General features: G+C 61.1%; 51 protein-coding genes and 1 rRNA gene (1 of these 52 only partly in view). 20 read left to right on the top strand and 32 right to left on the bottom strand.

The genetic code is table 11. The features are described 5' to 3' along the window. Positions 1–1,214 (bottom strand): 16S ribosomal RNA (locus tag ADN01_RS03070); it reaches 286 nt to the left of the window's first position. 709 nt (positions 1,215–1,923) lie between these two features. On the opposite strand from ADN01_RS03070, the gene ADN01_RS03075 reads away from it, so the two are divergent. The 3 genes from ADN01_RS03075 (at position 1,924) to ADN01_RS03085 (ending at position 5,682) form a co-directional block, all read left to right on the top strand. Continuing rightward, positions 1,924–3,813 (top strand): VanW family protein, encoded by a 1,890-nt coding sequence (locus ADN01_RS03075; protein ID WP_062416968.1) that lies wholly within the window; start codon positions 1,924–1,926, stop codon positions 3,811–3,813. Between the two features lie 71 nt (positions 3,814–3,884). After that, positions 3,885–4,106, top strand: coding sequence for a Trm112 family protein (locus ADN01_RS03080; protein ID WP_062416967.1), 222 nt, complete (start codon positions 3,885–3,887; stop codon positions 4,104–4,106). A gap of 103 nt (positions 4,107–4,209) precedes the next feature. Continuing rightward, positions 4,210–5,682 (top strand): LCP family protein, encoded by a 1,473-nt coding sequence (locus ADN01_RS03085; protein ID WP_160318369.1) that lies wholly within the window; start codon positions 4,210–4,212, stop codon positions 5,680–5,682. Positions 5,683–6,435: 753 nt separating this feature from the next. Here ADN01_RS03085 and ADN01_RS03090 read toward each other — a convergent pair. Genes ADN01_RS03090 through hutU form a run of 3 tightly spaced genes read right to left on the bottom strand, consistent with a single transcriptional unit; the run spans position 6,436 to position 9,309 of the window. Further along, complete coding sequence (locus ADN01_RS03090; RefSeq protein ID WP_062416965.1) at positions 6,436–7,290, bottom strand: superantigen-like protein SSL4; 855 nt, start codon at positions 7,288–7,290, stop codon at positions 6,436–6,438. Continuing rightward, the gene (locus ADN01_RS03095) at positions 7,290–7,655 is read right to left on the bottom strand and encodes an Asp23/Gls24 family envelope stress response protein (RefSeq protein WP_147238960.1); all 366 of its coding nucleotides are present in this window, start codon (positions 7,653–7,655) and stop codon (positions 7,290–7,292) included. Before ADN01_RS03095 ends, ADN01_RS03090 begins: the two co-directional genes overlap by 1 nt. Then, the gene (gene hutU / locus ADN01_RS03100) at positions 7,645–9,309 is read right to left on the bottom strand and encodes a urocanate hydratase (protein WP_062416963.1); all 1,665 of its coding nucleotides are present in this window, start codon (positions 9,307–9,309) and stop codon (positions 7,645–7,647) included. The genes ADN01_RS03095 and hutU overlap by 11 nt, the downstream gene beginning before the upstream one ends. Before the next feature lie 195 nt (positions 9,310–9,504). On the opposite strand from hutU, the gene ADN01_RS03105 reads away from it, so the two are divergent. Both ADN01_RS03105 and ADN01_RS03110 read left to right on the top strand, forming a co-directional pair. Further along, positions 9,505–10,008, top strand: a complete 504-nt coding sequence (locus tag ADN01_RS03105; RefSeq protein WP_062416962.1) for a GNAT family N-acetyltransferase — start codon at positions 9,505–9,507, stop codon at positions 10,006–10,008. A 30-nt stretch (positions 10,009–10,038) separates the two neighbouring features. Further along, on the top strand, positions 10,039–10,614 hold the full coding sequence (locus tag ADN01_RS03110) for a nitroreductase family protein (RefSeq protein WP_062416961.1): 576 nt from the start codon (positions 10,039–10,041) through the stop codon (positions 10,612–10,614). A gap of 68 nt (positions 10,615–10,682) precedes the next feature. Here the strand turns inward: ADN01_RS03110 and ADN01_RS03115 are convergent, their stop codons facing one another. From ADN01_RS03115 to hrcA, 9 genes are all read right to left on the bottom strand, one after another. Then, positions 10,683–11,618, bottom strand: coding sequence for a sensor domain-containing diguanylate cyclase (locus ADN01_RS03115; RefSeq protein ID WP_062416960.1), 936 nt, complete (start codon positions 11,616–11,618; stop codon positions 10,683–10,685). Positions 11,619–11,741: 123 nt separating this feature from the next. Then, entirely contained in the window at positions 11,742–12,473 is a 732-nt protein-coding gene (locus tag ADN01_RS03120; protein WP_062416959.1) for a phosphatase PAP2 family protein, read from the bottom strand. Further along, positions 12,466–13,632, bottom strand: coding sequence for a YgeY family selenium metabolism-linked hydrolase (locus tag ADN01_RS03125; RefSeq protein ID WP_062416958.1), 1,167 nt, complete (start codon positions 13,630–13,632; stop codon positions 12,466–12,468). The genes ADN01_RS03120 and ADN01_RS03125 overlap by 8 nt, the downstream gene beginning before the upstream one ends. A 138-nt stretch (positions 13,633–13,770) precedes the next feature. Continuing rightward, positions 13,771–14,112, bottom strand: a complete 342-nt coding sequence (locus tag ADN01_RS03130; protein WP_062416957.1) for a PAS domain-containing protein — start codon at positions 14,110–14,112, stop codon at positions 13,771–13,773. A gap of 192 nt (positions 14,113–14,304) precedes the next feature. After that, positions 14,305–15,219 carry a 50S ribosomal protein L11 methyltransferase gene (prmA, locus tag ADN01_RS03135; protein ID WP_062416956.1) on the bottom strand — a complete coding sequence of 305 codons (915 nt, stop codon included), beginning with the start codon at positions 15,217–15,219 and terminating at the stop codon, positions 14,305–14,307. Continuing rightward, complete coding sequence (gene dnaJ / locus ADN01_RS03140) at positions 15,212–16,336, bottom strand: molecular chaperone DnaJ (protein WP_062416955.1); 1,125 nt, start codon at positions 16,334–16,336, stop codon at positions 15,212–15,214. The genes prmA and dnaJ overlap by 8 nt, the downstream gene beginning before the upstream one ends. A gap of 168 nt (positions 16,337–16,504) precedes the next feature. Beyond that, positions 16,505–18,421 (bottom strand): molecular chaperone DnaK, encoded by a 1,917-nt coding sequence (gene dnaK / locus ADN01_RS03145; RefSeq protein WP_062416954.1) that lies wholly within the window; start codon positions 18,419–18,421, stop codon positions 16,505–16,507. 9 nt (positions 18,422–18,430) lie between these two features. Then, entirely contained in the window at positions 18,431–18,988 is a 558-nt protein-coding gene (gene grpE / locus ADN01_RS03150) for a nucleotide exchange factor GrpE (RefSeq protein ID WP_062416953.1), read from the bottom strand. Between the two features lie 28 nt (positions 18,989–19,016). Further along, positions 19,017–20,057, bottom strand: a complete 1,041-nt coding sequence (gene hrcA, locus ADN01_RS03155; protein WP_062416952.1) for a heat-inducible transcriptional repressor HrcA — start codon at positions 20,055–20,057, stop codon at positions 19,017–19,019. Positions 20,058–20,309: 252 nt separating this feature from the next. On the opposite strand from hrcA, the gene ADN01_RS03160 reads away from it, so the two are divergent. From ADN01_RS03160 to ADN01_RS03190, 7 genes are all read left to right on the top strand, one after another. Continuing rightward, positions 20,310–21,728 carry an MFS transporter gene (locus tag ADN01_RS03160; protein WP_062416951.1) on the top strand — a complete coding sequence of 473 codons (1,419 nt, stop codon included), beginning with the start codon at positions 20,310–20,312 and terminating at the stop codon, positions 21,726–21,728. Positions 21,729–21,732: 4 nt separating this feature from the next. Next, positions 21,733–22,638, top strand: coding sequence for an alpha/beta hydrolase (locus ADN01_RS03165; protein WP_062416950.1), 906 nt, complete (start codon positions 21,733–21,735; stop codon positions 22,636–22,638). Positions 22,639–22,659: 21 nt separating this feature from the next. Continuing rightward, complete coding sequence (locus tag ADN01_RS03170; RefSeq protein WP_062416949.1) at positions 22,660–24,069, top strand: MFS transporter; 1,410 nt, start codon at positions 22,660–22,662, stop codon at positions 24,067–24,069. Between the two features lie 291 nt (positions 24,070–24,360). Beyond that, positions 24,361–25,704, top strand: a complete 1,344-nt coding sequence (gene kamA, locus ADN01_RS03175; protein WP_062416948.1) for a lysine 2,3-aminomutase — start codon at positions 24,361–24,363, stop codon at positions 25,702–25,704. A 4-nt stretch (positions 25,705–25,708) separates the two neighbouring features. Next, positions 25,709–26,572 carry an FkbM family methyltransferase gene (locus tag ADN01_RS03180; protein WP_062416947.1) on the top strand — a complete coding sequence of 288 codons (864 nt, stop codon included), beginning with the start codon at positions 25,709–25,711 and terminating at the stop codon, positions 26,570–26,572. Positions 26,573–26,597: 25 nt separating this feature from the next. Then, positions 26,598–27,557: an aldo/keto reductase gene (locus ADN01_RS03185; RefSeq protein ID WP_062416946.1), complete on the top strand. Its 960-nt coding sequence runs from the start codon at positions 26,598–26,600 to the stop codon at positions 27,555–27,557. A 2-nt stretch (positions 27,558–27,559) separates the two neighbouring features. Further along, complete coding sequence (locus ADN01_RS03190; protein WP_062416945.1) at positions 27,560–29,167, top strand: glycosyltransferase family protein; 1,608 nt, start codon at positions 27,560–27,562, stop codon at positions 29,165–29,167. 62 nt (positions 29,168–29,229) lie between these two features. Here ADN01_RS03190 and ADN01_RS03195 read toward each other — a convergent pair whose 3' ends face one another. From ADN01_RS03195 to ADN01_RS03210, 4 genes are read right to left on the bottom strand one after another with little or no spacing between them, the layout of a single operon-like run. After that, positions 29,230–31,110 (bottom strand): glycoside hydrolase family 5 protein, encoded by a 1,881-nt coding sequence (locus ADN01_RS03195; protein WP_062416944.1) that lies wholly within the window; start codon positions 31,108–31,110, stop codon positions 29,230–29,232. Positions 31,111–31,116: 6 nt separating this feature from the next. Then, entirely contained in the window at positions 31,117–32,451 is a 1,335-nt protein-coding gene (locus tag ADN01_RS03200) for a dihydrolipoamide acetyltransferase family protein (protein WP_062416943.1), read from the bottom strand. A 27-nt stretch (positions 32,452–32,478) separates the two neighbouring features. After that, complete coding sequence (locus tag ADN01_RS03205; protein ID WP_082142590.1) at positions 32,479–33,462, bottom strand: alpha-ketoacid dehydrogenase subunit beta; 984 nt, start codon at positions 33,460–33,462, stop codon at positions 32,479–32,481. Next, entirely contained in the window at positions 33,455–34,438 is a 984-nt protein-coding gene (locus tag ADN01_RS03210; protein ID WP_113918817.1) for a thiamine pyrophosphate-dependent dehydrogenase E1 component subunit alpha, read from the bottom strand. Before ADN01_RS03210 ends, ADN01_RS03205 begins: the two co-directional genes overlap by 8 nt. A 140-nt stretch (positions 34,439–34,578) precedes the next feature. Between ADN01_RS03210 and ADN01_RS03215 the strand changes: the two genes are divergently transcribed. The 4 genes from ADN01_RS03215 (at position 34,579) to ADN01_RS03230 (ending at position 38,708) form a co-directional block, all read left to right on the top strand. Then, entirely contained in the window at positions 34,579–35,415 is an 837-nt protein-coding gene (locus ADN01_RS03215) for a carbon-nitrogen hydrolase family protein (protein WP_062416940.1), read from the top strand. Between the two features lie 155 nt (positions 35,416–35,570). Further along, a complete protein-coding gene (locus tag ADN01_RS03220; protein ID WP_075070916.1) occupies positions 35,571–37,055 on the top strand; it encodes an NAD(P)/FAD-dependent oxidoreductase in 1,485 nt (494 codons plus the stop codon). A 1-nt stretch (position 37,056) separates the two neighbouring features. Next, the gene (locus ADN01_RS03225) at positions 37,057–38,334 is read left to right on the top strand and encodes an NAD(P)/FAD-dependent oxidoreductase (protein WP_062416938.1); all 1,278 of its coding nucleotides are present in this window, start codon (positions 37,057–37,059) and stop codon (positions 38,332–38,334) included. Positions 38,335–38,342: 8 nt separating this feature from the next. After that, positions 38,343–38,708: a DUF1667 domain-containing protein gene (locus ADN01_RS03230; protein WP_062416937.1), complete on the top strand. Its 366-nt coding sequence runs from the start codon at positions 38,343–38,345 to the stop codon at positions 38,706–38,708. A 37-nt stretch (positions 38,709–38,745) separates the two neighbouring features. On the opposite strand, the gene ada is transcribed toward ADN01_RS03230, so the two are convergent. From ada to ADN01_RS03260, 6 genes are all read right to left on the bottom strand, one after another. Then, the gene (ada, locus tag ADN01_RS03235; protein WP_062416936.1) at positions 38,746–39,828 is read right to left on the bottom strand and encodes a bifunctional DNA-binding transcriptional regulator/O6-methylguanine-DNA methyltransferase Ada; all 1,083 of its coding nucleotides are present in this window, start codon (positions 39,826–39,828) and stop codon (positions 38,746–38,748) included. Between the two features lie 157 nt (positions 39,829–39,985). Continuing rightward, positions 39,986–40,486 (bottom strand): DsrE/DsrF/DrsH-like family protein, encoded by a 501-nt coding sequence (locus ADN01_RS03240; protein WP_062416935.1) that lies wholly within the window; start codon positions 40,484–40,486, stop codon positions 39,986–39,988. A 37-nt stretch (positions 40,487–40,523) separates the two neighbouring features. Further along, positions 40,524–40,841 carry a TusE/DsrC/DsvC family sulfur relay protein gene (locus ADN01_RS03245; RefSeq protein WP_062416934.1) on the bottom strand — a complete coding sequence of 106 codons (318 nt, stop codon included), beginning with the start codon at positions 40,839–40,841 and terminating at the stop codon, positions 40,524–40,526. Between the two features lie 48 nt (positions 40,842–40,889). Further along, a complete protein-coding gene (locus ADN01_RS03250) occupies positions 40,890–41,528 on the bottom strand; it encodes a DUF1641 domain-containing protein (protein WP_082142589.1) in 639 nt (212 codons plus the stop codon). After that, positions 41,516–42,748 (bottom strand): type III sulfide quinone reductase, selenoprotein subtype, encoded by a 1,233-nt coding sequence (gene sqr / locus ADN01_RS03255; RefSeq protein ID WP_062416932.1) that lies wholly within the window; start codon positions 42,746–42,748, stop codon positions 41,516–41,518. The genes ADN01_RS03250 and sqr overlap by 13 nt, the downstream gene beginning before the upstream one ends. A gap of 3 nt (positions 42,749–42,751) precedes the next feature. After that, the gene (locus ADN01_RS03260) at positions 42,752–43,504 is read right to left on the bottom strand and encodes a PocR ligand-binding domain-containing protein (RefSeq protein ID WP_062416931.1); all 753 of its coding nucleotides are present in this window, start codon (positions 43,502–43,504) and stop codon (positions 42,752–42,754) included. A gap of 426 nt (positions 43,505–43,930) precedes the next feature. On the opposite strand from ADN01_RS03260, the gene ADN01_RS03265 reads away from it, so the two are divergent. After that, positions 43,931–44,347, top strand: coding sequence for an META domain-containing protein (locus tag ADN01_RS03265; protein ID WP_062416930.1), 417 nt, complete (start codon positions 43,931–43,933; stop codon positions 44,345–44,347). 37 nt (positions 44,348–44,384) lie between these two features. Here the strand turns inward: ADN01_RS03265 and ADN01_RS20185 are convergent, their stop codons facing one another. The 6 genes from ADN01_RS20185 to ADN01_RS03295 form a co-directional block, all read right to left on the bottom strand. Beyond that, positions 44,385–44,798: a hypothetical protein gene (locus ADN01_RS20185; protein WP_147238959.1), complete on the bottom strand. Its 414-nt coding sequence runs from the start codon at positions 44,796–44,798 to the stop codon at positions 44,385–44,387. A gap of 9 nt (positions 44,799–44,807) precedes the next feature. Continuing rightward, positions 44,808–45,335, bottom strand: a complete 528-nt coding sequence (locus tag ADN01_RS03275; protein ID WP_062416928.1) for a DUF4405 domain-containing protein — start codon at positions 45,333–45,335, stop codon at positions 44,808–44,810. Positions 45,336–45,556: 221 nt separating this feature from the next. Then, positions 45,557–47,038, bottom strand: a complete 1,482-nt coding sequence (gene gatA / locus ADN01_RS03280) for an Asp-tRNA(Asn)/Glu-tRNA(Gln) amidotransferase subunit GatA (protein ID WP_062416927.1) — start codon at positions 47,036–47,038, stop codon at positions 45,557–45,559. Between the two features lie 7 nt (positions 47,039–47,045). Then, positions 47,046–47,333, bottom strand: a complete 288-nt coding sequence (gatC, locus tag ADN01_RS03285) for an Asp-tRNA(Asn)/Glu-tRNA(Gln) amidotransferase subunit GatC (RefSeq protein ID WP_062416926.1) — start codon at positions 47,331–47,333, stop codon at positions 47,046–47,048. Positions 47,334–47,408: 75 nt separating this feature from the next. Continuing rightward, the gene (locus tag ADN01_RS03290) at positions 47,409–47,834 is read right to left on the bottom strand and encodes an acyl-CoA thioesterase (RefSeq protein WP_062416925.1); all 426 of its coding nucleotides are present in this window, start codon (positions 47,832–47,834) and stop codon (positions 47,409–47,411) included. Positions 47,835–47,990: 156 nt separating this feature from the next. Continuing rightward, on the bottom strand, positions 47,991–49,181 hold the full coding sequence (locus tag ADN01_RS03295; RefSeq protein WP_062416924.1) for an HlyD family secretion protein: 1,191 nt from the start codon (positions 49,179–49,181) through the stop codon (positions 47,991–47,993). A 251-nt stretch (positions 49,182–49,432) separates the two neighbouring features. On the opposite strand from ADN01_RS03295, the gene ADN01_RS03300 reads away from it, so the two are divergent. Then, positions 49,433–49,942, top strand: a complete 510-nt coding sequence (locus tag ADN01_RS03300; RefSeq protein ID WP_062416923.1) for a nitroreductase family protein — start codon at positions 49,433–49,435, stop codon at positions 49,940–49,942. 83 nt (positions 49,943–50,025) lie between these two features. Here the strand turns inward: ADN01_RS03300 and ADN01_RS03305 are convergent, their stop codons facing one another. From ADN01_RS03305 to ADN01_RS03315, 3 genes are read right to left on the bottom strand one after another with little or no spacing between them, the layout of a single operon-like run. Further along, the gene (locus ADN01_RS03305; RefSeq protein WP_062416922.1) at positions 50,026–51,123 is read right to left on the bottom strand and encodes a baeRF10 domain-containing protein; all 1,098 of its coding nucleotides are present in this window, start codon (positions 51,121–51,123) and stop codon (positions 50,026–50,028) included. Positions 51,124–51,162: 39 nt separating this feature from the next. Further along, complete coding sequence (locus ADN01_RS03310; protein ID WP_062416921.1) at positions 51,163–52,329, bottom strand: S1C family serine protease; 1,167 nt, start codon at positions 52,327–52,329, stop codon at positions 51,163–51,165. Positions 52,330–52,364: 35 nt separating this feature from the next. Next, positions 52,365–53,291, bottom strand: a complete 927-nt coding sequence (locus ADN01_RS03315) for a DnaJ C-terminal domain-containing protein (protein ID WP_062416920.1) — start codon at positions 53,289–53,291, stop codon at positions 52,365–52,367. A gap of 143 nt (positions 53,292–53,434) precedes the next feature. Between ADN01_RS03315 and ADN01_RS03320 the strand changes: the two genes are divergently transcribed. Next, a complete protein-coding gene (locus ADN01_RS03320) occupies positions 53,435–55,081 on the top strand; it encodes an ATP-binding protein (protein WP_062416919.1) in 1,647 nt (548 codons plus the stop codon). Between the two features lie 15 nt (positions 55,082–55,096). Then, positions 55,097–57,070: an ATP-binding protein gene (locus ADN01_RS03325; protein ID WP_062416918.1), complete on the top strand. Its 1,974-nt coding sequence runs from the start codon at positions 55,097–55,099 to the stop codon at positions 57,068–57,070. The last annotated feature ends 123 nt before the right edge of the window (positions 57,071–57,193 follow it).

Below are 57,193 nucleotides of genomic sequence, written 5' to 3' on the forward strand. Positions count from 1 at the left end.
CGACCTATTGTACTTGCCATTGTAGCGTGTGTGTAGCCCAGGACATAAAGGCCATGCTGACTTGACGTCATCCCCACCTTCCTCCGGCTTAAGACCGGCGGTCTCGCGTGACACATGTAACACACGACGAGGGTTGCGCTCGTTAGCGGACTTAACCGAACATCTCACGACACGAGCTGACGACAGCCATGCAGCACCTGTGCAAGCTCCCCGAGGGGTCGGTCGCCTTTCGGTTTCCTACCACTTGCATGTCAAACCCTGGTAAGGTTCTTCGTGTAACATCGAATTAAACCACACGCTCCGCTGCTTGTGCGGGGCCCCGTCAATTCCTTTGAGTTTTAACCTTGCGGCCGTAGTCCCCAGGCGGTAGACTTATCGCGTTAGCTTCGGCACTGACGGATTTGAACCCGCCAACGCCAAGTCTACATCGTTTACAGCTAGGACTACCGGGGTCTCTAATCCCGTTTGCTACCCTAGCTTTCGCGTCTGAGTGTCAGAAATGGGCCAGGAGGCCGCTTTCGCCACTGGTGTTCCTCCGGATATCTACGCATTTCACCACTACACCCGGAATTCCGCCTCCCTCTCCCATCCTCTAGCCCGAAAGTATTCAACGACCTCTCCCAGTTAAGCCGGGAGCTTTCACATCGAACTTTCCGAGCCACCTGCACGCGCTTTACGCCCAGTAAATCCGGATAACGCTAGTCTCCTACGTGTTACCGCGGCTGCTGGCACGTAGTTAGCCGAGACTTATTCTGAGGGTACTGTCCTTCCTCATCCCCTCAAAAAGTGCTTTACAACCCGAAGGCCTTCATCGCACACGCGGCGTTGCTGGTTCAGGCTTTCGCCCATTACCAATATTCCCTACTGCTGCCACCCGTAGGTGTATGGACCGTGTTTCAGTTCCATTGTGGGGGGTCACCCTCTCAGGTCCCCTACCCGTCATCGCCTTGGTAAGCCGTTACCTTACCAACTAGCTGATGGGACGCAGGCCCCTCCCGAAGCGAATTACTCCTTTAATCACCAGATTCTAAAACCGATGATCACATGGGGTATTAGCAGCCCTTTCGAGCTGTTGTCCCCCACTTCGGGGCAGGTCACCAACGCGTTACTCACCCGTTCGCCACTGAGAAAGTATTGCTACTCCTCCGTTCGACTTGCATGTATTAGGCACGCCGCCAGCGTTCATCCTGAGCCAGGATCAAACTCTCCGCATAATTTGTAACACCTTTCGGTGTTCGTTTACGGATCAAGAATGACGTTGCTCTTCTTCCTATCACTCTTCAGTTGTTAAGGTGCTGTCCATCAGAAGGCTCTTATTCTACACCCGGTCGTTTTTTCTGTCAAGCTTTTTCGTCCCACCAGTTTTTTCGAACTGGCAGACAAAATTACCGATGCCTTTTCCTTTTCGCTTTGCCTGCGCTCGCTTGCTTTCGCTTGCTCTGCTTCGGGTCAACATCGGCGTTTCGACGACAGGGTCCCTTTGTGATGCCTCAGGGATGGATTTTCGATTGTTACCGATCTGCTTTTGGCGAGATCGTTTCTTGACTTGAGGATTTCAATTCTACTTCCGCTTCTTTATTCTGTCAAGGGTATTTGTCAGACATTTTTTGCGAATTTCGCTTTTTTCGTCTGTTTCCCTCAACCGCGGGATCCTCTTTTTTTGTCAAGGTTCTGCTCGCTGCGCTTGTTGTTTCTGTCTCCCACAGCGAAGCTGGATTATACACCAGCCTCCCTGCCTGTCAAGGGATTCCACAACCAATTTTCAAAATTGGTCCCCCCCTTTCTTTTCCCCCCCCACCGCGCGGGAACTTCGCCCGCCCCAGCGGCGTCTTATCCCCAACACCGGGCCGTCTTTCCATACTATGCCCCTCGCCGCCGCGGCTGCCGCGTTCATTCTTGACCTTTTTCGGTATAATCATTTCTATGCACACCACCACCTACCATTCCCAGCGCCGCGCTCAGCGCGACCGCGATCTCCTCGAAAAAGCCCTCCTGTCCCTGGCCACGGGCGCTGTGGGTTTCTTTTTCTTCTTTCTGCTGGCCCTGGGCGGTTTTGAGCTGCTGCACCTGACGCGCATTTACCCCGGGGTCAGCGTGGCGGGCGTGCCCGTGGGTGGGCTGACCGAGACTGCCGCCGCTCGGCGCCTTTCGGAACGCCTGGTCTTTCTCCAATCCGGCCAGGTGACGCTGCGCGACGGGGATCGCACCTGGGTCTACACCCCGGCCCAGCTCGGCCTCTTTTTGGACCCCGAAGCCTCGGCGCGCGCCGCCTTTAGCGTGGGGCGCCAGGGCAACCTCTTCCAACGCCTCACCACCCAGTTCGCCGCCTGGCGCGACGGCCGCGGTCTGCCCCCGGCGCTGGTGTGGGATGAGCGCCGCGCCTTTGAAGTGCTCACCCAGTTGGCCGCCGAAACGGATGTGGCCGTGGTGGAGCCGACCCTACAGATCAACGGCACCGAGGTGGTGGTGCTGCCCGGCCAAACCGGGCGCGCGCTGGATCTGCCCACCAGCCTGGGGCTGCTTTCGGCCCAGCTGCACAGCCTGCAAAACGGCTCAGTGCCGCTGGTGGTGAATGAGGTTCGCCCGGTGATCGCCGATATTGAAGGACAGGCCGATCTGGCTCGGCGCGTGCTCAGCCAGCCGCTCAGCCTGGTCATGCCCCCCAATCAGGGCGATCAGCAAGGCCCATGGACCTTTGACCCCGCCACCCTGGCCGGCCTGCTGGGCTTTGAGCGCGTCCACAACGGCGATGAGGCCAGCTACCAGCTCACCCTCAACAGTCAGGCGCTGGGCAGCTACCTGGCGGAGCTGGGGCCGCGCTTGGCGCGCTACCCCCAGAACCCGCGCTTTACCTTCAACGACAGCACCGGCCAGCTGGAACTACTGCAGCCGGGGGTGATTGGCCGCGCCCTGGATGTGGAAGCCAGCCTGGCCTCCATCCGCGAGAAAGTCATGCGGGGCGAGCACAATGTGGAACTGGCCTTCACCTTCACCCCGCCGCCGGTCAGCGATCAAGCCACGGGCGCAGACCTGGGTGTGCGCGAACTGGTGATCTCGCAGTTCTCCTATTTCTACGGCTCCGGCCCAGAGCGCATTCAAAATATCCAGGCCGCTGCCGCGCGCTTCCACGGTCTGCTGGTGCCCCCTGGGGCCACCTTCTCTATGGCCGAGGCCCTGGGCGATATCAGCCTGGAAAACGGCTACGCCGAAGCGCTGATCATCTCCGGCGGCCGTACCATTCAGGGCGTGGGCGGGGGCGTGTGTCAGGTCAGCACCACCCTCTTCCGCACGGTCTTCTTCGGCGGCTATCCGGTGGTCGAGCGCCATCCGCACGCCTACCGCGTGTCATATTACGAAAAAGAAGATGGCAACCGGCGCAACCCCCGCCTGGCGGGGCTGGATGCGGCCGTGTTTGTGCCGCTGGTGGACTTCAAATTCATCAACAATTCCTCCAGTTGGCTGCTGATGGAAACCTATGTCAACCCCACCTACAGCAACATCCAGTGGAAGTTTTATTCCACCAACGACGGGCGCAGCGTGGACTGGGAAACCACCGGGCCGACCAACGTCAAAGAAGCGCCCAAGCCCTCGTATAAAGAAAATCCCGATCTGCCCACCGGCGAGGTGAAGCAGGTGGATTACGCCGCCGACGGCGCTGAAATTCGCGTGATCCGGCGGGTGTACAAAGACGGTGCGCTTTTCTTCGAAGACAGCTTCTATACGGAATATCAGCCCTGGCAGGCCATGTATGAATACGGCCCTGGAACCGAGGGCATGCCGCCCGAAGACACCGAGGAACCCGCCGCCGAATAGCCACACGCGCACAGTTTAGGCCGTGTGGTACAATTGGAAAAGTTAACCTGTGATTTTTTGTGGAGGCATCTATGGTCAGCTCAGAACTGCTGGAAATCCTGCGTTGTCCGGCTTGTGTACGTGAAAAAGAAGGCCTGCTGGACCTGACAAAGGACACCTGGCTGGTGTGCCGCGACTGTGGCCGCAAATACCCCATCGTTGACGATATCCCCGTGATGCTGATTGACGAGGGCGACAAGTGGGCACAAACCGCGGTGGACGCGCTGCCCGTTCCTCCCCCTGCGCCCCAGTAAACCCTCCCGAAGCCGCACTACAGATTCATGCTGGAATCAAACTTGCAACCTTAACCCAGCATTGAACCTGCCTTCGGGCTGAAAATCGGATAAAATAATGGCTATGTCCCGATCTCAAATTCGTATGGCGCGCCGGCGGCAGCCGCTGGACCGCCTGACAATTATTCTGTTGGTCGTCTTTGCCGTTGTGGCGGTGATCACGGCGGTGTTGGGATTCATCGTGGTACGCAACCTGGTTAATTCCTGGACGATGACCTCGGATTTCGGCGCACAGCCCGAAATCAGCAATGACCCCAACGCCATCCCCGCCTTGCCCGGCACGCTGCCCGGCGGTGTCAGCGCCACCGACCCGCTGCAGCCCGCGGGCGGCCCCACCCCAGAACCCTGGGACGGCGCCAGCCGCGTGAACGTGCTCTTCCTTGGCCTGGATTACCGCGACTGGGAAGCGGGCGAAACCCCGCGTTCCGACACGATGATCCTGTTCACCTACGACCCGCTCACCAATTCGGCGGGCATGCTCTCCATCCCCCGCGACCTGTGGGTGAACATCCCCGGCTTCGATTACGCCAAGATCAACACCGCCTATTACCTGGGCGAAATCTACAAGCTGCCCGGCGGCGGTCCTGCGTTGGCCTCAAAGACGGTGGAACTGCTCCTGGGCGTGCCAGTTCACTTTTACGCGCAGGTGGACTTTAACACCTTCGTGCGCATCATTGACGAGCTGGGCGGCCTGGACATCAACATCCCCAACAAAATCTACGTGGACCCCGTCGGCCCGCGCGAGCCGGTTTGGCTGTACCCCGGCGTGCAGACCCTGGACGGCGCCGCCACCCTGGCTTTTGCCCGCGCCCGCCACACCGAAGGTGATGATTTCACCCGCGCTAAGAACCAGCAGCTGGTCATCATGACCATCCGCGAGCAGGTGCTCAGCCTGAACATGCTGCCCACCCTGGTGGCCAAAGCTCCCGCGCTGTATCAGGAGCTTTCTTCGGGCGTGCGCACCAATTTGAACTTCCAGCAGATCATGAAGCTGGGCATCTCCATCATGGAAGTGCCGGATAAACAAATCAAGCGCGCTGTGATCAATGAAAGCGCGGTCTCCTTCGCCACTTCGCCCGACGGCCTGGCCATCCTGATCCCCGTGCCGGATAAAATTCGCCTGCTGCGCGATAAGATCTTCACCACCAGCGGGCCGGTGGCCCCGGCGGCGGTGGCCAACATTACCCCGCAGGCGGGTCAAACCGATGTGCAGGGCGCCGAGCTCACCGCGCTGATGGCCGAGGAAAAGGCGCGCGTGGCCGTGCAGAACGGCACGCAGACCCCCGACCTGGCCTCGCGCACGGCCAATTTCTTCCGTTCGCAGGGGCTGAATGTGGTGGAAGAAACCAACGCCGACCGAGTTTACAGCGCCACCACGCTGATTGTGGTCAACGGTAAGCCCTACACCATCAAGCATCTGGCCGAACAGATGGGCGTGAAGACGGAGAATATTTTCAACCGCTACGATCCCAACGCCTATGCGGATGTGATTGTGATCCTGGGCAACGACTGGGCACAAAGCAACCCCATGCCCTAAGCTGAGTTTGCAAAGACCAACAGGGCGCCGCTCGGCGCCCTGTTTTTGATTCCTATTCTTGTGTCATCGCGAACCGCGAAGCGGTGAAGCGATCTCACCTTTGAGGTGTAGACTGCTTCGGCCGGAAAGATCGCCCGGCCTCGCAGTGACACATCAATAAGATGTCATCACGAACGGATCGTAGGGGCGCGTCTGAGACGCGCCCGTGGTGCATAATCAAAAGGCACGTTCGATGAAGCTGAACACGACCCACTCATCTTCGCGTCCTTGGCGCCTTCGCGGTTCAAAGACAAAGCTTTTTACCGCCAAGGAACGAAGGGCGCCAAGAAAGCGTATATACGAACCCCTGGCGTTCCGGTATGTTTGAAGGAGCCGCGCAACGCACCCGTTCAGATGTCATTGCGAACCCCCCGTTTTTTTGGGGGGGTGAAGCAATCTCTACCCCGAAAGGCGCAGATTGCTTCGCCGCTTCGCGGCTCGCAATGACATCCCGGGGGCGGAGGCCATCCGGTGCGTTCGATGAAGACGCGCGGTTCCCCCCCGGTCTTGCTTGGCGTCCTTGGCGTCTTTGCGGTTTAAAAAGGGCACGGGCCAAAATCGCCCGTGCCCGTACATGGTGTGCCTATCGCTTGACCGCTTCGCGTCCTTCGCGGTTCAAACACAGTGTAGGTGCCGTTCCGGATTCGCTCAAACAAAAAAGGCGCGTTCGATCCAGCAGAACGCACCCTCCACAGCCAATCCTGTCCAAAAGCCCTAAGGCAGCACAAACACCAGCTTCCACCCGCCCAGGTACGCTTTCCCCTCCGCGTCCTTACAGGGTGTCGCACTCAGCCCCTCCACCAGCTCGCCGCCCTCGCCCGCACGCAGCGTGTAGGTCACATCCGGCTGCATCACAAAATCGGCGTAACCCGGGCTGATCTCTGGGTACAGGCCGGTGAAGAAAGCATTCTCCCCACCCTCCCAGGTGATCTGAATGCGCACCCCCGCCAGCGGGTTGCCGCCGCCGTCCAACGTCTCCACCGCCAGCAGCCTGGCCGGGCGCTGCGGGTCGCACACCACCTGCTGATCGTCCAGCCGGAACGGCGCATCCTGGGTGGGCTGGCGGGTGGGCGAAGGCCGCGGGGTAAAGGTGGGCGGCTGCGGACGGGTGGGCGAAGGGGCCGGGGTGGGCGTCTGAATCTGCTCATCCGGGCTAAGGGTGGCCGTGGGCGGCAGGGCCGGATCGTTGGCCGCCGGGGTGCCCGCGCTGGTCTGCGGCGGCAGGCTGCCCTCCGGCAAGTTCAGGTCAGAAGAAAGGCGCGCCAAAGCCCGCGCCGTATCCACCGAACCCCCCGCGGCCAAAATGCGCTGAGCCTGCGCCCCCAGTTCAAAGCTGGGACGGTCGTCCTTCAGCAGCGCCAGCCGCCCGCGGGCGCGGCCTAAATCGCCCGAATAGGGGTAGGCCTGAGCGATGAGAATGCGGTATTGATCTTTAAATTCCGGGCGCAGCGCGTCCGGCGAGGTGTTGGCATACTGCACCGGGTCGAGGAACCAGGCATAGAGCAAGCCCAGGGCCAGGCCCATCAGCAAACCGGTCAGCAGATACCAGGGGCCGCGGCGCTCATCCATCAGGGACCGCCCTCCGCGTACCAGGTTTCCAATGCGCTGGAAAGCCGCCCCAACAGCTCCATATCCGCCTGAGAATAGCCCAGCTGGCTGGCGGTCAAAATGGCCCGCTGCACGGTGCGCACCGGCTGCGGGTCGCCCAGCAGAGCCAGCTGCCGCCCCGCCAGGGCAGGGTCTTTTTCCACCTGATAGATTTCTGCCACCATCAGCACATAATCGGCCTGATAATCGGCCCGCAGCTGGTCGGGCGTGGTGTCTACATAGCGCACCGGGTTGACCACCCAGCCGTAAAAGACTCCCATGCCGGCGCCCAGGAAAATGCTCAGCAGAAACCAGAAAAAGCGTTTGAAGCGCACCCTAGGACTCATCCTTTTTCATCATGGGGATCTTAATCCCACCGCGGCGCGCCGCAGCCAGCGCCTCGGGGTAGCCCGCATCTACATGGCGCACCACGCCCATGCCGGGGTCCGTGGTCAGCACGCGTTCCAGGCGGCGCGCCGCCGCCGGGGTGCCGTCAGCCACGATCACCTGCCCGGCGTGCTGGCTGAAGCCAATGCCCACGCCGCCGCCGTGGTGGAACGACACCCAAGTCGCCCCGCCTACCGCGTTGATCATCGCGTTCAAAATCGGCCAATCGCTGACCGCGTCCGTCCCGTCGCGCATGCCCTCCGTCTCGCGGTTGGGTGAAGCCACCGAACCCGAATCCAGATGGTCGCGGCCGATGACGATGGGGGCTTTCACCACGCCCTTAGCCACCATTTCGTTGAATTTCAGGCCGGCTTTGGCCCGTTCACCGTAGCCCAGCCAGCAGATGCGCGAGGGCAGGCCCTGGAAATGAATTTTCTCCTTGGCCATCACCAACCAACGGCGCAGGTGCTCATCTTCCGGGAAGAGTTCCATAATGGCCTCGTCCGTGCGGTAGATGTCTTCCGGGTCGCCCGAAAGCGCCACCCATCGGAAAGGCCCCTTGCCCTCGCAGAACAGCGGGCGAATATAGGCGGGGACAAAACCGGGGAAGTTGAAGGCGTCCTTCACGCCGTTGTCAAAGGCTCGCTGGCGCAAATTGTTGCCGTAGTCAAACACCTCGGCGCCCTTGCGCTGAAATTCAAGCATGGCCTTGATATGCTCCGACATCGAGTCGAGGGAGCGTTTTTCGTATTCTTTGGGATCCTCGGCGCGCAGCCGGGCGGCCTCTTCCAGGGTCATGTGGGCGGGCACGTACGCCATCACATCGTGCGCGGGGGTCTGGTCGGTGACCACATCCGGGATGATGCCGCGCAGGGCCAGTTCGGGGAAGATCTCGGCGGCGTTGCCGATGAGCGCCACCGACAGCGGCTTGCCCTCGTCGCAGGCCTCCTGCACCAGGGTCATGGCTTCTTCCAGCGTATCCACAATCACATCCACGTAGCGGTGTTCCAGGCGGCGGCGGGCGCGCTCTGGGTCAATTTCGACCACCAGCCCCACGCCCTCATTCATGGTGATGGCCAAAGGCTGGGCGCCGCCCATCCCGCCCAAACCGGCGGTGAGGGTGAACTTGCCTTTCAGCGAGCCCCAGCCGCGCTGGACGGCCAACGACCCCAGGGTCTCATAGGTCCCCTGCAAAATCCCCTGCGTGCCGATGTAAATCCACGAACCGGCCGTCATCTGACCGTACATGATCAGCCCTTTGGCGGCCAATTCATCAAAATGCGCCTGGGTGGCCCAATGCGGCACCAGGTTCGAATTGGCGATCAGTACGCGCGGCGCATCGGCGTGGCTCTTAAAGACCGCCACGGGTTTGCCGGACTGCACCAGCAGGGTTTCGTCATCTTCCAACTCTTTTAAGGTTTCCAAAATGGCGTCAAAGGCTTCCCAACTGCGGGCGGCCTGCCCGCGGCCGCCGTACACCACCAGATCCTCGGGGCGTTCGGCCACTTCGGGGTCCAGGTTATTCTGAATCATGCGGTAAACCGCTTCGGTGAGCCAGGACTTGCACGTCAGCTGCGTTCCACGGGGAGCGCGCACAACACGGGGACCAGACATTTGGATGACCTCCGGAAAAGGATGATAGACATACCCTGGTATAAATTATACGACAGGTGCAGGTTTTTTTGATAACATCCCCCGGCGCCGGCTGGCTTTCGCGCAAAAGGAGCCTGACCTGGGGCAATTTGGGGTAACATCAAGAGAGGCTCGCGGTGCGCGCCGCGGGCTAACCCACACCCACGGAGGTGAGGCTTGAACGATTGGGAATTAGCCGCGTTATCCCCCAGCCATTGGCCGGCCGTACGGGCGGTGTATTTGGAAGGCGTTGCCACGGGCAGCGCCACCTTTGAAACCAACGCGCCCGAGTGGGACAGCTGGGATCAGCACCACCTGGCGCACAGCCGCCTGACCTTGTGGCGAGCCGGAGAGCTGGCCGGGTGGGCTGCCCTCTCGCCGGTCTCGTACCGCCCGGTGTATGCCGGGGTGGCCGAGGTGAGCGTGTATGTGGCCGCGGCATTCCGCGGGCAGGGGGCCGGGCGAGTGCTGCTGAGCACCCTGGTGGAAAGCGCAGAACAGCACGGCATCTGGACCCTGCAGGCCGTCATCTTCCCCGAAAACCAGGCCAGTTTGCGGCTGCACCAGAACTGCGGCTTTCGGGTGGTGGGGCGGCGCGAGAAAATTGGTAAAATGGGAGATGTATGGCGCGATACGCTGTTGTTGGAACGGCGCAGCACCCGCGTTGGCATCGAGGTTTGAGCCTACCCTTCGAGAATTGAGGAGAACCCCATGATTCGAGACTATATCCTGAAAAACCGCAGCTACCGGCGCTTTGACGGCGCCCACTCCATCAGCGCGGACACCCTGCGCGAGTTTGTCGACCTGGCTCGCTTATCAGGTTCGGGGGCCAACCGCCAGCCGCTCAAATACATCCTTTCCTGCACGCCCGAAAGCAACGCCAAAATCTTCGACACCCTGGCCTGGGCGGGCTATCTGCGCGATTGGGGCGGCCCGGTGGAAGGCGAGCGTCCCACCGCATACATCATCCTCCTGGGCGACAAAACGATTTCCCAAAGCTTCGGCATTGACCCCGGCATCGCCGCACAGAGCATTTTGCTGGGCGCGGTGGAACACGGTCTGGGGGGCTGCATGATCGCTTCGGTGAAGCGCGAAGCCCTCATCGCAGCTCTGGGGCTGGCCGAGGAATATGAGATTCTCCTGGTGATCGCCCTGGGTAAGCCGGTGGAACGGGTATTTTTGGAGCCGCTGCCCAACGACGGGGATATCAAATACTGGCGCGACCCCAGCGGCGGGCATCATGTGCCCAAGCGCGCGCTGGACGAAATCATCCTGGCTGAAATTTAAACAGGCAAGCATAAGGGGGGAGCCGCGGCTCCCCCCTTCTCTGGATCATCCCATCTTCATCCCGATTTTTATTCGCTCGTTTGTGCTGGCTCTTCCGGCTCAAACAAGGTCACGCGGTTGCGTCCCGCGGCCTTGCTCTCATACATCTTTGCATCCGCTCGCGCGATGAGGGTCTCCAGGGTGTCTTCGGGCCGGGCCAGGGTGCCGCCCAAAGACAGGGTCACCTGCAGCGAACCGGCAGCATGACTGAGCTGCGAATGTTCCACCAGCAGCCGCAGCCGTTCGGCCACTTGCAGCAGGCCCGCCCGCCCCACACGCGGCAGCAGCAGCACAAATTCTTCACCCCCCCAACGCCCTACAAAATCATAGGACTGCACGTTGCGCATCAGCGTCTGCGCGATCATGCGCAGCACCTGATCGCCGGTCTCGTGGCCGTAGGTGTCGTTGACCCGCTTAAAATGATCCACATCCGCGAAGAGCACCCCAAAGGGCGAGCCGTACGACTGAAATTCCATCAGCGCGGATTGCAGCTTGAGGGTGGTGTAGCGGCGGTTACCGCAGCCGGTCAGGGCGTCAATCAGGGCGGCCTGCTGCCATTCGCTGATCTGTTCCAAGGCAGAAAGCTGGGCGGAGTTATCGTTAAAGATCTCGACCGCGCCCACAATGTCCCCCTGGTCGTTGCGCATGGGGCTGACGCGGATGGAGACGGGCACGCGGTGGCCGTCATGATGGTGCAGGAAAGCGTCCACCTGCCGTTCCTGTCCATCTTCGATGGTTTGCATCAGCGGACAGCCGTCAAAGCATAAGCGCCGCCCGTTGGCATCCACATGCATGAGGATATTGTCGTAGCAGCGGCTGTGCAGCACGTCGCGGCGCGAATACCCGCTGATGCGCTCCGCCCCCTGATTCCAATACGTGATCAGGCGGTCGCGATCCACAAAATAGACCCCATCGTACAGATGGTCGAGAATGCGCTTATACAGCTCGTTGCTATCGTTCAGCATTCGAAGTCCAGGCCGTTAACAGCGGCGGGCGCTCCTTAAATCAATAGGGTTTACACCATGACCATTATACAAAAGAACCCGGCACGCCAGACAGCAAAAAAGATCAATTGTATAAAGTTGGGGTTAAAACAGGCTCAAGGCGACGCGGTACACCAGCAGCCCCCAGGCCGAGCCGATCAAAGCCCCCGCGGCCACATCCCGCGGGAAGTGCATGCCAATGTACATGCGGCTTAAACCCACCAGCAGCGCCAGGGCATACAGCCCCAATCGGAAAAGTCCCCCCAACGCAATACCCTGATCTACAAGCACCGCCAGCAAAAAAGCCTGGGCGGTGTGACCGGAGGGGAAAGACAGGCTGCGTTCGCGCCAGCCGATGATGTTAAGGTGCGGCAGGTGGGTAAACGGACGTTGGCAGGCCGTAAACCATTTCAGCACTTCCACCAGCGGCCAAAGGGTCAAAACAGCCCCCGCCATCATCACCCCCAGCAAGCCCCAGCCGTGCAGGGCCAAAGCCAGCGCCAACAGCAGCCCAAAGCCGCCGTTGCCAATCTGCGTGACCACAAACATCAGCCGATCCATCCAGACTACCCGGCGCGCATGGCGGTTGACGGCCAGCAGCAGGCGCTGGTCGGCGCGAAAGACCGCCGGCCAGGTGAGCGAAAGCACCACCAGGGCAAAACCCGCCAGCAGCGTGGCCAAAGCGCGGCTAGCTTGCAGCAGGATGACCAGCAGGGGCAGCAGAGAAGAGCTGCCAGAAAGACCCAATCCGGTCAGGATTCCGGCCAAAGCCGCCGCGCGCCGCTTGAGCTGGGTGGCGGGCAGAGAAGCAGGCAGGGGTGCGGGGTGATTATCCAAAGGTTCCTAACACGTTCGCCAAACCGATAAACCCGTGCAGACCCTTAAGCAGTTCATCCACGGCGATATATTCATCCAGGCTGTGGGCCACATGGATGCTGCCGGGGCCAAACACCAGGGTGGGAATGCCCGCCACGCCGGCCGAATAGCTGCCGTTGGTGCAGTAGGGGGTGGTATAGACTTCTGGGCGGATGCCGCCGCGGGCGATGCCGTGCTTGCCCAGGCTGACCCAGGCCGAATCCGGCTCCATGCGCCAGGCCGGGTGAAAATCGGGCGTTTTGAACACCTGGCCGGTGTAGGTGGTGTAGCTGACCTCTTCCAATTCCAGGCCCCAATCGCGCAGGTCTGAGAGCGCATGGCGGTAAATTTTCAACACAGACTGTTCCGTTTCACCTAAAATCAGGCGGCGGTCGTAGGTGACGGCGCAGGCAAAAGGAACGGTGGAAGCGCTGGGGTAAGGGCTGGAAACCACCTGCACCGGCTCCATCACCGCCTGCCCAATCCAGGGGTCCTGCGGCACAGGCACGCGGGAAATGCGCTCAATCAGGGTGGGCATTTTAAACACGGCGTTGTCGCCCTGTTCGGGGGTGGAGCTGTGGGCGGCTTTGCCAAACACCGAAAAGCGCATCCGTGCGCGGCCCTTATGCCCAATGCCCAGCCGGCAGTCGGTCGGTTCGCCGATGACCACCCCCTGCGGCTGGAGCGCGTCCACCACTTTGGCCAGGGAGGCCCCTTCGATGATCTCTTCGCCCACCGAGGCCACCACATAGAGCGTGCCGCTGAAGCTCTGGCGGGGGATGGATCCCAGGCCCACCACAATACTGGCCAGGGAGGCCTTGGTATCCGTAGAGCCGCGCCCCCACACGCGATCTTGCAGTTCCTCGCCGCCGTAGGGAGCATGGGTCCAATCGCGCGGGTCGCCCTCCGGCACCACATCCATGTGCGCGTCAAAGAGGATGCTGGCGCCGCTGTAGGGGCTGGTGCGTTTGCCGATGACGTTGCCGTAATCGTCGCGCCAGATCTCGTCAAAGTCGAGGGCGCGCATCTTTTGTTCCACGGCCTGTGCCACCCGCTCTTCGCGGCCCGACAGGCTGGGCAAGGCCACCAGCTGCTTTAAAAATTGGACGGTTTCGGTTTCCAGGTTCATTTGCTGTGCCATGATGAATCTCCGCGGAGCTGTGGGGGAAGGGGGTACTGACTTTATTATACGAACTCACCCGCGCTTACAAAGCCGACAAAGCTCACCAAAAGCGCGGTCACCCTTCCCATATCACCGGCGGCAGCCGCCTGACAGGGCTTAGCCGCGGATGAAGTGCGGCATTTCCGCGGGGATGACCACCGACAGCTCGATGAACCCGGCAAACTGGCCGTCTTCATACCAGGGGGCCTGATAGATCAGCTTTTTCTGTCCGTTTTTCTCAATGGTGTACACGTTGGGGGTTTGCCCGTCCATCATGCCGCGCAGCTTTTGGCGCGACGCCTCCGAATGACAGGCAAACACATCCGAGCCGATCAGGCTGTGTCCGCCGCTGGAGGCAAACACCCGCGCCGCCTGATCGTTCATCTCCACAATGGTGCCGTTCACGTCGCAGACGGTGATGGCGCCGGGGAAGCTTTGAATCCATGCTGGAATGCTCATTGGGCCCTCGCAGAACAGGAAATTGATCCCATCTTACACAAAATGGGGCCAAAGGGGAAGGGCAAACCAGCCAGGCCTGATCCGCAGATGACGCAGATTTCGCAGATCCACCCTCGTACCCACCGCGCCTAACAAAAAAGGTGCGTTCGATACACCCGAACGCACCCTTGTGATTAACCTTCAACCATCAGCCTAGCGCCGCAGAACGATGGCCACCCAATCGCCCATCTGCGTCGTTTCCAGATGGGTATACCCCTCAGCCTCGGCCCGTGCCTGCACCGCCGCGGCTTGCTCATCCAAAATGCCCGAAAGCACCAGAATCCCGCCCGGCTCCACCAAATCCCCCAGGCCGTCGTCAAACAAGCGCAGAATGATGGGGGCCAGAATATTGGCCAAAACCAACGGGGCCGCGCGCAGGCTGAACTGCCCGGCGCGAATTTCGGCCACGGAACCTTTGCCAATCTCCAGGCCGGTCTTCACCCCGTTGCGCTCGGCGTTTTCCAACGTGGCGCGGGTGGATTCATCATCAATATCCACCGCCAGGGTGTGCCCCGCGCCCAGCTTAATGGCCGCGATGGAGAGGATGCCGGAGCCGCAGCCCACATCCATCACCTGCTGGCCAGGGGTCAGATATTTTTCAATCATAGCCATGCACAGCTGGGTGGTGGGGTGGGTTCCGGTTCCAAAAGCCATGCTGGGGTCAATTTTCACCGCCACGCGGCGCGGGTCGCTGGATTCCACCCAGGCGGGCAGCACCAACAAACGCTCGCCGATGGGGATGGGGCGGTAATGCTGCTTCCAGGAAGCCATCCAGTCTTCGTCATCAATCACGCGGAAGGTAGGCTCCGGCAGGGGCTGAATCTGGCCCAAGTGCCACAGGGCTTCCACCAGCTTTTGGCGCTGCTCCTCCAGATCGGGCGTCACCAGCAAAAAGCCGTACACCCGCACGGGGCCAAATGCCGTACCTTCATCCTCGGCGTTGGCGTAAATCACGCCGCTTTCCACCACCACGCCGTTTTTCACATAGCGCGCCATCACATCCGCCACGGCTTCGGCCAGCTCACCGTCCACGGTCAAAGACACTTCCAACCAATGGGCCTTATCCACCCAGAACCTCCTTGAGAATATCCATAAAACTCTTTTCCTGCGGGCGCACTTCGCTGCCCAGGGTCTGGGCCAGATCTTCAAACAGCTTGCGCTGTTCTGCGCTCAGTTTGGTGGGGATCTCCACCGAAACGACCACATGCTGATCGCCGCGGCCGCTGCCGCGCAGTTGGGGCACGCCTTTGTTCTTCAAGGTAAAGACCTTGCCCGGCTGGGTCCCCGCCGGAATTTTCAGGCGGGAAGGGCCGTCGAGGGTGGGCACTTCAATTTCCGCGCCCAACACCGCCTGGGCGATGTTGATATTCAAGTCGAGGAGGATATCGTTTTGGCGGCGGCGGAAAAACTGGTGGTTGGCCACGCGCATCTCAATGTACAGGTTGCCGTTGGGGCCGCCGTTGGCACCCGGCTGGCCTTCACCGCCCAGCCGCAGCTGCGTGCCGTTATCCACCCCGGGGGGAATGGTGACCACTTTGCGAATGGTGCGCCGTTCCAAACCGCGCCCGCGGCAGGTTTTGCAGGGGTTGCTGATGACCTCCCCCTTGCCGCCGCAGGATGGGCAGGTGACCACCTGTACCATCGAACCGAAGATGGACTGGCGCACCGTGCGCACCTCTCCCTGCCCGTTGCAGGTGGCGCAGCGGGTGGGGCCGCTGCCGGGTTCCGACCCGCTGCCGTGACAGGCGGAGCAGGTTTCATCCCGGGAAATTTCAATCTCTTTATCTGTGCCGAAAATGGCTTCTTCAAAGGTCAGCTGCAGCACCGTGCTCAAGTCTGCGCCGCGGCGCGGGGCGTTGCGCGAACGGCGCGAAGATCCCCCGCCGCCAAAGCCAAAGCCAAATAAGCCTTCCAGAATGTCCGAAAGGTCAATATCGGCATAGTTGGGAATGCCGCCCATGCCGTTCAAGCCTTCCACCCCGTAGCGGTCGTAGGCTGCGCGCTTGTCGGTGTCCGAAAGCACCGCGTAGGCTTCGTTGATCTCTTTAAAGCGTTCCTCGGCGTCCGGCGACTTGTTCACATCGGGGTGATATTGGCGCGCCAGATTGCGAAAAGCAGTTTTCAGCTCGTCTGGGGTGGCGCTGCGCTGCACGCCGAGAATCTCGTAGTAGTCCTTTTGTGCCATCCGTTAATTCACCTGCTTCCCGCGGCCAGCCAGGCAGCCAGCACACCATCCCCGGCGCCAGACGGGGACAGGCGGTTTTTGGGATTTGAACACCTCAGGGATACCCGGCCTGGCGACCGGGTATCCCCGTTGAAATGCGTTTTCAACCGGCTTGCGCCGAAATTGGACTCAGGCGCTGCGGAACTCGCCGTCCACCACGTCATCACCCGCAGGGCCAGCCGCCGGACCGCCGCCCGCATCCCCCGTTGGGCCGCCGCCCATGTCGCCAGGGCCGGCCGCGCCGGGCTGCTGGTACATGCTGGCGCCCAACTGCTGGAGCAGTTCGCTCAGGTGGTCGGAATCGCGCTTGATGGCATCCAGGTCGTTGGCCTGCATGGTTTCGCGCAATTTCTTGGCAGCCTCTTCCGCGGCGCTCTTCCTATCCGCAGGAATTTTATCACCGTACTCCTTGAGGGTCTTTTCGGTGGTGTAAATCAGGTTATCCGCGTGGTTGCGCGCCTCAATCAGCTCTTTGCGCTTCAGGTCTTCTTCGGCGTGGGCTTCAGCTTCCTTGCGCATGCGCTCCACCTCGGCGTCATTCAGGCCAGAGGAAGCTGTGATGGTGATGTGCTGGCTGCGGTTGGTGGCCTTGTCCATGGCGGTCACTTTGAGGATGCCGTTGGCGTCAATGTCAAAGGTCACTTCCACCTGTGGAACGCCGCGCGGCGCAGGCGGGATGCCGTCCAGGGTGAACTTGCCCAGGGATTTGTTGTCCGCGGCCATGGGGCGCTCGCCCTGCAGCACGTGGATTTCCACCTGGGTTTGGCCGTCGGAAGCGGTGGAGAAGATCTGGCTCTTGCGGGCCGGGATGGTGGTGTTGCGTTCCAAAATGGGGGTGGCCACGCCGCCCAGGGTTTCCACCGAGAGGGTCAGGGGGGTCACATCCAGCAGGAGGATGTCTTTCACCTCGCCGCCCAAAACGCCCGCCTGAATGGCCGCGCCGACCGCCACCACCTCATCCGGGTTGACGCCCTTGTGGGGGTCTTTGCCAAATTCGCGGCGCACAGCTTCCTGCACCGCGGGCATGCGGGTCATACCGCCCACCAGAACCACCTCGGAAATGTCGGAGGTCTTCAGGCCCGCATCCGCCAAAGCCCGCCGCATGGGTTCCAGCGAGCGCTGGATCAGGTCCGCCGTCAGCTGCTCCAACTTGGCGCGGGTGAGGGTCATCACCAGGTGCTTGGGGCCGCTGGCGTCCGCGGTGATGTAAGGCAGGTTGATCTCGGTCTGCATGGTGCTGGAAAGCTCAATTTTAGCCTTTTCCGCAGCTTCTTTCAGGCGCTGCAAGGCCGCCCGGTCGCTGTGCAGGTCAATGCCGTTATCGCGCTTGAACTCCGCGATGAGGTATTCCATCACGCGCTGGTCAAAGTCGTCGCCGCCCAGGAAGGTGTCGCCCGAGGTGGCGCGCACCTGGAAAACGCCGTCGCCCACATCCAAAATGGAGATGTCGAAGGTGCCGCCGCCCAGGTCGTACACGGCGATGATTTCGTTCTTCTTCTTGTCCAAACCGTAGGCCAGCGAAGAGGCCGTGGGCTCGTTGATGATGCGCAGCACTTCCAAACCAGCGATGCGGCCGGCGTCTTTGGTGGCGTTGCGCTGCGCGTCGTTAAAGTAAGCCGGGACGGTGATGACCGCCTGAGTCACCGGTTCGCCCAAATAGGCTTCCGCATCAGCCTTGAGTTTGCTCAGAATCATGGCGGAAACTTCCGGCGGGGAATATTCCTTGCCGTCCATAATCACGCGCACATCCCCATTAGGGGCCTTGGCCACGTGATAGGGCACGCGGCCCAAGGAGCGCTGCACTTCGGCATCTTCGAACTTGCGCCCCATAAAACGCTTGATCGAGAAGATAGTATTTTCAGGGTTAATAATAGCCTGGTTGCGCGCGGTGCGGCCTACCAGACGTTCGCGGTTTTTATTGACGGCCACAACCGACGGGCAGAGGCGTTCGCCTTCCGCGGTGGGGATGACGGTAGGCTCGCCGCCGACCATGACCGCGACAACCGAATTGGTGGTGCCCAGATCAATTCCAATGATTTTTCCCATAGATTCCTCCTATCGAGCTACACGAACCAACGCCGGGCGCAGGACCCGGTCGCCGATTTTATATCCATTCTGGAGCACTTCGATGACCTGGCCGCTTTCATGGTCCGGGCTGTCTTCGTGCGTGATGGCTTCGTGAATGGTGGGGTCAAACTGCACGCCCTGTGCGGGGATTTGCAGCACGCCCTCGTTTTCAAGAATGTTGGTTAACTTGCGCTGGATGAGTTCAATCCCATTCGCCCAGGCAGCGCCGTCGCCTTCGGTGGGGCGCGCTTTGAGAGCTCGCTCCAAATCATCCAGGACGGCCAAATACTTCTTAATCACCTCCCCGGTAATGGACTGTGAGATTAAGGCCTGATCGCGTTCAATGCGCTTTTTATAATTCATGAAATCGGCGCGTTCGCGCTGCCAGCCTTCCGAATTCTCAGCAGCCATGCGGCGCGCTTCTTCCAGTTCCTGCTGCAATTTTTGCAATTCCGCCTCCCGTTCAGCCGCGTTGACCTCGGCCTGGGGTTCGGCTTGGGTTTCTTCAGGGGTCGCCTGCGCAGCGGTTTTCTTGTTTTTTGGCATGTACATCACCTCGCTCTGTAAACTTGGTTTATTCCACCAGCGTATCCGCCACCAGTTCACTTAACAGACCCGCCAGAAAGCGGACGGTGGAAATGGCGCGTCCGTAGGGCATGCGCATGGGGCCCAGCACGCCCAGCGTGCCCATGGCCAGGCCAGGGGCGCCGTAGCGCGCCAACACCACCGAACAGCGGCGCAGCTCATCATACGATCCTTCGCCGCCGATGAGCACCTGAACCCCGCCCACCGGGGCATCCGTCAGCACCGTGCTGCGCGTCAGCAGGTCGTTGAGCAGGGTGCGCTCTTCCAGCAGGCGCAGCGTGCGGCGGGCTTCTTCAGAATCGGAAAATTCCGGCTCGCCCACCACATTGGTCAGCCCGTCCAGATACACCTCACCCGAAGGCAGGGCGTCGGCGCGGGCCATTTCATCCACCACCCAATCCAAAATGGCCTGTTCCAGAGCGTCTAAAGGCAGCGAGAGGGCCTGGATGGCCAGGGTGTCTTTGCCTTGCAGCAGCGCGTTCAGGCGGTCAGCCGCCGCCGAAAGCTGCTCCTGTGATACCGGCTCCGAAAGGGTCAGCAGCCGCTGGCGGATTTCGCCGCCCAGCATCACCAGCACCATCAGCACCTGCCGCCCGCGGGTGGCAATCAGCTCCACATGCTTGTACAGCACCTGTTCGGGGTGGGGGGCGGTAACCATCGAGGCCGCGCGCGATTGGCTGGCCAGCACCGAGGCTGCCAGGCGCATCCACTGGTCGGTGTCGTGCCGCATTTGATAAAACTGGTGGGTGATGGTGCGTTGGGTCGAGGAAGGCATATCCGACTGCTGCAAAAGGCGGCCTACGAAATAACGGTAGCCTTCATCTGAGGGCACGCGCCCCGCAGAGGTATGCGGCTGGCGCAGATAGCCCATCTCGGTCAGGGCCTGTAATTCGTTGCGCACGGTGGCCGGGCTGAAATCCAAATGGTAATGCGTCACCAGATGGTTGGAGCCCACCGGCGCAGCCGTGCGGATGTATTCGTGGATCACCAGGGTCAGAATGAGCTTCTGACGTTCACTCAAAGCTTCCATCGCTCACCTTTTTAGCACTCGAACGCTGAGAGTGCTAAAATATACAGGAATGATGATACCATGCCTGAAAATCAGCGTCAAGCGGGCAGCGGCGGTTCTGATAAAAGATTTATATCCGGCCGCTGGGCTTGAAGCAGACATGTACCGGGGGACAGCCAGCATAAAAGTTCATTTAATTCTCTTTGCCTTTTCGGTATGAAAATTTTGTGTTTTTAGGTACAATCAAGCTATCCCGTCCATGTTACCGGTAACATGGAAACCCCTACCCCCATCGAGGCTTTTATGCGCCGAATCGCCAATCCGCTGGTTCAAGACGCCCAAATTCAAACCTCCTCCGGCCAACGCTGGCTGTATGCCCTGGGCAACCTCGGCTGCGCCATCCCCTACCAAACCGTGGGGGCGGTGGCGCTGTTTTTCTATGTGGATGTGCTCAAGCTGCCGCCGCTGTGGGCTTCGGCGGTGATGACCGCCTACGCCATCTTCAACGCGGTCAACAACCCCCTCATGGGTTACCTCTCCGACCGCACCAAATCGCGCTGGGGACGGCGCATTCCGTTCATCTTATTTGGGACAGTGCCCTACGCTCTGTTTTTCGCCGCCCTGTTCCTGGCGCCTTTCAACGGGGCCGACCAACCCGTTGCCCTGCTGATCTGGTTCATCGCAGCCCTGTTCCTCTTTGAAACCCTGGCCACCGTGGTGCAAACCGCCTATTACGCCCTGCTGCCGGAAATGTTCTCCGAGTACCACGACCGCACCAGTGTGGCGGTGCGCATGAATATTTTTATGACGGTGGGGCTGATCATCGGCGCGGCTTTGCCCATCTCGCTGGCATCCGTCCTCGGCTGGCCGTGGATGGGCCTGCTGCTGGGGCTCATCTCTGCTGCCGCCCTGCTGTTTGCCGTGCGCGGCATGTTCGAGCGCCAATCCAACCTCAGCGCGCCCGAAGTGCCCTGGTGGCAGTCGGTGAAAGCCACCTTTTACAACCGCAGCTTCCTCACCATCGTGTTTGCCCAAACCATGCGCCATTTCGCCACGGCTGTGGCCTCCTCCGGTCTGGCGTTCTACACCAAATACAGCCTGGGGGCCGACCCTGCTTCTTCCTCCATGATTCTGGCGACCATTTTCATTGTGGCCACCCTGGCGCTGTACCCGTGGAAGCGTTTCCTGGCCAACCGTCTGGAGGCGCGCACCACCCTGCTGATCGCCTACGCCCTCATGGGCGTGTCCACCATTCCGCTGTATCTGGCGCAAAGCCTGCTGGCGGCCTTGCTCACCGCGGCCTTGATGGGTACCGCCCTGGCGGGGCTGCTGCTCATGGGCGACGTGACCCTTTCGGATGTGATTGATGAAGATGAGACCCAAACCGGTCAGCGCCGCGAAGGCATGTACTTCGGCATGAGCGGATTTGTGATCACCTTTGCCTACGCCCTCAGTTCGCTGGTGTTTGGGTGGCTGTCCACCGCCTACGGCTACGATCCGCTGGCCAGCGCCCAGCCGGAGAGCGTGGCGGAGGGTTTTCGCATCTTCATGAGCATCCCGCCCGCGGTAGGCTCGCTGCTGGCCTTTGCCGCCCTGTGGTTCTACCCGCTGCACGGCGCGCGGCTGAAACAGGTCAAAGCCCTGCTGCAAGCCAAGTCCGCCAGCGCCGATCTGGCCCAACCCCAGGAGTGAACCCATGCCTTTTCTGATCGCTGCTCTGGTTTTGCTGCTGCTCCTGCTGGTGGGCGGGCTGTATTTTGCCTACATTGTCACCTTCCCCAAATGTTTTGGCTTTGAGGAAACCTACGAGATTGAAAAAGCCAGCGGCAAGCTGGTGGAAGCCGATTTTCAGCGCATGGAAAAAGAAGTCCTGCGGCTGCCTTCGCCCCACGGCTACGAGCTGCACGGCTATTACTTTCCGGTGCCCGGCTCCAAACGCGGTGTGATCCTTTCGCACGGCATCACCTACACCCTGTTCGGTTCCGTGAAATACATGAAAATCTTCCGCGACCTGGGGTTCAACGTGCTGATCTACGACCTGCGCAACCACGGCAGGAGCGGCGGGCGCAACTCCACCTTTGGCTATTATGAACGCTGCGACTTGCAGGCGCTCACCACCTGGATGATCGAAAAAATCGGCCCGGACGCCGTCATCGGAACCCACGGCGAGTCGATGGGCGCGGGGATTTCCTTGATGCACGCGGCGCTGGATGCGCGCATCCGTTTTGTGGTCTCGGACTGCAGTTACAGCGATTTGCCCGACCTTTTAAGCTACCGCATAAAACAGGATTACCATCTGCCGGCCTTCCCCCTGATTCCCGCGGCCAGCCTGATGAGTAAACTGCTCACCGGCATGCGCTTTGAGGACGTGCGCCCCGCCCAGGAAGTGCAAAAAATCAATGCACCGGTGCTTTTCATCCACGGCGCGGAGGATGATTTCATCCCCACCCGCCAGGTGTACGCCCTGTACGAAAATAAGACCCGCGGCCCGCGCCAGATGTACGTAGCGCCCAACGCGGCGCATGCCGAATCCTTCTGGACGAATCAAGAAGAATACACCCGGGTAGTCACCCGCTTCTTGATGGAAAATCAAATTCTTTAGCCCTACTTGATGAGGATGATCATGTCTGAAAACCTGGCTTTACAAGAAGAGAAAGTGCCCCTGAAGAGCAGGATCTGGGTATCCATCGCGGATGCTGCCTGCGCCATGCTGAACACCTTTGTGGTCAGCATCGGCCTGACCTATTATTTCACCAGCTTCCGCGGCATGGACCCGGGGCTGGCGGCCACCGTCTGGCTGCTCTTCGGCATCTGGAACGCGGTCAACGACCCGCTGTTTGGCTACATCAGCGACCGCACCAAAAGCGCGCTGGGGCGGCGCATCCCCTACATCCGCTTCGGCGCGCCGCTGATCGGGTTGGCCTTTGTGCTGTGCTGGGTTAATTTTGGCGGCGCACAGGCCAGCCAGACGGTCATGTTCATTCAGATGACCGCCCTGCTGTTCATCTTTGACGTGCTCTACACCGCCATCGCCACCAGCATTTACGTCATGCCCTTTGAAATGGCCGTCTCCAATAAGGCGCGCAGCAGCATCTTCATCTGGAAGCTGATCTTCTCCGTGTTCCCCCTGGCCGTGCCGCTGGTGCTGTGGGGCTTTATTAAACCCGAGCCCGGCGCCAACCCGCTCACCTTCCAGATCATCATGGCGGGTTTTGGCGTGGTCATGGCCGCCCTGATTTTCTTCAGCACCTATTTCTACAAAGAGATGCACTTCCAGCAGGAAGAAGAACAGCTGCCCTTCCTCAAGTCGCTCAAAGAGTGCTTCACCAACCGCTCCTTCATCGTCTTTGAGGTGATCAGCTTCACCATCATCTACGTGCAGACCTCGCTGATGCTGGGCCTGAATTACTACCTGGCTGAGTTTTCCATCCCCGCTGTGCCGCTGTACGCCGCCCTGGGCGTGGGCATTGTCGGCGGAGTGTTCCTGTTCGTCAACCGCCGCGAGCCCTGGGGGGTGAAAACCTGCACAATGGTGATGGCCGCCGTATTCTCGGTGGGCTGCTTCCTGGTGTTGGCTCTGGGCCGCCAGCTGGTTCCGGCCATGCTGGGCATGTTCTGCTTCGGCATCGGCTTCGCCGGGGGCATGTATCTCATCCCGCTGATGAATGGGGATGTGGTGGACATGGATGAACACCGCACCGGCCTGCGCCGCGAGGGCATGTACGCGGGCGTGAACAGCTTCATCACCAAGCCCGCCATCAGCATCGCCAATTCGGCCTTCATCTGGTTCCTGACCCAAAACGGCTACAACTTCTCCGGCCTGTCCGGCACGCAGTCGGCGCAGGCGGAAACCGGCATTCTGCTGGGCTGGGTGCTCATCCCCGGCATCCTGCTGGGCGTGAGCTTCTTATCCCTGTTCTATTACCCCCTGGCGGGCAAAGCCTGGGACGAGATCAAGCACACCCTGGCCCGGCTGCATGTGGAGAAAGAAAAGAACCTGCTGGCCTCCAAGGGCATTCGCTACGAGGGATAACGTCAGAGCCTGATTCATCGCAAAACAGCCTTCTCTGGTGATCCGCCGGGGAAGGCCGTTTTTTCATGCGCTTCCAGGCCTGCCCGCCTGCTTGCCCCAGGGGGCTTTTTCCTTTAGAATAACATCATGCGTTTTTCGGTTTCCGTTTCTGCCATCGCGGGCTTTTTCCGCACCGACCACGACCCGCCCCCGGCGGACCGTCTGGATTGCATTGCGGCCTGAACCAAACCCTCGCTTCAGGTATCACCCGAAACCCTTTTTATAGATGGCAGTACAGTAAGGAGATTCCTCATGGCTAACTTGCCTTTCCCCTCCAAGCGCGCCCCGATCTACCAGGACATCCCCGACGAAAAATGGAATAGCTGGCGCTGGCAGTTGAGCAACCGGCTGAATTCTGCCGAAGATTTTGAGAAAGTGTTAAACCTGACCGATTCCGAGCGACGCGCGCTGAACACGCAGAACCTCTTCCGCGTGGATATCACCCCCTACTACGCCTCGCTGATGGATCCCAACGACACCGAAGACCCCATCCGCAAGCAGGTGGTGCCGCGCGACGATGAAATTACCCCCTTCACCGGCATGATGGAAGACTCGCTGGCCGAAGACCGCCATTCCCCCGTGCCCGGTCTGGTGCACCGCTACCCCGACCGCGTGCTCATGCTGGTGACCACCCAGTGCGCGTCCTACTGCCGCTACTGCACCCGCTCGCGCATTGTGGGCGACCCCACGGCCACCTTCTCGCGCAGCGAATTTGAAATGCAGATTGACTACCTCAAACGCACCCCCCAGGTGCGCGATGTGCTCCTTTCGGGCGGCGACCCCCTGGTGCTGGCCCCCAAACTGCTGGAAGAGCTGCTCAGCCGCCTGCGGGAAATCCCCCACATCGAGATCATCCGCATCGGCTCGCGCGTGCCGGTCTTCATGCCCCAGCGCGTGGATGATGAGCTGTGCAATATGCTGCAAAAATACCATCCCCTGTGGATGAACATCCACGTTAACCATCCCAACGAAATCAGCGCCGAGCTGGCCCAGGCCACCGACCGGCTGACCCGCGCGGGCATCCCCCTGGGCAACCAGGCCGTGCTGCTGGCGGGGGTCAACGACTGCGTGCACATCCAGCGCAGATTGGTGCAGGACCTGGTGCGCATCCGCGTGCGGCCCTACTACCTCTACCAGTGCGATCTGGTGGAAGGCGCAGGGCACTTCCGCACACCGGTGGCCAAAGGCATCGAGATCATCGAAGGCCTGCGCGGCCACACCTCCGGCTATGCCGTGCCCACCTACGTGGTAGACGCCCCCGGCGGCGGCGGCAAAATCCCGCTCATGCCCAATTATCAGGTCACCATGTCGGATCACAAGATCGTGCTGCGCAACTACGAAGGCTACATCACCACCTACGAAGAGCCGATCGAATACCGCCCCCACGACCCCAAGACCTGCGCCTACTGCCAGAACAAGCGCGTGGAGCCTGGGCAGTCCGGCCTGAGCGGCCTGCTGGACGGCGAAGAGATGTTCATCAAGCCGGAAGGCTTCGACCAGCTGCACAACCGCGGCGGCGGGGCGCACCGTCTGCGCGCAGATGACGCCAAATGGAAGCCGCTGGGCATCGGCTCCGGCTCGAAAGACGAGGCCTAAGCCCTTGGCCACACATCCCCTGGTTTCCCTGGCATCCTGGACAGCCCGCCACCTGCCCGATTCCTGGCGGCGGGCGTTTTACCGTGTGCCGCCGCTGGCGCGTTTCCTGCGCAAGCAGCTCAATCAGGCTGTGCCGGAGGGGCGGGGGATGGTGGAAGTGGCCGCAGGCGGGCTGCAGGGCGCCCGCCTGAACCTGGATTTGCACAAAGAAAAAGACTACTGGCTGGGGACGTACGAAACCGAACTGCAAGAGATTGTGCGCGATTTCGTGCGCCCCGGCCAGGTGGTGTATGACGTGGGGGCCAACATCGGCTACATCAGCCTGCTGATGGCCCGCGCGGTGGGCAGCCGCGGGCAGGTATTTGCCTTCGAGGCCCTGCCGGAAAACATCTCCCGGCTGCGCGAAAACCTGGCCCTGAACGACTTTGCCAGCGGCGTGGAGGTGGTGCCCGCGGCCGTGGTAGACCGCGGCGGGCAGGTGCGCTTTTTGGTGCACGATTCCACCAGCATGGGCAAGGTGGACGGTTCGGTGGGGCGCAGCAACCAGCAGTACCCCGGCGAGCTGTGGGTGACGGGGGTGAGCCTGGACGAATTTGTGTTCACCCAGGGCCGCCCCGCCCCCGACGTGGTGAAGATGGATATAGAAGGCGGCGAGGTGTTGGCCCTGCCGGGGATGCAGCGCATTCTGCAAACCCATGCCCCCCTGCTGTTGGTGGAGCTGCACAGCCGCGCCGCCGCCCAAACCGCCTGGGATTTGCTGGCCCCGCTGGGGTATCAACTGTGCGCCATGACTCACGGCGCGCCCATCCTGCACAGCGCGGCGGAACTGGACGAGCGTTCCTATGTGATCGCCCGTCCGCCTGAATAGACCTCATTTGGTGGAGGGTACCAAGATGCATTATCGGCGCTTAGGACGTTCTGGCTTGAAGGTCAGCGAGATTTCGCTGGGTTCCTGGATCACATTCGGGGGACAGGTGGACACCAGCGGCGCGCGCGATATCATCCACGCCGCCTATGACCAGGGGGTCAATTTCTTTGACTGCGCGGATGTGTACGCCAACGGGCAGGCCGAAGTGCTGCTGGGCCGCGCCATTCAAGACCTGCCGCGCGAGGCTCTGGTGCTCTCCAGCAAGGTCTTCTGGCCCACTATGCCCGGTCCCAACGGGCGCGGCCTGTCGCGCAAGCACATTGTTGAATCCATTCACGCCAGCCTGCGCCGCACGGGCACGGATTATCTGGATCTGTATTTCTGCCACCGCTACGACCCCGACACGCCCATTGAAGAGGTGGTGCAGACCATGGACAGCCTGGTGCGCCAGGGCAAAATCCTCTACTGGGGCACCTCCGAATGGGAACCGGCCCAGGTGGTGCAGGCCTTTGGCGTGGCCGGGCGCTACGGATTGATCGCGCCCAGCATGGAACAGCCGCGCTACAACCTGCTCTTCCGCCGCCGTGTAGAGGTGGAGCTGACCCCCGTCTGCAAAGAATTTGGCCTGGGGCTGACCACCTGGAGTCCATTGGAATTCGGCATCCTCTCCGGCAAATACAACGAAGGCATCCCCAGCGGCAGCCGCGCTTCGCTGCCCGAAATGGGCTGGATGCGCGATGAGCTGACCCCCGAACGGGTCAGCCAGGTGCGCCAACTGACCGCCCTGGCCCAGGAATTGGACATCACCACCGCCCAATTGGCCATCGCCTGGCTGCTGCGCCGCAAAGAGGTCAGCAGCGTCATCACCGGCGCCACCCGCCAGGAACAGCTGGATGAAAACCTGGGCGCTGCCGACGCCGTGGACCTGCTGAACGACGAAGTCCTGGAACAGATCGAACAGATCATGGGCAACCAGCCGGAATAACCGTGAGTTCCAATCAGCGTCAGGTATTCCTCATCCTGCTTTTCATAGCGGCGGTCTATTTCGCCGCCTTCATCCCCGCCAACCGTACCGGCGCGCGCGATGCCGAGATGCTGTCCATCTTTGAGGTGGACGAATACGCCCAGTACCCCCACGTGGTGCGCATGCTCACGCCGGGCGACAGCGCCTATCAGAGCCTGCGCAATTTTACTGTGTACCTGCATTACTACTACGGCTACCCCTTTTACCTCAGCTCCGCGCTGAGCGTTCTGCCCCTGCGCCTGTGGTGGGGGGCGGAGTGGACCGCCCACAGCCCGTGGATCATCACCACCCTGCGGCAGATGATCAGCGTCCTGCCCATGCTGGCCGCCCTGATGCTGCTGACCTTTATGCAGACGCGCTTCCGCTCCTGGCCGCGCTCGGTGGGGCTGTTTACGCTGCTGCTGGCCGTGCCGGGCGTGGTGGTGAACAACCTGTGGTGGCATGTGGACAGCCTGATGGTGCTGTTCATCGTTCTGACCCTGTTTTTCCTGCTGCGCGACGACTTCCGCTACGGGCGGCATTTCCTCTTCGCGGCGGCGGCCTGCGGCCTGGCGGTGGGTACCAAACTGCTGGGGGTGTTCTTTGTGCTGGCGGTGCCCGCCTATCTGCTGTGGGGCGTCGCCCGGCGCAAGCTGACCTGGGGGCGCGCCGCGCTGATGGGGGCGGCCTTTGTGGGCGTCATGGCCGCCGCGGTAGTGATTGCCAACCCGCTGCTGCTGCTGCCCCAGGAACGCGCCGAAATTTTGTCCACTCAGCGCTCCCTCTTCCGCGAGGCCTCGCAGGGCATTTTCCTGACCTCCACCGACACCTATTTTCAATGGGGGCAGTATCCTGAAGATTTCCGCGTGCATTACGGCGAGCTGGCCTTCGTGCTGCTCAGCCTGGCTGGGCTGGGGATGGGCCTGCGCAAGGCCGAGTCGCGCCTGGGCAGCGCCATGATCCTGGCCTGGGCCGTGCCCATGATGGTGGTCTTCACCGTGTTCGCCACCCGCCGCACCCATTACTTCCTGCCGGTGATGCTGCCGATCATCTCCTGCTTGGTGCACCTGCTGCCCGAAGGCTGGCGCCCCTGGCAAATCACCAGCGCCCGCTGGCAATGGGGGCTGCGCACCGCCGCGCTGATGCTGGTGCTGCTGCAATTTGGTATGTATTTCAACCAGGACACCCGAATTCTGAACCAGCAGCTCCAACGAGAAGAGACCTCCATCAGCCTGGGCTTCACCGCCCGGGTGGAAGATTGGATCGCCCAGGAGCGCCCCGGCGAAAAGCTGCGCGTCTTCCGCGATTGGCGCGTATATCTGCCCGAAACCGAGCTGCGCAGTGTGCACATGGATTGGGGCCTGCCCAACTGGGAAAAGGTCAGCGCGCTGAATCCCGATTTGATCGCCCTGGAGCAGGAGAACATCACCCTCTACGCCGACCCCAGCGCGGTGGAACGCGCCGTGGACCCCGGGGATATGCAGTGGGTGCATGAGTTTTACCGCATGGCCCAGGAAGACCGCCTGCCGGGCTATCAGCGCGTGCTTTCAGATGATTTTGGGGTGCTCTTCGCGCGCAGCGCCGTCCCCTAAAGAAAACGGGCCGCCCTCCAGCCTGTGGAAGGCAGCCCGTTCCGTTTAACCACTGAGAAAACTCACCCCAAGGGGGTCAGCCGCAGGGTGTGTTCGCCGCGTTCCGCCGAAGGTTGATAGAGCAGCACCTGGGCGTCCAGATCCAGGCTGTATTCGCCGTCCGAAACCACCACCTGGCAGCCGTTGGGATAATGCAGCCGGGGCACAAATACCTCGGTGGGGGCACTCACCTGGGGGTCGTGGCGGAAGGCCATTTCAAACACGCGCTTTTTCAAATCAAAAGACATGCGCAGCAAATCGCCGGAGGTCTTGCGCGCGTAGGGGCGCACCGCCGCTGGCAAAGCCCGCCCACCCGAATCGGGGTCGTTGGGGTCTTTTTGCTGGTCGCGGCTGAAAATGGACAGGTCTTCTTCGTTCCACAAGTCGCCGTGGGTATTGTTGTTGTCGGGGGTGTAATTCCACAGGGTGCTGTTGAGCAGGTTGGCTTCCAGCGCGCGGTACGAATCGTCCAGGGCCTGGGTTTGGGCCGAAAAATCGCCGGTGCGGTAGGCGCGCTTGCGTTTCATGTCCATGGGCGTGCCAAATTCACCGATCAGGGTGGGCACATCCCCCAGGCGGGTGCGCGACACCTCTTTGATCTGGCCCAGCTGGCGCGCGTGCATTTTATTGACGCTGCCGGCCCCCACGACCAGGCGGCGGCTTTCCACGTCCACGCTGAACCAGCTGCGGTAATCCTTGAGGAAGAGGGTGATGTCGTCGTACCAGTGGGTGGCGTTGACGATATTTTCGGCGTCGTTCGGCCCCCACACGGGCAGCTCATCGCCCAGGGTGCCTTCCAGGAACAGGACGGCGTTGGGATGCACCATGCGGATGGCGCGGGCGTAGCGGTTGGCAAAGGGGCGGAAATAGTCGTGGGGAAAGTCCACCTTGCGCCCATCCACATGGGTAAAGTAGTCCGGTTTCAGCAGGTAGGGCTGGCCGTTCACATCCACATCCCACACCCCGTGGGCACGCCAGATGCACTCGCGGCCGGGCAACCAGGCGCGCACCCCCGCCGAGTTCAGCTTGCGGCGCTCCACCTGGCGGCGGCCGGTGATGCCCTGCTCATACACCCCCACCGTCTGGGAGATGCCGTCGCCCAGGGCAAAGGACTGCAAAGGCGTGGGACTGGGGCCAAAATCGAAGGGGGGATGGATGCTGTTCAGGTTGTGCAGGCCCGCAAAGCCGCGGTGCGGCTCGTTGAGCGAGTCATAGCCGATCACGTTGGGTTCATCTTTCAGACGGATGGCCAGCTGCTGGATGGCGTGGATGTAATGGCCCTGCAAAAACTCCTGCACGGGAACCCCGTCCACCAGGGTGTTGGGGGCAAAATCGTTGCCTGCGAAGAACAGGGTGAACATGGTAGCCGCGGCCAGCTTGTGATAGTTGGTTGGCCAGATCATGCGCGGGTATTCGCCCGCCGTCATGGCATGCACAAAAGCCGTGCCGGTCTCGTGCAGGCGAGTCAAATCAAAGCCGACCGCTTCCAGAGTCCAGCCGGGGGCGCCATCGCCGCCGGTGAAGCGGCTCCACACATCCTGATGGGGGTCAATGAACACGTCAAAGCCGTGCTGGGCCGCCTTGCGGATGACCTGCACGACATAATCCAGGTAGGCTTCGTCGTACGAGCCCGGCCCGGCGTGTTCAATGGCTTCCCAGGTGACCAGGAAGCGCAGGAAATTGAACCCCCAGCGGCGCAGGCGGGACAGATGTTCATCCGCCTCGGCCAGGGGGAAAGGCCTCCCGACAAAAGACACGGTGCGGTGGTCGAAGAAATTTTCGCGAAGGTGGGTTGCGCCGTTGGGTGTGCAGGGCACTTTGGTGCTGCCGCTGAGGTTAACCCCCCGCAGCAGCAGGCGGCGGTTGGCTTCGTCTTTAAACCAGGGGCCATCCGTTCGAATCATCGCAGTTTAGCTCCAATCTTGAAGGGTATGGACCACCGTGGACAGGAATTGATCCGCGGCTGCGCCATCCAAAATGCGGTGATCGAAGGTGAGGGACAGGTACACCATGGGGCGGATGGCGATGGCATCCTCAATCACCACCGGCCGCTTTTGAATGGCTCCGACGCCCAGTATAGCACATTGTGGCTGATTGATGATGGGTGTGGCAAAGAGAGAGCCGGAGGTTCCGTGGTTGGTGATGGTGCAGGTGCCGCCCTTGACCTCATCCGGCTGCAAGCGGCGAGCGCGGGCGCGCTCGGCCAGGTCATTGATGGAGCGCGCCAGTCCCAACAGGCTCAGCCCATCGGCGTGCTTAATCACCGGCACAATCAGGCCGTCGGTCCCCAGCGAGGTGGCCATGCCGATGTTGATGGCGCTGTGGATGAGAATGCCCTCCTCCGTCCAAGAGGAGTTGACCAGGGGCACGGCCTTGAGGGCGGCCACCAGGGCCGAGATCCAATAGGCCGTGTAGGTCAGGTTGACCCCGTCGCGGGCAAAGGCCGCCTTGTGCGCTTCGCGGTGGGCCGTCACACGCTGCAAATTGGCTTCCATGACGGTGGTGACGTGCGGCGAGGTGTGCTTGCTCATCACCATGTGGGCGGCGATGGACTTGCGCAGGGTGTCCAGGGGTACCAGCCGGTCTCCGGGTTGGGCGGCAGGCGCGGGCGGGGCAGGCGGCGGCGTGGGGACGGCCTTGGGCGGGGTGGGCGCAGCACTGGGCGGCGCGCCCGCGGCAAACATCAGCTCGGTGGGGCGGAAAAGATCACCCTCGCCGGGGGTCTCCCAGGCCAGCGGTTCGGCCTGGGCGGGCGGCGGCGCGGCCAGAAAGGCCAGCACATCTTTTTTGGTGATGCGTCCGCCCTCGCCGGTGCCTTTCACCAGGGTCAAATCCACCCCCTGCTCGCGCGCCAGGCGCGCCACCACCGGCGAGATGAAGCCCAGGTCGCGGTCGCGGCCAGCGGCAGGCGCCAGGGTGGGCGGCGGTGCAGCCGGTGCGGCGGCCTCAGCCGCGGGTTCGGCGGCATGCGCGCTTTGCGGGCCCTCACCCTCCGGCAAGACCTCGCCGGGCTGGCCGATCCACGCCAAAATCGTCCCAGCGCGCACGGTGGTGCCGGCGGGAACCAGAATTTTCAGCAGCGTGCCCCCCGCGGGCGAAGGGATTTCGCTGTCCACCTTATCGGTGTTGACTTCCAGCAGCGATTCAAATTCTTGAATCGTCTCACCTTCCTGGCGCAGCCATTGGGTCACCGTGCCTTCAACCACGGATTCGCCCAACTGCGGCATGATCACTTTTGTCGGCATAGGATCTCTCCTAAAAAGGTAACGCGGTTAAAAGGCGGCCAGTTCGCGCAGCGCGGCGGCGATTTTATCGGGGTTGGGCATGAACCAATCCTGCAGCGGGTGGCTGAAGGGCACGCCGGGCACATCCGGCCCCGCCAGGCGGCGCACGGGGGCATCCAGGTCCTGGAAGGCGTGTTCGGCGATGGTCGCGGCGATTTCAGCCCCGTAGCCGCCGGTGAGGTTATCCTCATGCACAATCAGGGCTTTGCCGGTCTTGCGCACCGAGGCCAAAATGGTCTCGCGGTCCACGGGGTAGAGGGTACGCAAGTCCACCACTTCCACATCCACGCCCTCCGCGGCCAGCTTCTCGGCCGCCTGCAGGGTGTAATGGTGCATCATGCCGTAGGCAAAAACGCTCACATCCGCGCCGGCGCGCGTCACCTGGGCCGGGCCGATGGGCACGGTGTACTCGCCCTCCGGCACCTCCCCGCGGATGAGACGGTAACCTTTCTTCGGCTCAAAGAACATCACCGGGTTGGGGTCGCGCACCGCCGATTTTAGCAGCCCCTTGGCGTCATAGGGGTTGGAGGGGATGACCACCTTCAGGCCGGGGACGTGGGTGAAGAAGGCTTCCACGCTCTGCGAATGGTACAGGCCGCCGCCAATGCCGCCGCCGTAGGGGGCGCGGATGACCATCGGCACGGTCCAATCGCCGTTGGAGCGGTAGCACATCTTGGCCGCCTCGCTGACGATCTGGTTGAAAGCCGGGTAGATAAAATCGGCAAATTGAATTTCGCAGATGGGGCGCATGCCGTACAGGGCTGCGCCGATGCCCACCCCCACGATGGACAGTTCCGCCAGGGGGGAATCGATCACGCGCTCCGGGCCGTATTTATCAAACAGGCCCACAGTGGCGCGGAAAACGCCCCCGCGCACGCCCACATCCTCGCCCACGATGAACACGTTGGGGTCGCGGGCCATTTCCTCATCCATCGCCATGCGCACAGCGTCAATCAAGGTCATCTCAGGCACGGCGCACCTCCTCCACATACACCGGATAGGCAGCTTCTTCCACCGCCGGATAGGGGGCTTTTTCGGCGTAGGCCACGGCATCATCCACCATCGCCTTGGCGCGGCTCTCCATCTCTTCCAATTCGCGGGCGCTGAGCACGCCGCTTTCCAGCAGCTGTGTGCGCGCCACCAAAATGGGGTCGCGCTTCTTGTTTTCTTCCACCTCTTCGCGCGTGCGGTAAGAACGGTCGTCGTCATCCGAAGAGTGCGGGGTGATGCGGTACATGCGCGCCTCAATCAGGCTGGGGCCGCCGCCGGAGCGGGCCTTGGCCACCACCTCGCTCATCACCGCGTACACGGCAAACACATCCGTGCCGTCCACCATGCGCCCGTCCAGCCCCAGCCCGCAGGCTTTATCGGCGGCGGATTTGACCGCCATCTGCTTATCGGTAGGGACGGAGATGGCATACTGGTTGTTCTCCACCAGGAAGATCACCGGCAGGGCGTGAATGGCGGCCCAGTTGACCGCCTCGTACCATTCCCCCTGCGAGGTGGAACCTTCGCCGATGGTGGTCAATACCACCTTATCCTCTTTGCGCATCTTAATCGCCAGGCCAATGCCGGCCGCGTGCGGGGCCTGGGTGGCCACCGGCGCGGAATGGCTGACGGCGTTGGCCGAGCGCAGACTCCAATGGGAGGGCATTTGCCGCCCGCCCGAATTGGGTTCCTCGCGTTTGCCCATCAGGCTGAGCACAAAATCGCGGGGGGTGTAGCCCAGGCACAGCATCAAGGCCAGGTCGCGGTAATAGGGCGTCACCCAATCTTCGCCGCGCCGCAAGGCAAAGGCCGCGCCCACCTGGGCCGCCTCCTGCCCGATACCAGAAATATGAAAGGCTATTTTGCCCTGGCGGTGCAGCACCCAGGCGCGTTCGTCCAGCCGCCTGGATAAGAGCATGTGCCAGAACATGTCGCGCTTCAATTCAGCCGTCACTTCCATCTGTTTCGCTCCTCCTGTCGATGTGTTACCAGCCTTCATTGATCGTTAATCTCACCGATTGCGTTATGAGTGTACCATAGCCAAAAGGCGAAGTAAAATAGGATCATCTCCGCAAGTATGGGCAGCCCCAAGGAGCCCTCATGAAAATACACGCCGTCGTGGCCCAATTCCCAGTGTCTTTTTCCATCCCCGAAAATCTGCACAGCATCCTTACCGTTATGGAGCAGACCGTCCCCGGAGATTTGGTGCTGCTGCCAGAAGGCTCCCTTTCCGGGTACTCGGATGATCTTTCGTTTCTTAAGGATATCAATCCGCACGAAGTGCAAGAGGGGCTAAGCCGCCTGCGAAACGAAGCCGTCAGGCGCAGCATTAACCTGTGGGTGGGGGCCTGTGTTCGCGATGACATGCCTGGCAGGATCTCGCCGCGCCCCCACAAAACGAGGGGCACTAGGGACGGGAACTGGGTTAACGCGGCCTACGGGTTTACGCCGGACGGCGAAACCCACACCTACCGCAAAATCAACCTGGCCACGCATGAACGGGGTGTGTTTTGCGCGGGCAGCGATTTGCCCGTGTTTGAGCTGACCGCCCCGGAGGGGAAATTCCGGGTGGGGGTTCAAATGTGCCGGGAGCTGCGTTTCCCCGAACAATGGGGATGGATGGCCCGCCGTGGGGCGCAGGTTTTCCTGCACTTAAACAATGCCGTCGGAGATGACACCCAGCAGCCCGTTTGGAAAAGCCACCTGGTCAGCCGCGCCGCTGAAACGCAGCGCTTTGTGTTGAGCGCCAATAACGCCGCGCCCCAGCAGGTCTGCCCCACCCTGGCTGTGGCTCCGAACGGAAAAACCGCCGGTGAAATCGTCTCTTCTGAATTGGGCATTCTGCGAGTGGAGCTGGATCTATCCAGAGTGTCCAATTGGTATCTGGATCAGTGCCGCTGCGATGTGGCCGCCATCCAGGGAAAATCTGCTGTGTGATGCAGCCGTCCACGGGCCCGACAACAAGATTCGCTCCAAATCGAGGCTTTAAATAATCCGGAAGCAGCCCGTGTTTCGGGTATACTAAGCATACGCTGTTGGTGAAAAAGAACACAAAGTCGTTCACCTTTTAGAACTCAAAACGAAAGAAGCGAATGATGAAAGCTTACGATGTAATTGTCATCGGAGGCGGGATTGTGGGCTGCATGACAGCGCGCTTTCTCTCGCGCTACCGCCTCAACATTTTGCTGATCGACAAGGCCGCCGATATCGGCACGGGCGCCTCCGCGGCCAACTCGGCCATCGTCCACGCCGGCTACGACCCCGAACCCGGTACGCTGAAAGCCAAAATGAACGTGCTCGGAAACGCCATGTGGGACACGCTCTCGGGCGAGCTGGGTTTTGAGTACGACCGGCGCGGCGACTACGTGGTGGCGATTGGGCCGGAGGAACTGGACACGCTGGATAAGCTGCTGGAACAGGGGCGGCGCAACGGTGTGCCCGGCATGCACGTGATTCTGGCGGACGAAATGCGCTCGCGCGAGCCTAACATCAACCCGCTGGTCAGCGGGGCGCTGTGGGCCCCCACCGGCGGCATCTGCGATCCCTTCATGGCCACCGTGGCCGCCGCCGAGAACGCCGTGGCCAACGGCGTCACCGTGCTGCTGGAAACCGAATTTCAAGATTTCATCTTCGACGGCGCGCGCATTGTGGGTGTGCGCACCAATGTGGGAGATTTTGGCTGCCGCTGGGCGGTCAACGCCGCCGGGCTGTACGCCGACCAGGTGATGCACAAAGCCGGGGTGCGTCCCGAATTTAAGATCACCCCCCGCCGCGGAGAGTACGCCGTCTTAGACCGCGCCGAGCTGGAGGTGAACAATGTGCTCTTCCCCGTGCCCTCCGAACGCGGAAAGGGCATTCTGGTCACGGCCACCCTGCACGGCAACGCCATGGTCGGACCCAATTCGCAAATCGTGGACGACGCGGAAGACAGCGCCGTCACCAACGACGGCATGGCTGAAATTTGGGAAGGGGCGCAAAAGCTGATCCCCTCCCTCACCCCGCGCCTGGCTATCGCCGTCTTTGCCGGGCTGCGCGCCCACGGCAACGCCCCCTGCCTGACCCCAGGCGTTTCTCACAACCACGATTTCATCATCGAAACTCCACGCGAAGCCCCCGGGCTGGTGAACATCGGCGGGATCGAATCCCCTGGCCTGACCTCGGCCCCTGCCATCGCCCTGCACGTCATCGAGATGCTGCGCGAAGCGGGCGAGAAACTGGAAGAGAAGCCGGACTGGAACCCCATCCGCCCGCCCCGGCCGCACTTCCGCAAGCTGCCGCGCGAAGAGCAGATGAAGCTGATCAAAGCCGACCCGCGCTTTGGGCGCGTGATCTGCCGCTGTGAAATGGTCACCGAAGGCGAGATCATCGCCGAAATTCACGCCCCCATCCCCGCCCGCAATTACGACGCCATCAAGCGCCGCACCTGGCTGGGAACCGGCCGCTGCCTGGGCTCGTTTGACATGCCGCGCGTGGTGGAAATCCTGGCCGAAGAGCTGGGCATCGCCCCCGAAGAGGTCACCAAAAAAGGCCCGGGGTCCGAATTTTTGACCCGCAAGACCAAAGCGTGGGAGGCCTGAGATGACGACAAAAGATCGCTATGATGTGGTCATTATCGGCGCAGGGCCGGGCGGCCTGGCAGCCGCCATCGCTGCCCGCCAAAACGGCGCAGAGGATGTGCTGGTGATCGAACGAGATAAGGAATTGGGCGGGATTTTGCAGCAGTGCATCCACAACGGCTTTGGCCTGGAGACCTTTCAGCAGGACCTCCCCGGCCCCAGCTATGCCCAACGCTTCATTGATCAGGCCCTGGATCACGGCGTGGAGTTCCTGCTGGATACGATGGTGCTGGATATCAGCTCGCAGCGGCGCATCTTTGCCACCGGCAAACACAGCGGCATTGTGGACCTGACCGCGCGCTCGGTGGTGCTTTCGATGGGCTGCCGCGAACGCACCCGCGCCCAAATCCGCATCCCCGGCATGCGCCCGGCAGGGGTGTACACCGCCGGAACCGCCCAGCGCTGGGTGAATGTGGAAGGCTTTATGCCCGGCAGCCGCTATGTCATCCTCGGCTCCGGCGACATCGGCATGATCATGGCCCGCCGCCTGACCCTGGAAGGGGCGCATGTGGAGCGCGTGCTGGAAGTCATGCCTTACCTGACTGGCCTGACGCGCAACTATGTGCAGTGCCTGATGGATTTTGACATCCCCTTGCAGCTCAGCCACACCGTCAAGCGCATCATCGGCCACAAGCGCGTTGAGGCCGTGGAAACCGTGCGCGTGGACGAGCGCTGGAACCCCATCCCCGGCAGCGAGGAGATCATCCCCTGCGATACCATGCTGCTTTCGGTGGGCCTCATCCCTGAGAACGAGCTTTCGCGCCAGGCGGGCGTGCTGATAGACCCGCTCACCGGCGGGCCCTTTGTGGACGACAGCTTCCAGACCAACATCCCCGGCATTTTCGCCGCCGGAAACGTGGTGCATGTCTACGACCTGGTGGATTGGGTCTCCGAAGCCGGGCGGCTGGCGGGCATCAGCGCCGCGCGCTTTGCCGCCCAGGTGCGGCGCAAAGAAAACCGCCTGGTGCCGCTGCTGGCGGGTGAAAATGTGCGCTATGTCGTGCCGCACCGCATGGACCGCGAAACTTTGGCCGAAACCCCCGTGCGCCTGCAATTGCGCGTACGTCAGCCGATTGAGTCGCCGGTGTGGGTGGAAGTGCGCAATCGCACCAATCTGATCGCGCGCAAGGGTGAGCTGTACGCCCGCCCCGGGGAAATCATCACCCTGGAAATCCCCACCACGGCCTATGACGAAGTGCAGAAAGCCGATGAACTGACCCTGGCTGTGGTCAAACGATAGGTGAAACCATGAGCGAAAAAACCAAAATCCTGTGCATCACCTGTCCCAAAGGCTGCACCCTGGAGGTCAGCCACGAAGGGCAGACGATTTTAGAGGTCAAACCGGGCTGCAAACGCGGGCATGCCTACGCCGCTAATGAGCTGGTGAACCCGCGCCGCATGGTGGCCACCACGGTCAACATCCGCGGCGGGCTGCATCCCCTGCTGCCGGTGTACACCTCGGCGCCTTTCCCCAAAGGGCGCATCCACGAGCTGCGCGAAGTGCTGCGCAAGGTGGAAGTGCAGGCCCCCATCCGCATGGGCGCGGTGGTGGTGGAAGACATTTTGGGAACGGGCGTGAACATTTTGGCCAGCCGCGATATGGCCCAGGCCTAGCGCCCAATCCTTCAATTTCGCCGATTCAGCCCGCGCCTCATTCCGAGGGGCGGGCTTCGCGTTCCAGGAGCTGACGTTTGCGCTCCACCCCCCAGCGGTAACCGCCCAACTGGCCGCCCGCCGCCACCACACGGTGGCAGGGGATGGCCACCGCCAGGGTGTTGGCCCCGCAGGCCTGGGCCACCGCCCGCACCGCCTTGGGGCTGCCCAGGCGCTGCGCCACCTGGCCGTAGGTGGCCGTCTGACCGGCGGGGATGTCTTGCAGGGCAGCCCATACCCGCCGCTGAAAAGCCGTGCCGCGAATATCCAGGGGCAAATGCAGTCCGCCGGCGGGTTCTTCTAAGAAGGTCAGCACCTGGCGCACCCAGCCTTCAAATTCTGCATCCGCAGACACCTGTTCGGCCTGCGGAAAGCGCGCCCGCAAAGCCGCTTCCAGCGCAGCCGGGTCAGATCCGAAATCAATGGCGCAGATGCCCGCCGCCGTGCGCGCCACCAGCACCCAGCCCAAAAAAGAGGCCGCCACCGCGTACTGAATCTGCTGCCCTGAGCCGCCGTGCTGATATTGAGTCGGGCGCATGCCCAACTCGGCCGCCGACTGGGTGTAAAGCGGCGCGCTGGAGCCGTACCCCGCCGCGTACATGGCCTCGGTGACGGTGGTACCCGCCGTCAAGGCCCCGCGCAAACGCTCGCCGCGCTTCTGCAAAAAATACTGCTTGGGGGAGATACCCACGTGCTTCTTGAACAGGCGCTGAAAATGGTAGGGGCTCATGCCCGCCGCCTCGGCTAACTGCATCAGGCTGGGGGAGCGCTCGGCCTCTTCCAGCGTGCGGCAGGCGTCCTGAATCAGCGCCAGGGCGGGTGAAAACGACTGCGGCAGCTGCGGCTGGCAGCGTTTGCACGGGCGAAAACCGGCCTGCTCGGCGGCCTGGGGGCTGCCAAAAAAGCGCACATGGTCGCGGCGCGGCAGACGCGAAGGGCAGGAGGGGCGGCAGTACACGCCCGTGGTGCTCACGCCGTAATACAGGCGACCGTCCAGGCGGGCGTCGCGGTTTTGCACAGCCTCCCAACAGGTGTCGGGGGAGAGGGTCAGCATTTCGGTTTCAGGGGTCGCATTCATCATGTCACCTTCCAGCGGGCAGATCGTCCAATTGTGATCCTGATGATACTGCACGGCAGCAGCGGCGGCTATTGGATTCTTGCGCTGTCATTCTACCCCATGCGCACAAAAAAAGGCCCCCCGTGAGGGAGGCCGGTTTGTTCTATGCTGCTGCGTCGGGCTAGATGAAGATGATCTGCGCGCCGTCGGTCATGTCCATGAAATCCGAGGCTGTGACGATGTCAATCACACCATCCACAAAATCTTCCTTCTTCAGGCCCATCATATCCACCGACATCTTGCAGGCGTACAGCTTGGCGCCCGCATCCACCAGCATTTGCAGATATTCGCTGACCGGAGGAACTTCCAGTTCCTTCATTTTGTCTTTCATCAGCTTGGTGGCGAAGGCGGTCATGCCCGGCAGCACACCCATCAGGTTGGGGATGCCCAGATTGCCGGTGTTCACGCCCATCATGGTCATCTTCATGCTGGTGTTAGCCACGGGCGCGATCTCCAGCTTGTCCACGCGGTTTTTGTTGATGAGGTCCATGCCCCAGAAGGTGAAGAAGATGGTGACATCAATGCCGTTGCCCAGCGCCGCCCAGCCCATCACCAGCGCCGGGTAGGCCATATCCAGGGTGCCCTTCGAGCAAATAAACGCAACTTTGCGGTCTTCAGCCATGTTTAACTCTCCTTATGATCCATTACAGTGGGTTGATTTAGACACAGCCTTCGGGCTTACCCAGACCGGCGATGTGGGCCACTTTCTTGGCGGGGCCTTTGGGGAAGAGGGTGAACATCTCTTTGGTGGTGATGCCCGCGCCGTTGGTGATGGTGCGCAGGGTGGGGGCCTTGCCAGAAGCAGCGCCCACCTCGCGGCAGAAGTTGATCACTTTCCAATGGGCTTCGGTGAGTTCCTCAATGCCCTCTTCTTTAGCGATCTCCACCGCAATTTCCTGGGTCCATTCCGCGGGGTTGGTCATGAAACCTTCTTCGTTGACCGCGACGGTTTTGCCTGCAATTGTACGAGTAGCCATGTGTTCCTCCAGATTTGTTTTCTTTCCAATGGTTGATGAATTCACGGATTAAGCGGGGCGAGTGGATGCCCCTAAAGCCTTCAGCGCGCGCAGCGCCAGCGCCAGCCCGCTGCGCACCGCCGGGTCATTCATCTGCCCCAGCAGGCCCAGCAGCGAAGGGGGTTGGGCGGGGGGAGCCGCCTTGACCGCCTGCAGCACCGGAACCAGCGTGCCGCCCAGGCGTTTCAGGTCGTCTTCGGTCAGCGTCCCGGCCACCTGATCGGCCAGGTGAGCGCCCCCACGCACCAGGCCAAAATAGCCCTTGGTTTCCAAATCACCGGTCACTTCTGTGACCTTGTCCATACCCTCGCGCACCACCGGCCCCACGGTATCCAGCAGGTCGGTGACCGCGTCAATGTTATCCAGCAGCATTTCCAACTGGGGGGTGTGCTGGATGATCTTCTTGAGAATGCGCACCAGGTCTTCGGGGTTGAGGTATTCCTGCACCTCTTCCATCTCATCCGAGGCCAGACGCATCACGTCTTTGGCCACGGGCATGGCTGTTTCCAACAGTTCCTCGCGCGATTCGCGTTCCAGGGCGTTCAGTCGCGCCTGCTCAGATAAATAGGCCACCTGCGCGGTGAGCGCGTCCAATTTTTGGTTGAGTTCAGTCCACTGCGGATCCATCATGCCTCCTAGGCTTTCCATTTACCCGCCATGGTCATGGTGGGCGGGAAAGGCAGTTCCTGACCCTTGAGGAGGATATTCCAGTACATCCAGCGGAACATCAGCTTGCCCCAGTGGTTGGCTTCGGATTCTTCCAGAAGGGTGAAGGGGCCCACCCCCGGCAGGGGATAACGCCCGGGCAGCGGTTCCTGGGTGTAATTGAAGTCAATCAGCAGGCCCTTGCCAAAACCGGATTCCAGGAAGCAGTTGGCGTGGCCGTCAAAATTTTCCACCAGCTTTTGGCCCGAGGTGTAGCGGATGAAATTCTCGCCGAACAGGTCAATGGCGTAGTGGGTCACCGAACCCGCTTTCGAAGCGGGCGCGTTGGAGGCGTCGCCCAGGACGAAAATGTTGTCGAATTTATCCGAGAGGAAGGTGTATTTGTTGACTGGCGAATAATTCAGCTCATCGCCCAGACCGGATTTGCCCACCACCTCGGCGCCCTTGTTGAGCGGGATGGTCACCAGCAGGTCAAAGGGCACTTCGCGCTCATCGTAAGAAACGATCTTCTTCTCATCCGGGTCAGCGCGCTCGATGTAGAACTCTGGCTCCACATGGATGCCTTTCTGCACCAGCAGTTCACCCAGCATTTTGGAGGCCATGGGCTTGGTGAAGGCGCCCGGCAGGGGGGTGGCATACACCAGTTCCACGCGGTCGCGGATGCCGCGCTCGTGGAAGAACCAATCCGCCAGCATTAAAAATTCCAGCGGGGCCACCGGGCACTTGATGGGGTTTTCCACTACGTTCACCACCATGCGCCCACCTTCCCAGGTTTGCAGCTTCTTCCACAGTTCCACCGAGCCTTCAAACGAGTAGAAGGTGAAAATGGACTGGTTCCATTCGTGTTCGGCCAGGCCGGGGGTTTCTTCGGGGTGAATATCCGCACCGGTGGCGATGATCAAATAATCGTAGTCCAGGTACAGACCGCCCGTCAGCCGCACGCGGTTGTGCTCCGGCTCAATGATCTCAATTTCAGATTGGATCAGCTTAATCTGCGGGGGGATGAAATTACGCTTGGGCTTGATCACATCCTTTTTGGAATACACGCCAAAGGGGATGAACAAAAAGCCCGGCTGGTAATAATGCACGGGGTCTTGATCCACCAGGGTGATCTGCCATTCATCCATGTCCAACATGCGGTTCAAGCGGTTGGCCACCATCGTGCCCGCCGTACCGGCACCCAAGATCAGCAATTTTTTCATCGGTTACACTCCTTTGGATAACTGCGTGAGGTTCGCAATTTGCTTCAAACGTTCCATAAAACCGGTGCGTTCGCACAGGATGCTTTCCACCGCCCGCGAGGCCGTGAACGGCCAGGCTTCGGTGCGCACATGTTGATCCGGCGGGATGACGGCGATTTCTTCAGCAGCCGCGGCCAAATCGGACTGCAGGATGTCGTGCGCCTCGGCCAGGCGGCGGATGCGCTCGGCCTGCTCGCGGGGGTCGGAGGGCTGCCAGTAGAACTGGCCCGCCAGGAAAGCGCCCACCTGCTGGCCGCGGTCGGCGATGGGGGCGGCCACGTACTGCAATCCGGCGTGACAGGTGAAATATTTGCTGCCGGCCGCGCAGTTTTGAGCCACGTTTTCCCAGGAGGACTCACAGGCACGCCGCCCAGAGGGGGAGGCCAGGATCAACTGGCAGAAAGCGCACGGTCGGCTGACTTCGGTGACGGCTGCGCCGGAAGCGTCCACCACTACCGCGCTGATCTGCCCCACATCAGAGAACAAATCTTGGATGGTCTGCACGCAGTGGGTGGGGAAGGGACTTTCGGGATCTTGGTCGCTAGCGGCAGGCTGAGGGCTGCCCCCCACCATGCGTTCCACCTCGCTGCGCTGAAAGCGCCACTGCTGCCCGATCTTCACGCCTTTCAGGCGGCCGTCTTGCAGCATGCGGTAGACCGTGATCCGGTCTACTTTGAGGATGTTTTGAACCTGGCGGGAGGTGAGGAAGTCGTCCATATACTCTCTTTGCTATAACATTTAGCAACACTTAGATCATATCAACCTATAACATCTTATTACAGTGACAAATGTCATGGACGAATGTCATATTTGCGCAATTGTTCACAAATTCCCCCTACTCCTTTCAACGCAAAGGTCTGATCTGCAGATGACGCAGATTTCGCAGATCCATCCCCGTTCCCGCCCTGTTATCACGAACGCACTTGGCGCCCTTGGCGCCTTCGCGGTTCAAAAACAGGTTTTTCACCGCTAAGCAACGAAGGACGCTAAGAAGGCCATCTATGCGGTGCGTTCTATGAAGCTGAACGGCACCCTACCTCACTTGACCCGCTTGGGGCCTTGGCAGTTCGATTACATCGTGGGAACTTTCACCCCCGCCGCACCGTCCCAAATACAAAAACCCTTACCCATAGGAGCAACCCCATGCGAAAACAACTTGTGTTCAGAACCTGGATCGTGATGATCCTGCTGCTGGCGGCCTGCACGGCTGCCCCGGCAAACTCGCCCCTGGTGGGAACCTGGAGCCTGCAGTCCTTCGGCAGCGTTAGCGCGCCGCAAGCCGCCCTGCCCGAAATCAGCGCCAACCTGACCTTCAGCGACAAAGGCCAAGTCTCCGGCAGTATGGGCTGCAATTCCTTCGGCGGCGGCTACAGCCTGCGTGATTCCAAAATCGTCTTCGAGCCGCTCACTTCCACCCTGATGGCCTGCGAAGAAGCCGTCATGAATCAAGAAGCTGCTGTGCTGCAAATGCTGGCGGGAGAAGTGGAATACACCCTGGAAAACAACACCCTGACCCTACGCAGCGGGGATCAAATGCTGGTACTGCAAGCCCAGAAATGAGCGCTGTGCGGGTCAGGGTCAGATTCAAACGGGCTGCTCAGGCGCTGCGCGGTTTCCGTGCGGCGCGCCCGACCAATTTTTGAACCAGGATCACCCCCACCGCGACCCCCACCAAAACCACCAGAGTTTTACCCAGCTCCGGCAGGCCGCGCTCCAGCGACGCGGCTTCGTGAATGCCGCCGCCCAAACCGCGCCCGCCCCCGCCCAAGCCGCGCCCCGGGCCGCCCTGGCCGCGTCCTAAGGCGTTTGTCGAGCTTCCTTCCAGGCCTTCCACATGTGCGGTCCCTTCCAACGCAGCCCCCTCTGCTCCGCGCCCCTCTCCGCCATGTTCCCCTTCCACCGCAGCCAGGCGCGCCGCCGCAGCCGGAGACTGAGAGAGCCCATACACCCCCGCGGCGATCAGAGCGGCCGCCGCCAAAAGAATCATCAATCGATACAGTGTGCGTGCCATCGCTTCTCCTTATTCGTGGGTCGAAATCCGCACTGGCGCAGGGGCCGCGGGCGAGGTGTTAACCGACGCGCAGGCCGGGGTCTTAAGCAGACGTTTGCAGCCGTTGACAATCCAATTCCAATGCACAGCGATGTGCAGGGCGGCCAACCACAAGGTCAGGTCTGCGGCGGTGTGGTGCAGACCGCGCCAAAATTCCGTGTTCGAAAGGCGCAGCCCAAAGGCGGCCAGCACCACGCGTGATTCCATCACCCCGCTGAATATAATCAGCGTGAAGGACACGAACAGGGCCGCGCCCAAGAGATAATTCAGGCGCGAGGCCCACGACACACGGGCAAAGAAGCGGCGGGTCACCGCTGCGATCCACTGCCAATGCAGCAGCGTATGAATCAGCAGAGCGGCTCCAAAAGCCAGCCCTAGCCATTCATGCCAGGCCAGGCCGGTCAGGGCCGGCGCCCAGCTCACCAATAAGCCTGCCAGCAGCAGTACATCCCACAAGAGGAAAACGGTGGTGCGGCTTAATGTTCTTCGTGTTTTCATCCCATACTCCTGATCAACCATCCTAAACGGATTTGCAATCTCCAGCATCCAGTTTTTCAAGTGAATGCTGTACTTGAGTATAGGCAATACCTGTTTAGAAGTTGTTTAGAGGGAATAAAGAACTCTTGTGAAATTTGCCACTCGTGCGCTGAAAACAAAACGGCGCGCCTGAATTGGCGCGCCGTGCGGTCTATTTTCGTGCGGTCTATTTTTAAAGAAACTCAGCCAATCCACTGCGGTTTGCGCAAATGCCAATCGGTGGCCTGCTGATAGCAGTGCGCCGTGCGGAAGAGGGTGGCCTCGTCAAAATGCGCGCCCATCAACTGCATGCCCACCGGCAGACCCTGGGGATCAAAGCCCACCGGGAAGGCCAGACCCGGCACGCCCGCCAGATTGGCCGGCAGGGTGAACACATCTTCCAGATACATGGCCAGGGGGTCGTCAGTGTGTTCGCCGATGCGGAAGGCCGTGGTGGGGGCAATGGGCGCAGCGATGACATCCACCTGTTCAAAGGCAGTCTCGAAATCGCGCTTGATGAGGGTGCGCACCTTTTGCGCCTTGGCGTAGTACGCGTCGTAATATCCCGCCGAAAGGGCGTAGGTGCCCAGCATGATGCGGCGCTTGACCTCGGGGCCGAAACCCTGTCCGCGGGTGTTGAAGAACACATCCCAAAGGTTCTCCGCCTCGGGGCGCGGGCTAAAGCGCACGCCGTCATAACGCGCCAGGTTGGCCGAAGCCTCAGCCGGGGCCAGCAAATAGTACACCGGCAGGGCGTATTCGGTGTGCGGCAGGCTGACCTCGCGTACCTCGGCCCCCAAAAGCTCCAGCTGGCGGATGGCGGCGCGCACAGCCTCTTCCACCGCGGGCTGAATGCCCTGGATGAAATACTGCTTGGGTACACCCACGCGCAGCCCGCGCAGATCGCCCCCCTCCAGGCGGTATTCCGGCACGGGCAAATCCATGCTGGTGGCGTCCAGGTCGTCCTGACCCGCCATGTGCTGGAAGACCAGAGCGGTATCTTCGGCAGAGCGGGCCAAAACGCCCACTGTGTCTAAGGAGGAACCGTAAGCCACCAACCCATAGCGCGAGACGCGCCCGTAGGTGGGTTTAATGCCCGTCACGCCGCAGAATGAGGCGGGTTGACGCACACTGCCGCCCGTATCGGTGCCCATGGCTGCCAGCACCATGCGGGCCGCCACGGCAGCAGCGCTGCCGCCGGAGGAGCCGCCCGGAACCCGCTCCAGATCCCAGGGGTTATGGGTGAGCTGATAAGCCGAATTCTCGGTGGAGGAGCCCATCGCGAATTCATCCGTGTTGGTCTTGCCCACCACCACCACACCCGCCTGCAGCAAGCGCCGCACGGTGGTGGCGGTGTAGGGGGGCACAAAATTTTCCAAGATCTTAGAACCGCAGGTGCAGCGCACGCCCTCCAACGCCAGCAGATCCTTCACCGCGATGGGCAGCCCCAACAGCGGCGGAACCACGGCCTGCGGGTCGCGGCGGGCAGCGGCGTAGCGCGCATCGGCCTCATCCGCCTGGCGCAGGGCCATATCTGCGGTGCGGGTGAGAAAGGCCTGAACCGAGGGTTCTAACTGTTCCAGCGCGTCCAGGCTGGCCTGGGTCAGCTCACGGCTGGAGATTTCGCCGCTGCGCAGCTGGTGCAGGGCTTCTTTGATGGATAGGTCCAGTAAGGCGCGGCTCATCGGCGGGTCACTCCAACACGGGCGGAACGCGGAATTGGCGCTCTTCGCTTTGAGGAGCGTTGGCCAAAATCTGTTCCAGGGTCAAATCGGTGCGCGGTTCATCCCCGCGCAGCACACTGCGAGGGGGCAGCACGCTGGAGGTCGGCGGGATCTGGCTGGTATCCAGTTCCTGCAGACGGGCAGCGTATTCCAGAATGGCCGAAAGCTGCTGGCGGTAACGCTCTTTTTCCTCGTCGCTCAGCCGCAGCCGCGCCAGGTTGGCAATATGTTCAACTTCTTCCAGGGTCAGGCTCATGGCAGCTATTATAACAGATCGCGGGGTAAGATCCCGCGGCGCAGCGGTGATGGCACCGCCCACCGTCGGGCTGGGTTAACGTTTGTTTTCGTTCAAGCTGATCGCGCGGGCTTGCAAGGCCTGTTCTTCGGGCGTTTCGGCCTCAATCACAATGCCGTGCGGGCGTGATTTGCCCTCATCATCCACCGACACAAAGGTGATGAAGCCGTCCAGGATGAATTCCTGTTCCAGGGTCACTTTGATATAGGTCACCAGGCGGCTGCGGCCGGTGTACACCACCGAGCTGTGGTAGCACACAATCGCCCCCAGGGGCACAGGGCGGGTGAAGAGCATCCCGTGAATTTGCAGACAAAGGATGTTGGCCGGGGGGATCAGATGCGAGGCAGCGATAAAACCTGCCTCCACAAACCATTCGGCGCTGCGCCCCGCAAAGAGCGTGCCGTGGTGGTTAAGATCTTCGCTTTTGACCATGCGGTGGGTGTAAAACGTGCGCATTTTCATCTTGGACTTCCTTGATATAAAATCGGATGGGTGCGGGCTCCATTTCAGGCTGCCCGCACCCATCCGGTTCGTGGGAGTGCTCATTCCGGATGGAACCTCACCGCGCGGGGCAGCCTGTGTGCGCCTCGCACTGCAGAAGGTTCCATTGTACCCGCATCACTCCACCAGTTCAATATCCACGAAGGCAGTCATGCCCCAGCGCAGCCCGGCGGGAATTTCGATCAGCTTCACCACCACGGTGTAGTTCACGCCCGCACCCTCAGAGGCTTTGGGCGAAATGCGCACCACGCCGCCCTTCACACGCGCATCCGGCAGCGCGTCAAAGGTCACATCCGCCAGGTTGCCCTCGCGAATGCGGGCCACGTCAATTTCGCTCAAGTCGGTGGTTTCCACCTGCAAATTGTTGAGATCTGCGAGAATCAGCACCGGCTGCCCGGGGGCGATCCATTCCTGCGCGCGTACATTCAGGCGGCTGATGGAACCCGCAAAGGGAGCTTTGAGTTCCAGGTCGTCCAATGCCGATTGGGTGGCCTGCCGCTGGGCTTCGGCGTTCTTAATGCGCGCCTCGGCCAGGCTCAGCAGATCGGGGTCGGGGCCGTCTTTGAGCTTATCCAGCTCGCGCTGAGCAGCTTCCACCTCGGCCCGGGCCACTTCCAATTCCGCGTCAGCCTTGGCCACTTCAATGTCATCCGGCAGCGACAGCAGGTAATTCAGGTTGCGGGCGGCGCGGTCGCGCGCCTGTCGGGCGGCCGCCAATGCACTGAGCAGGGCAGCCCGTTCCAGGTCCTCTTCCGCACGGTCCTCCACAAAGCTGTAGGCATCTTCAGCTTTGTCCACCCGATCCTGCGCCACCAGCAAATCGGCGCGGGCGATGTCAATTTGTTCCTGGTTGCCCACGCGGTATTCTTTCCACCCGCGGCGTTTTTCTGCCGTATCAAACGCATCTTTGGCCTGCGCCAGCCGCAGTTGGGCTGCAGCCCGCGACTGTTCCCAGTTGTCGTTCAGCGTTTTCAGGTTCTGGTTGGCCGCCACCCACTCCACCTCGGCCCCTGCCAGCGCCGCGCGCAGCTGATCGCTGCCCTCCAGGCGCAGCAGCACCTGGTCTTTGCTTACCTGGTCACCCTCGTTCACCAGGAGTTCGGCAATGCGTCCTGAACCCGCCAGGCTGAGCGTGGCCCACTGCGCCGGCACCACCACACCCGTGGCGCTCACCACCGCGGGCAAATCCGCCGCGGGGGTCACATCGCTGGGCGTAGCTTGCGCCGCCGGTTGGCAGCCCGTCAGAACCAATGCCAAAACCAACAGCCCCCAGGGCAAAACGCGAAACGATCGCAGAACTTTTTTCATACTATGCCTCCACTCAGCGAAAAAATAATAGCAGTTTGGTTCAAACTGTGTGTCTACATTCTTTATACAAAGATATCTCATGACCCCACAAATTGCAAGCTGATGCCTAAGCCTTGCATACCCATTTATGAAAAGTGGCTCACAAAAACGCCGCGTTCCAGCCGGAAAGTTGCTGGCCTGCGCACGGGTTGCGTTTGCAGCAGTTGTGATACAATTTAATCATCCCCCGACTACAACTCAGGAGCCTAGGTATGGAATTAATTGAAGGATTGATGACCCGGCGCAGCATTCGTCATTTTACGCCCGACGCGGTGCCTGAGGAATTTGTGGAGACCGTCTTGCGGGCTGCCATGCAGGCTCCTTCGGCGGCAAACGCTCAGCCCTGGCATTATGTGGTCATCAACGACCGCCTGATGCTGGAAAAAGTGACCGAATTTCACCCCGCGGCCGAAAGTCTGCATGAAGCGCCCATGGCTATTTTGATCTGCGGCGATTCACAGCTGGAAAAACGGCCCGACCGGTGGATGCAGGATTGTTCCGCTGCCACGCAGAACATGCTCCTGGCAGCGCACGGGCTGGGTTTGGGCGCGGTTTGGCTGGGGATCCATCCCGACCCGATTCGCATTGATAACATGCGCCTGCTTTTGGGGCTGCCGAGCCATGTCCACCCGCTTTCGCTGGTGGCCATCGGCTATCCGGGGCGCGTTTTGGGGCGTGTGGACCGCTTCCGCCCAGAGCGCATTCATCACAACCGCTGGTAACAGCGTCCAGGCTGTGTACAACGAACGAGTCCGGCAAATTGCCGGACTCGTTTTTTTGAGAGGAAAGAGAGAAACCGATACCGTTAATAGCGCAGCTGTGCGGCGATCATCCCTACGGTTTCCAGGTGTGCGTTGGTGTGCACCACCTCCACACTGCCGCCGTGGCGCATCACCCGGTGAATGGCCAGGTTGACCACATCCACGACGGCCGCGGGCTTTTTGCCGCAGTTTTCACACGCTTTTTCATCCAAAACCAACATCTCGCAATCGCCGCATTCAAACCCCGACTGTTGAAAACCCTCGGCCACCACCAGGTTGAGCACGCGATCTTCATTGACGGCTTTCAGCGTGTCAGTCAGGCCGACCACGGCTAACCCGCCCTTGGCCGCGGCGGTCACCAGATCATTCACCAGTTGTTCCTCGCGCAGACGTTCGCTTTCCATGCCAATTTGCATGGCGCGTTCCTGCACCTCTGCGTGGCTGGCGGTCATGCTCATGGCAAAGGTGCCTTTCACCAGGCTCTGCCAGGCTTTGGGCAGGGCCGCGCGGAAGAGGGCCGTGTTAGCGTCGGTGCCGCCGATGAGCACGCGGCGCACGTGGTTTTCTTCAAAGAAACGGCTGGCAAATTCGGCCGATTCCTTGATGTTGCGATCCACGGTCTCTTCCATGGCGCGCGTGCGCCCGGCAACGCCCCCCCGCCGCCCCGCCACGGTGGAGGCTCCCCCGCGCTTGACGTGCTTCACCGCCTCGCCCATCACGCCTTCCTGCTCGCGCAGTTCGCCCAGATGGAAGAAGAACAGGCGCGCCCCTTGTTGGTCTACCAGGGCCACGCCGTAACCGCCGTAATTGTCCAGCAGATCGGTGATGGGTTTCAGCGCCGGGCGGTCGGAAACGTTCACACGATCGCTGACCGGCAAGGCCAAAGGATAGGCCCGTAAGAAACCAGCCTCAGCGCACGAAAACACCGCCACGCCGCGGCCAGTTCCGTCATATTCCTGCATAAAGAAACGCTCAATTGCTTCCACATCCTGCGGCAGCTTGACCTCTTTCAAGAGGGTGCGCATGCGCAGCTTGTAGGAATCCGCGTTCCCTTTTGAAGGCTCGGTGTTCAGGTAGAGCGTAACCATTTGGGTTTTCGCCTTAAATTCCAAGAGCTCCCGCAGGTTGCTTTCCGTCAACATGGAAACCTCCTTCACAAATTGTTGAATGGGCCGAAACAGCTAAGACCGCTTGTCTAACGTGATTTTCACCTCCTGTTCCTTATTATCGCGCACAATGGTCAACGTGATGGTCTCGCCGGGGCTTTTGCTGGTCATCAAATAACTCAGCAAATCGCCAAACACGCGCACCGGCCGGCCGTCCACAGCGATGATCAGATCGCCGCCCTTGGATAAACCGGCCATGTTGGTGGCGGTTGTGCCGCCGCGCAGCCCGGCCTTATCCGCTGGGCCGCCAGGAACCACTTCCACAATATAGGCGCCGGTGGAATACTTTAGCCCCAGGGCTTCCTGAGCGATCAGGCTCAGTTCCGGCATGGCGGAAATCCCCAGGTAGGGATAGTCGTATTTCTTCTCCACAATCAGCACCGGCAGCACCCGCCGCATGATATTGCTGGAGATGGCAAAGCCGATGCCGCTGTTGACCGGCTCGCCGTCGGTGGTCATGCCGGTGGTGCGGATGGCGCGGTTGAGGCCGATGACCTCACCCCGCAGGTTGAGCAGCGGGCCGCCGGAGTTTCCGGGGTTGATGGAAGCGTCCGTCTGGATGATATCGCCCGCGGAGAAAAACGCGCCTTCTCCCGACGTACGCATGGAATCCAGGGTGCGTCCCTTGGCCGAGATGATCCCCAGGGTCATGGTGCCCGACAGGCCAAAGGGGTTGCCGATGGCCACCACGGGCTGACCCACCTGCAGTTGGTCGCTGTCGCCCAGGGGCAGGGGAACCAGTTGGTCGGCGGGGGCATCCACCTTAATCACCGCCAGGTCTGAGTCCAGATCCGTCGCCAGCACGGTGCCGCGTACCTTGAAACCGGTGGGGAAATCCACCTCTAAATCGGTAGCGCCTTCCACCACGTGATAATTGGTGACGATATGGCCTTCTTTGTCATACACAAAGCCAGACCCCAGACCGCTGCCGGGTTGGGTCAGCACCTGAATAGACACCACCCCCGGGCTGGCGCGCTGGTACAGGTCTACCAGGTTGTTGCCCATGTCGGTCACATCCCCCTGAAAAGCGGGGGGCAGGTTGACCGCGGTGGGAATCAGCACCGGCGTGGGCGCGTTGGAAGACTGCGAATCTTGCATGGATGTTCGCGGGAAGGTAAACCCGCAAGCCAGGGTGGTCAGCGCCAGCACAGTCACTGCGAAAAGAAGGGAAAGCTTTTTCATGTTTCACCTGCACTTTCAACAAATAATCGGAGCGGTCAGCCCACCTGGGACTGCCGCAGTTTTTCAAACAGGCCGCGCTGTTCTGCGGTTAAATTTTTCGGCAGCGTGACTTTGGCACGCACAAACAAATCGCCAAATTGATCCGGCTGGCGCAGTTTGGGCATGCCGCGGCCCGCCAGGCGGAAGGTCTGGCCGGGCTGGGTTCCGGCGGGGATGGTGAGCACCACACTGCCGCCCAGGGTGTTCACATTCACCTGCCCGCCCAACACCGCGGTGTATAAATCCACGGCGGCCTCGGTGTACAGGTCGTCGCCGCGCCGCTCAAAGCGCGGATCTTCAGCCACTTCAATTTTGAGGTACACATCCGCGTTCTGGCCGTTGGGGCCGCCCACGGCTGCCCCAGCCATGCGCACTTTCGTGCCGGTCTGGGCCCCGCGCGGGATTTTGACCTCCAGGCGGCGGCTGTCCACCTGCAGGGTACGCGCCGTGCCGTGATAGGCCTCTTCCAGGCTGATGCGCGCCACGGCCTCCACACGGCTGGGGCGCTGCTGGGCTGCCCGCCGCGGGCCGCTGGAGCCCAGTCCGCCGAAGATCATGTTGAAGAAATCCGAAAAGTCGGCCTGGCCAAAGATATCTTCCACCCGGCCGGTGCTGGTGCGCGCGCCGCCGCGCCCAAAACCCGTCTGCGTAAACCAGTCCTCCCAGTTAAAATTACCGGGGCTGCCGGTTTGCTGCCAGCGGGAATAATCCGCGCCGAGCTGATCATAGCGGCTGCGTTTTTGGGCGTCGCTGAGGACTTCATGAGCTTCGTTAATTTCTTTAAACTTATCCTCAGCCGCCTTATCGCCAGGGTTGCGGTCCGGATGGTACTGCATGGCGAGTTTACGGTACGCGCGCTTGATGTCTTCGGGGGTCGCGCTGCGTTCTACGCCTAAAATTTTGTAATAATCCTTATAGTCCATACGTACTCCGTATTTTGATTGTATGCCGATGTTTGCACCAGAGTCAAGAAGGGGCACAGGCTTTCTTATGGAACTCTAACGATCCGCATAAAATTCCTTAACATTTTCACCCCAATTTATTCCATCCGTGCTATCATTATTGAATGACCACTCCCACCCCGGAACGAATCCTGATTGTTGAGAACGACACCATCATCAGTGATCTGCTCTCCCGCCAGGCGTTAAAGTCGGCCGGGTATCAGACCTATGTGGCGCCCGATTCGTCCACGGCCATTGCCCGCGCTGTCCAGCTTTCGCCGGACGTCATCATCGTGGATCTGTCCATCCCAGGCCTGAGCGGAAAGGACCTGATGGTGGCCTTCAGCGCGCAAAATTCGCAGACCCCGCTGATCGTTTTAGCCCGCAAGGGCACTGAGCTGGACATCATCCAGGCCTTTCGCCTGGGCGCCACCGATTATTTGATCTGGCCGGTGCGCGAGGCGGAGGTCGTAGCGGTGGTGGAACGCGCCCTCAAACTGGTGCGCGAACGGCGGGAACGCGATCAGCTTTCGCACCAGTTGCAGCAGACCAACCAGGAACTGCAAGCCCGCGTGCGCGAACTGACCACCATCTTTTCCATCGGCAAGGCCGTCACCTCCATCACCGACCAGAGCCTGCTGTTTGAGCGCATTTTGGAAGGCGCCGCGCGCGTGACCCAAAGCGACATGGGCTGGATGCTGCTGCGCGACGAGGCTGGAAAGAATTTTGTGATGGTCGCCCAACGCGATCTGCCCGCCTCGGCCACCGCCTTCCTGAACCAGCCGTTTGACGACGGCATCAGCTCTCTGGTGGCCATGAGCGGTGAGCCGCTTTCCATTCACGGTGAACCCATCAAGCGCTTCCGCATCGCCTCCTTCGGCCAATCGGCACTGATTGTACCTATCAAGGTGCAGCGTCAAGTGATGGGCCTGCTGGTGGGCGTGCGCAAAGCCGCTGCTCCCTTTACCCCCAGCGAACAGCACCTCATGGAAGCCGTGGCCGATTACGCCTCGATCTCTTTGGTGAACGCGCGCCTGTTCCGCGAGGTAGAAGGCCGCGCTCGTTCGCTGCAAAGCCAATCCGAAAACGCCCAGGCGGGCGAGAAGATCACCAACGAGATTTTGCAGACGGCCAAAAAAGAACTGCGCCCGGCCGTGGATTTGGGCCAGCAAGCCCTGGAACGGCTGGCCAATGACCCCGGGGCGCGTTGGACGGCGGAGCAGCGCAAATCTCTCAGCACCTTGCAGGAACAAATGCAGCGCATGGGGCGCATCACCGAGGCCGTTCTGCCCATCTCCACCAGTCCCGGCCCAGCCCGCATCAAGATCGGCGATGTGATTCAACAGGCAGTCAAACACTGCCAGCCGTTTGCCCAGCAAAACGATGTCAGCTTGATTATGGAAGGCAGCGCCGCACAAACCGTGTACGCTTCGGCAGGGCAAATTGTGCAGGTGCTGATTGGCCTGCTCACCAATGCCATCAAATTTTCCAACCCCGGCGGACGGGTGACGGTGAGCGTAGATAAAGCCGCCGAAGGCCAGCTGCACATCGCTGTCACCGATGCCGGCCTCGGCGTGGATCCGGTTCATTTTGAACGGATTTTTGAAGGCAGCTACCAGCCCGATCGAACCCGCCCGGTGCGCTTTGGCGGGCTTGGCATTGGCCTGGGTCTGGCGCGTGAAATCATCACCCGGCACGGCGGCAAGCTGTGGGTGGAAAGCAAACCCGGTCAGGGCGCGGCCTTCCACCTGACTTTGCCCACAGTGCCCTAAAAAAGGCGTTCTCGCATGGGTATTCCGTCCAAAGAAACCATCCTCCTTGTCGTTTCAGACCGGCAGATCAGTTTTTTGCTGGAAAAGATCCTGGCTGCTGCCAATTTCCAGGTGATCAACGCGGTGGAACCCGCCTCAGTGCGCAGCGCCATTGTGCGCGATAAGCCTGCCCTGATCATTGTGGCAGAAAAAGTTGGCGAACTGGACGGTTTGACCCTGCTGGGAGATTTCATCAAAGATATCCCTGCTGCCCCCGTGCTGCTGCTGGTGAGCAAAGACACCCCCGAGCTGCTCAAGCGGGCCTTGCAGGCGGGCGTCAACGATTACCTGACCCTGCCCCTGCGCACCGAAGACCTGTTGGGGGCCGTGCAAAACAGCCTGTCGCGCGCCCACCAGCGCAAAGAATGGGTGCTGCTGGAATCCAAGCGCGCCTCGGCCAGTTTGCAGCGCCGTGTGGACGAGATGGAAACCCTGGCGCGCCTGGGACGCACCATCACCAGCTCGCTGGATTTGGACAGCGTGCTCACCGCGGTGGTAGAGGCGGCGGTCACCTGCCTGGGGGCCGAAGAAGGCAGTTTGATGCTGGTGGATGAAGAGACCGGCGAGCTGTATATGCGCGCCACTCGCAACGTGGACGACGCCTTTGCGCGCGCCTTCCGCATGCCCGTTCAAAACACCCTGCTGGGGTCGGTGCTGAGCACGGGAAAAGCGGTGCTGATTGACGAGAAGACCCCCCAAAAGATCAAAACCGCCTTCCTGGTGCACAGCCTCATCTACGTCCCCTTGCAGGTGAAGGGTCACGTTTTCGGTATCCTGGGGGTGGATAACCGCCTGGAGCGGCTGAGCTTCACCGACCGAGATGTGCGCCTGCTGGAAGCCATCGCCGAATACGCTGTGGTGGCCCTGGAAAACGCGCGCCGCTACACCAATACCTCAGAAGAGCTGAAGAAGCTGGAAACCGTGCTGCAGGGCATTCAAGACGGCGTGATCGTCACCGATCAAGACCGGCGCATTTTGCTGGTGAACCCGGTGGCCCGCGAGGCCTTTGGCTTGGAGCGCGACGCCGCGCTGAGCGGACGGCAGTTCCACGAAATTTTCCCCCAGGCAGAGATGCAAGCGCTGATTCAGACCAACACCGGCAGCCTCACCAACCGCGCCGAGATCAGCGTGGAAGATGGGCGCGTGTTCAGCGTGTTGGCCACCAGCATTTCGGGCCTGGGCAAGGCGCTGGCGCTGCACGACATCACCTATCTGAAGAAGATGGACAAGATCAAGAGCGACTTCGTCTCCACCGTCTCCCACGACCTGCGCTCCCCGCTGACCGCCATCATGGGCTACGTGGAGCTGATTGACCGCGTGGGGCCGGTGAACGAACGCCAGCGCGAATTTATCCGGCGGGTGCACGTCAACGTGATCAACATCACCAGCCTGATTGACGACCTGCTGAATCTGGGACACATTGAATCGGGCTTTGACTCGACCAAAGAGAGCGTCCACCTGGGTCAGTTGGTGGAATTTGCCATTGAGGGCTTCCGGCGCCAGATTGACATGAAGGATATGGAGCTGAAGGTGGAACTGCCCGCCAGCCTGCCGTCCATCCTGGCCAACCCGGTACAGATCCGCCAGATGGTGGACAAGATGCTCGACAACGCCATCAAGTACACCCCGCCAGGCGGCAGCGTGACGCTGCGCGGCGAGCAGGAGGGCGACCAGGTGATCTTGCAGGTGTGCGACAACGGCATCGGCGTGCCCGCTGTGGATCTGCCCTACATCTTCGACAAGTTCTACCGCGCCAGCAACCTGAGCGGCAATATCCCCGGCGCGGGGTTGGGGCTGGCCATCGTCAAATCCATTGTGGAGGCGCACCAGGGGCGCATTTGGGTGGATTCAACCCCCGGGCGCGGGACCACCTTTACGGTGGTGCTGCCCATCTCGCCGGTGACCGAGCTGCCCGCCGACCGCCTGCTGGACTCCCCCGACGCGGGGTAGGAAAAAATTCTGCATGTCACTGCGAGACCGGTGGGTTTCCGGTCGAAGCAGTCTCTACCCTGAGGGAAGGGGGTTTGCTCAGGTAGAGATCGCCACTCCCCCACAAACCGGGGGCTCGCGATG

The organism is Levilinea saccharolytica, from assembly GCF_001306035.1.
Taxonomy (GTDB): Bacteria; Chloroflexota; Anaerolineae; order Anaerolineales; family Anaerolineaceae; genus Levilinea; species Levilinea saccharolytica.

Coding starts and splice junctions, on each gene's coding strand:
- ADN01_RS03075 (WP_062416968.1), top strand. CDS start 1,924: ATGCACACCACCACCTACCATTCCCAGCGCCGCGCTCAGCGCGACCGC.
- ADN01_RS03080 (WP_062416967.1), top strand. CDS start 3,885: ATGGTCAGCTCAGAACTGCTGGAAATCCTGCGTTGTCCGGCTTGTGTA.
- ADN01_RS03085 (WP_160318369.1), top strand. CDS start 4,210: ATGTCCCGATCTCAAATTCGTATGGCGCGCCGGCGGCAGCCGCTGGAC.
- ADN01_RS03090 (WP_062416965.1), bottom strand. CDS start 7,290: ATGGATGAGCGCCGCGGCCCCTGGTATCTGCTGACCGGTTTGCTGATG.
- ADN01_RS03095 (WP_147238960.1), bottom strand. CDS start 7,655: ATGAGTCCTAGGGTGCGCTTCAAACGCTTTTTCTGGTTTCTGCTGAGC.
- hutU (WP_062416963.1), bottom strand. CDS start 9,309: ATGTCTGGTCCCCGTGTTGTGCGCGCTCCCCGTGGAACGCAGCTGACG.
- ADN01_RS03110 (WP_062416961.1), top strand. CDS start 10,039: ATGATTCGAGACTATATCCTGAAAAACCGCAGCTACCGGCGCTTTGAC.
- ADN01_RS03115 (WP_062416960.1), bottom strand. CDS start 11,618: ATGCTGAACGATAGCAACGAGCTGTATAAGCGCATTCTCGACCATCTG.
- ADN01_RS03125 (WP_062416958.1), bottom strand. CDS start 13,632: ATGGCACAGCAAATGAACCTGGAAACCGAAACCGTCCAATTTTTAAAG.
- ADN01_RS03130 (WP_062416957.1), bottom strand. CDS start 14,112: ATGAGCATTCCAGCATGGATTCAAAGCTTCCCCGGCGCCATCACCGTC.
- dnaJ (WP_062416955.1), bottom strand. CDS start 16,336: ATGGCACAAAAGGACTACTACGAGATTCTCGGCGTGCAGCGCAGCGCC.
- dnaK (WP_062416954.1), bottom strand. CDS start 18,421: ATGGGAAAAATCATTGGAATTGATCTGGGCACCACCAATTCGGTTGTC.
- grpE (WP_062416953.1), bottom strand. CDS start 18,988: ATGCCAAAAAACAAGAAAACCGCTGCGCAGGCGACCCCTGAAGAAACC.
- hrcA (WP_062416952.1), bottom strand. CDS start 20,057: ATGGAAGCTTTGAGTGAACGTCAGAAGCTCATTCTGACCCTGGTGATC.
- ADN01_RS03160 (WP_062416951.1), top strand. CDS start 20,310: ATGGAAACCCCTACCCCCATCGAGGCTTTTATGCGCCGAATCGCCAAT.
- ADN01_RS03165 (WP_062416950.1), top strand. CDS start 21,733: ATGCCTTTTCTGATCGCTGCTCTGGTTTTGCTGCTGCTCCTGCTGGTG.
- ADN01_RS03170 (WP_062416949.1), top strand. CDS start 22,660: ATGTCTGAAAACCTGGCTTTACAAGAAGAGAAAGTGCCCCTGAAGAGC.
- kamA (WP_062416948.1), top strand. CDS start 24,361: ATGGCTAACTTGCCTTTCCCCTCCAAGCGCGCCCCGATCTACCAGGAC.
- ADN01_RS03185 (WP_062416946.1), top strand. CDS start 26,598: ATGCATTATCGGCGCTTAGGACGTTCTGGCTTGAAGGTCAGCGAGATT.
- ADN01_RS03195 (WP_062416944.1), bottom strand. CDS start 31,110: ATGATTCGAACGGATGGCCCCTGGTTTAAAGACGAAGCCAACCGCCGC.
- ADN01_RS03200 (WP_062416943.1), bottom strand. CDS start 32,451: ATGCCGACAAAAGTGATCATGCCGCAGTTGGGCGAATCCGTGGTTGAA.
- ADN01_RS03210 (WP_113918817.1), bottom strand. CDS start 34,438: ATGGAAGTGACGGCTGAATTGAAGCGCGACATGTTCTGGCACATGCTC.
- ADN01_RS03215 (WP_062416940.1), top strand. CDS start 34,579: ATGAAAATACACGCCGTCGTGGCCCAATTCCCAGTGTCTTTTTCCATC.
- ADN01_RS03220 (WP_075070916.1), top strand. CDS start 35,571: ATGATGAAAGCTTACGATGTAATTGTCATCGGAGGCGGGATTGTGGGC.
- ADN01_RS03225 (WP_062416938.1), top strand. CDS start 37,057: ATGACGACAAAAGATCGCTATGATGTGGTCATTATCGGCGCAGGGCCG.
- ADN01_RS03230 (WP_062416937.1), top strand. CDS start 38,343: ATGAGCGAAAAAACCAAAATCCTGTGCATCACCTGTCCCAAAGGCTGC.
- ada (WP_062416936.1), bottom strand. CDS start 39,828: ATGATGAATGCGACCCCTGAAACCGAAATGCTGACCCTCTCCCCCGAC.
- ADN01_RS03240 (WP_062416935.1), bottom strand. CDS start 40,486: ATGGCTGAAGACCGCAAAGTTGCGTTTATTTGCTCGAAGGGCACCCTG.
- ADN01_RS03245 (WP_062416934.1), bottom strand. CDS start 40,841: ATGGCTACTCGTACAATTGCAGGCAAAACCGTCGCGGTCAACGAAGAA.
- ADN01_RS03250 (WP_082142589.1), bottom strand. CDS start 41,528: ATGGAAAGCCTAGGAGGCATGATGGATCCGCAGTGGACTGAACTCAAC.
- sqr (WP_062416932.1), bottom strand. CDS start 42,748: ATGAAAAAATTGCTGATCTTGGGTGCCGGTACGGCGGGCACGATGGTG.
- ADN01_RS03260 (WP_062416931.1), bottom strand. CDS start 43,504: ATGGACGACTTCCTCACCTCCCGCCAGGTTCAAAACATCCTCAAAGTA.
- ADN01_RS03265 (WP_062416930.1), top strand. CDS start 43,931: ATGCGAAAACAACTTGTGTTCAGAACCTGGATCGTGATGATCCTGCTG.
- ADN01_RS20185 (WP_147238959.1), bottom strand. CDS start 44,798: ATGGCACGCACACTGTATCGATTGATGATTCTTTTGGCGGCGGCCGCT.
- ADN01_RS03275 (WP_062416928.1), bottom strand. CDS start 45,335: ATGAAAACACGAAGAACATTAAGCCGCACCACCGTTTTCCTCTTGTGG.
- gatA (WP_062416927.1), bottom strand. CDS start 47,038: ATGAGCCGCGCCTTACTGGACCTATCCATCAAAGAAGCCCTGCACCAG.
- gatC (WP_062416926.1), bottom strand. CDS start 47,333: ATGAGCCTGACCCTGGAAGAAGTTGAACATATTGCCAACCTGGCGCGG.
- ADN01_RS03290 (WP_062416925.1), bottom strand. CDS start 47,834: ATGAAAATGCGCACGTTTTACACCCACCGCATGGTCAAAAGCGAAGAT.
- ADN01_RS03295 (WP_062416924.1), bottom strand. CDS start 49,181: ATGAAAAAAGTTCTGCGATCGTTTCGCGTTTTGCCCTGGGGGCTGTTG.
- ADN01_RS03300 (WP_062416923.1), top strand. CDS start 49,433: ATGGAATTAATTGAAGGATTGATGACCCGGCGCAGCATTCGTCATTTT.
- ADN01_RS03305 (WP_062416922.1), bottom strand. CDS start 51,123: ATGTTGACGGAAAGCAACCTGCGGGAGCTCTTGGAATTTAAGGCGAAA.
- ADN01_RS03310 (WP_062416921.1), bottom strand. CDS start 52,329: ATGAAAAAGCTTTCCCTTCTTTTCGCAGTGACTGTGCTGGCGCTGACC.
- ADN01_RS03315 (WP_062416920.1), bottom strand. CDS start 53,291: ATGGACTATAAGGATTATTACAAAATTTTAGGCGTAGAACGCAGCGCG.
- ADN01_RS03320 (WP_062416919.1), top strand. CDS start 53,435: ATGACCACTCCCACCCCGGAACGAATCCTGATTGTTGAGAACGACACC.
- ADN01_RS03325 (WP_062416918.1), top strand. CDS start 55,097: ATGGGTATTCCGTCCAAAGAAACCATCCTCCTTGTCGTTTCAGACCGG.